The organism is Streptomyces sp. NEAU-174, from assembly GCF_052665095.1.
Genome location: NZ_JBQTCE010000002.1, coordinates 579,012 through 625,797, shown reverse-complemented (window position 1 = coordinate 625,797; position 46,786 = coordinate 579,012). Strand labels below are relative to the sequence as shown.

At 72.8% G+C, this 46,786-nt stretch carries 50 protein-coding genes (1 of these 50 running past the window's edge); 21 read left to right on the top strand and 29 right to left on the bottom strand.

The window, feature by feature from the left end; genetic code table 11:
* Nucleotides 1-86 precede the first annotated feature (86 nt).
* Nucleotides 87-1,769: a DUF885 domain-containing protein gene (locus tag ACT2CW_RS07545; RefSeq protein WP_445515983.1), complete on the bottom strand. Its 1,683-nt coding sequence runs from the start codon at nucleotides 1,767-1,769 to the stop codon at nucleotides 87-89.
* 73 nt (nucleotides 1,770-1,842) lie between these two features.
* The gene (locus ACT2CW_RS07540) at nucleotides 1,843-2,337 is read right to left on the bottom strand and encodes an Lrp/AsnC family transcriptional regulator (RefSeq protein ID WP_138916300.1); all 495 of its coding nucleotides are present in this window, start codon (nucleotides 2,335-2,337) and stop codon (nucleotides 1,843-1,845) included.
* Nucleotides 2,338-2,396: 59 nt separating this feature from the next.
* On the opposite strand from ACT2CW_RS07540, the gene ACT2CW_RS07535 reads away from it, so the two are divergent.
* A complete protein-coding gene (locus tag ACT2CW_RS07535; RefSeq protein ID WP_445515982.1) occupies nucleotides 2,397-3,776 on the top strand; it encodes a trans-sulfuration enzyme family protein in 1,380 nt (459 codons plus the stop codon).
* Here the strand turns inward: ACT2CW_RS07535 and ACT2CW_RS07530 are convergent.
* The 5 genes from ACT2CW_RS07530 to ACT2CW_RS07510 form a co-directional block, all read right to left on the bottom strand.
* Nucleotides 3,703-4,980 carry a GNAT family N-acetyltransferase gene (locus ACT2CW_RS07530; protein ID WP_445515981.1) on the bottom strand — a complete coding sequence of 426 codons (1,278 nt, stop codon included), beginning with the start codon at nucleotides 4,978-4,980 and terminating at the stop codon, nucleotides 3,703-3,705. The two genes, ACT2CW_RS07535 and ACT2CW_RS07530, sit on opposite strands and share 74 nt — an antisense overlap.
* A 123-nt stretch (nucleotides 4,981-5,103) precedes the next feature.
* Nucleotides 5,104-5,637 (bottom strand): DUF1990 family protein, encoded by a 534-nt coding sequence (locus ACT2CW_RS07525; protein WP_445515980.1) that lies wholly within the window; start codon nucleotides 5,635-5,637, stop codon nucleotides 5,104-5,106.
* A 132-nt stretch (nucleotides 5,638-5,769) separates the two neighbouring features.
* Nucleotides 5,770-7,362, bottom strand: coding sequence for an alkaline phosphatase D family protein (locus ACT2CW_RS07520; protein WP_445515979.1), 1,593 nt, complete (start codon nucleotides 7,360-7,362; stop codon nucleotides 5,770-5,772).
* A 97-nt stretch (nucleotides 7,363-7,459) separates the two neighbouring features.
* Nucleotides 7,460-8,290 carry an alpha/beta fold hydrolase gene (locus ACT2CW_RS07515; protein ID WP_445515978.1) on the bottom strand — a complete coding sequence of 277 codons (831 nt, stop codon included), beginning with the start codon at nucleotides 8,288-8,290 and terminating at the stop codon, nucleotides 7,460-7,462.
* Between the two features lie 195 nt (nucleotides 8,291-8,485).
* Complete coding sequence (locus ACT2CW_RS07510; RefSeq protein WP_182469780.1) at nucleotides 8,486-9,232, bottom strand: SDR family oxidoreductase; 747 nt, start codon at nucleotides 9,230-9,232, stop codon at nucleotides 8,486-8,488.
* A 202-nt stretch (nucleotides 9,233-9,434) separates the two neighbouring features.
* Between ACT2CW_RS07510 and ACT2CW_RS07505 the strand changes: the two genes are divergently transcribed.
* Complete coding sequence (locus ACT2CW_RS07505; protein WP_182469422.1) at nucleotides 9,435-10,178, top strand: GntR family transcriptional regulator; 744 nt, start codon at nucleotides 9,435-9,437, stop codon at nucleotides 10,176-10,178.
* Nucleotides 10,179-10,293: 115 nt separating this feature from the next.
* On the opposite strand, the gene ACT2CW_RS07500 is transcribed toward ACT2CW_RS07505, so the two are convergent.
* Nucleotides 10,294-11,514, bottom strand: coding sequence for an ROK family protein (locus tag ACT2CW_RS07500; protein WP_445515977.1), 1,221 nt, complete (start codon nucleotides 11,512-11,514; stop codon nucleotides 10,294-10,296).
* Nucleotides 11,515-11,663: 149 nt separating this feature from the next.
* On the opposite strand from ACT2CW_RS07500, the gene ACT2CW_RS07495 reads away from it, so the two are divergent.
* Together ACT2CW_RS07495 and ACT2CW_RS07490 are read left to right on the top strand one after the other, a co-directional pair.
* Nucleotides 11,664-12,104 (top strand): hypothetical protein, encoded by a 441-nt coding sequence (locus tag ACT2CW_RS07495; protein ID WP_445515976.1) that lies wholly within the window; start codon nucleotides 11,664-11,666, stop codon nucleotides 12,102-12,104.
* A gap of 68 nt (nucleotides 12,105-12,172) precedes the next feature.
* A complete protein-coding gene (locus ACT2CW_RS07490; protein WP_164435047.1) occupies nucleotides 12,173-12,793 on the top strand; it encodes an L-threonylcarbamoyladenylate synthase in 621 nt (206 codons plus the stop codon).
* Nucleotides 12,794-12,832: 39 nt separating this feature from the next.
* On the opposite strand, the gene mug is transcribed toward ACT2CW_RS07490, so the two are convergent.
* From mug to ACT2CW_RS07475, 3 genes are all read right to left on the bottom strand, one after another.
* The gene (mug, locus tag ACT2CW_RS07485) at nucleotides 12,833-13,387 is read right to left on the bottom strand and encodes a G/U mismatch-specific DNA glycosylase (RefSeq protein WP_445515975.1); all 555 of its coding nucleotides are present in this window, start codon (nucleotides 13,385-13,387) and stop codon (nucleotides 12,833-12,835) included.
* Between the two features lie 8 nt (nucleotides 13,388-13,395).
* Complete coding sequence (gene purB, locus ACT2CW_RS07480) at nucleotides 13,396-14,829, bottom strand: adenylosuccinate lyase (RefSeq protein WP_445515974.1); 1,434 nt, start codon at nucleotides 14,827-14,829, stop codon at nucleotides 13,396-13,398.
* Nucleotides 14,830-14,914: 85 nt separating this feature from the next.
* A complete protein-coding gene (locus tag ACT2CW_RS07475) occupies nucleotides 14,915-15,685 on the bottom strand; it encodes an SGNH/GDSL hydrolase family protein (protein ID WP_182469415.1) in 771 nt (256 codons plus the stop codon).
* A 66-nt stretch (nucleotides 15,686-15,751) separates the two neighbouring features.
* On the opposite strand from ACT2CW_RS07475, the gene ACT2CW_RS07470 reads away from it, so the two are divergent.
* Nucleotides 15,752-16,018, top strand: coding sequence for a hypothetical protein (locus tag ACT2CW_RS07470; protein ID WP_445515973.1), 267 nt, complete (start codon nucleotides 15,752-15,754; stop codon nucleotides 16,016-16,018).
* Between the two features lie 91 nt (nucleotides 16,019-16,109).
* Nucleotides 16,110-16,364: a hypothetical protein gene (locus ACT2CW_RS07465; RefSeq protein ID WP_375792343.1), complete on the top strand. Its 255-nt coding sequence runs from the start codon at nucleotides 16,110-16,112 to the stop codon at nucleotides 16,362-16,364.
* A 24-nt stretch (nucleotides 16,365-16,388) separates the two neighbouring features.
* Here ACT2CW_RS07465 and ACT2CW_RS07460 read toward each other — a convergent pair whose 3' ends face one another.
* The 9 genes from ACT2CW_RS07460 to bioB form a co-directional block, all read right to left on the bottom strand.
* Entirely contained in the window at nucleotides 16,389-17,393 is a 1,005-nt protein-coding gene (locus ACT2CW_RS07460) for a hemolysin family protein (protein ID WP_445515972.1), read from the bottom strand.
* Nucleotides 17,390-18,769 (bottom strand): hemolysin family protein, encoded by a 1,380-nt coding sequence (locus tag ACT2CW_RS07455; RefSeq protein WP_445515971.1) that lies wholly within the window; start codon nucleotides 18,767-18,769, stop codon nucleotides 17,390-17,392. The genes ACT2CW_RS07460 and ACT2CW_RS07455 overlap by 4 nt, the downstream gene beginning before the upstream one ends.
* A 36-nt stretch (nucleotides 18,770-18,805) precedes the next feature.
* Nucleotides 18,806-19,231 (bottom strand): GNAT family N-acetyltransferase, encoded by a 426-nt coding sequence (locus tag ACT2CW_RS07450; RefSeq protein ID WP_164435068.1) that lies wholly within the window; start codon nucleotides 19,229-19,231, stop codon nucleotides 18,806-18,808.
* Between the two features lie 51 nt (nucleotides 19,232-19,282).
* The gene (locus tag ACT2CW_RS07445) at nucleotides 19,283-20,200 is read right to left on the bottom strand and encodes an LLM class F420-dependent oxidoreductase (protein WP_445515970.1); all 918 of its coding nucleotides are present in this window, start codon (nucleotides 20,198-20,200) and stop codon (nucleotides 19,283-19,285) included.
* Between the two features lie 106 nt (nucleotides 20,201-20,306).
* On the bottom strand, nucleotides 20,307-21,110 hold the full coding sequence (locus ACT2CW_RS07440; protein ID WP_445515969.1) for an ABC transporter ATP-binding protein: 804 nt from the start codon (nucleotides 21,108-21,110) through the stop codon (nucleotides 20,307-20,309).
* Between the two features lie 111 nt (nucleotides 21,111-21,221).
* Nucleotides 21,222-21,905: a class I SAM-dependent methyltransferase gene (locus tag ACT2CW_RS07435; protein WP_445515968.1), complete on the bottom strand. Its 684-nt coding sequence runs from the start codon at nucleotides 21,903-21,905 to the stop codon at nucleotides 21,222-21,224.
* A gap of 100 nt (nucleotides 21,906-22,005) precedes the next feature.
* Nucleotides 22,006-22,710, bottom strand: a complete 705-nt coding sequence (bioD, locus tag ACT2CW_RS07430; protein WP_445515967.1) for a dethiobiotin synthase — start codon at nucleotides 22,708-22,710, stop codon at nucleotides 22,006-22,008.
* A 107-nt stretch (nucleotides 22,711-22,817) separates the two neighbouring features.
* A complete protein-coding gene (locus tag ACT2CW_RS07425) occupies nucleotides 22,818-24,140 on the bottom strand; it encodes an adenosylmethionine--8-amino-7-oxononanoate transaminase (RefSeq protein ID WP_037959910.1) in 1,323 nt (440 codons plus the stop codon).
* A complete protein-coding gene (gene bioB / locus ACT2CW_RS07420) occupies nucleotides 24,133-25,383 on the bottom strand; it encodes a biotin synthase BioB (protein WP_445515966.1) in 1,251 nt (416 codons plus the stop codon). Before bioB ends, ACT2CW_RS07425 begins: the two co-directional genes overlap by 8 nt.
* Nucleotides 25,384-25,552: 169 nt before the next feature.
* Between bioB and ACT2CW_RS07415 the strand changes: the two genes are divergently transcribed.
* A complete protein-coding gene (locus ACT2CW_RS07415; RefSeq protein ID WP_445515965.1) occupies nucleotides 25,553-26,734 on the top strand; it encodes an 8-amino-7-oxononanoate synthase in 1,182 nt (393 codons plus the stop codon).
* 63 nt (nucleotides 26,735-26,797) lie between these two features.
* Here the strand turns inward: ACT2CW_RS07415 and ACT2CW_RS07410 are convergent, their stop codons facing one another.
* Nucleotides 26,798-27,025, bottom strand: a complete 228-nt coding sequence (locus ACT2CW_RS07410) for a DUF397 domain-containing protein (RefSeq protein ID WP_371106040.1) — start codon at nucleotides 27,023-27,025, stop codon at nucleotides 26,798-26,800.
* An 18-nt stretch (nucleotides 27,026-27,043) separates the two neighbouring features.
* Entirely contained in the window at nucleotides 27,044-27,913 is an 870-nt protein-coding gene (locus tag ACT2CW_RS07405; protein ID WP_037959922.1) for a helix-turn-helix domain-containing protein, read from the bottom strand.
* A gap of 275 nt (nucleotides 27,914-28,188) precedes the next feature.
* Here ACT2CW_RS07405 and ACT2CW_RS07400 point away from each other — a divergent pair, with 275 nt between their 5' ends.
* Nucleotides 28,189-28,617: an ATP-binding protein gene (locus ACT2CW_RS07400; RefSeq protein ID WP_037959925.1), complete on the top strand. Its 429-nt coding sequence runs from the start codon at nucleotides 28,189-28,191 to the stop codon at nucleotides 28,615-28,617.
* A gap of 32 nt (nucleotides 28,618-28,649) precedes the next feature.
* Here the strand turns inward: ACT2CW_RS07400 and ACT2CW_RS07395 are convergent, their stop codons facing one another.
* The 5 genes from ACT2CW_RS07395 to ACT2CW_RS07375 all read right to left on the bottom strand — a co-directional run bounded on the left by ACT2CW_RS07395 (nucleotide 28,650) and on the right by ACT2CW_RS07375 (nucleotide 32,095).
* Entirely contained in the window at nucleotides 28,650-29,855 is a 1,206-nt protein-coding gene (locus ACT2CW_RS07395) for a hypothetical protein (RefSeq protein ID WP_445515964.1), read from the bottom strand.
* Nucleotides 29,852-30,247 carry a VOC family protein gene (locus ACT2CW_RS07390; protein WP_164435084.1) on the bottom strand — a complete coding sequence of 132 codons (396 nt, stop codon included), beginning with the start codon at nucleotides 30,245-30,247 and terminating at the stop codon, nucleotides 29,852-29,854. The genes ACT2CW_RS07395 and ACT2CW_RS07390 overlap by 4 nt, the downstream gene beginning before the upstream one ends.
* An 87-nt stretch (nucleotides 30,248-30,334) precedes the next feature.
* Nucleotides 30,335-30,808, bottom strand: coding sequence for a C40 family peptidase (locus ACT2CW_RS07385; RefSeq protein WP_138916274.1), 474 nt, complete (start codon nucleotides 30,806-30,808; stop codon nucleotides 30,335-30,337).
* Nucleotides 30,809-31,145: 337 nt separating this feature from the next.
* Nucleotides 31,146-31,454: a hypothetical protein gene (locus ACT2CW_RS07380; RefSeq protein WP_164435085.1), complete on the bottom strand. Its 309-nt coding sequence runs from the start codon at nucleotides 31,452-31,454 to the stop codon at nucleotides 31,146-31,148.
* Nucleotides 31,455-31,459: 5 nt separating this feature from the next.
* Nucleotides 31,460-32,095, bottom strand: a complete 636-nt coding sequence (locus ACT2CW_RS07375) for an ATP-dependent Clp protease proteolytic subunit (protein ID WP_164435087.1) — start codon at nucleotides 32,093-32,095, stop codon at nucleotides 31,460-31,462.
* An 84-nt stretch (nucleotides 32,096-32,179) separates the two neighbouring features.
* Here ACT2CW_RS07375 and ACT2CW_RS07370 point away from each other — a divergent pair, with 84 nt between their 5' ends.
* The gene (locus tag ACT2CW_RS07370) at nucleotides 32,180-32,482 is read left to right on the top strand and encodes a type II toxin-antitoxin system Phd/YefM family antitoxin (protein ID WP_138916272.1); all 303 of its coding nucleotides are present in this window, start codon (nucleotides 32,180-32,182) and stop codon (nucleotides 32,480-32,482) included.
* Between the two features lie 48 nt (nucleotides 32,483-32,530).
* Here ACT2CW_RS07370 and ACT2CW_RS07365 read toward each other — a convergent pair whose 3' ends face one another.
* Nucleotides 32,531-33,484, bottom strand: a complete 954-nt coding sequence (locus tag ACT2CW_RS07365) for a M28 family metallopeptidase (protein WP_164435089.1) — start codon at nucleotides 33,482-33,484, stop codon at nucleotides 32,531-32,533.
* Between the two features lie 367 nt (nucleotides 33,485-33,851).
* Here ACT2CW_RS07365 and ACT2CW_RS07360 point away from each other — a divergent pair, with 367 nt between their 5' ends.
* From ACT2CW_RS07360 to ACT2CW_RS07330, 7 genes are all read left to right on the top strand, one after another.
* Nucleotides 33,852-34,154, top strand: a complete 303-nt coding sequence (locus ACT2CW_RS07360) for an urease subunit gamma (protein ID WP_037959949.1) — start codon at nucleotides 33,852-33,854, stop codon at nucleotides 34,152-34,154.
* Nucleotides 34,155-34,167: 13 nt separating this feature from the next.
* Nucleotides 34,168-34,482: an urease subunit beta gene (locus ACT2CW_RS07355; RefSeq protein ID WP_164435101.1), complete on the top strand. Its 315-nt coding sequence runs from the start codon at nucleotides 34,168-34,170 to the stop codon at nucleotides 34,480-34,482.
* Nucleotides 34,472-36,196 carry an urease subunit alpha gene (locus tag ACT2CW_RS07350; RefSeq protein ID WP_432046508.1) on the top strand — a complete coding sequence of 575 codons (1,725 nt, stop codon included), beginning with the start codon at nucleotides 34,472-34,474 and terminating at the stop codon, nucleotides 36,194-36,196. Before ACT2CW_RS07355 ends, ACT2CW_RS07350 begins: the two co-directional genes overlap by 11 nt.
* 542 nt (nucleotides 36,197-36,738) lie before the next feature.
* Entirely contained in the window at nucleotides 36,739-37,434 is a 696-nt protein-coding gene (locus tag ACT2CW_RS07345) for an urease accessory protein UreF (RefSeq protein WP_445515963.1), read from the top strand.
* Between the two features lie 40 nt (nucleotides 37,435-37,474).
* On the top strand, nucleotides 37,475-38,170 hold the full coding sequence (ureG, locus tag ACT2CW_RS07340; protein ID WP_182469386.1) for an urease accessory protein UreG: 696 nt from the start codon (nucleotides 37,475-37,477) through the stop codon (nucleotides 38,168-38,170).
* 308 nt (nucleotides 38,171-38,478) lie between these two features.
* A complete protein-coding gene (locus ACT2CW_RS07335; protein ID WP_445516225.1) occupies nucleotides 38,479-39,345 on the top strand; it encodes an urease accessory protein UreD in 867 nt (288 codons plus the stop codon).
* A gap of 128 nt (nucleotides 39,346-39,473) precedes the next feature.
* Nucleotides 39,474-41,117, top strand: coding sequence for an alpha/beta hydrolase (locus ACT2CW_RS07330; protein ID WP_445515962.1), 1,644 nt, complete (start codon nucleotides 39,474-39,476; stop codon nucleotides 41,115-41,117).
* 163 nt (nucleotides 41,118-41,280) lie between these two features.
* On the opposite strand, the gene ACT2CW_RS07325 is transcribed toward ACT2CW_RS07330, so the two are convergent.
* Nucleotides 41,281-42,393 (bottom strand): NAD-dependent epimerase/dehydratase family protein, encoded by a 1,113-nt coding sequence (locus ACT2CW_RS07325; protein ID WP_445515961.1) that lies wholly within the window; start codon nucleotides 42,391-42,393, stop codon nucleotides 41,281-41,283.
* Between the two features lie 266 nt (nucleotides 42,394-42,659).
* Between ACT2CW_RS07325 and ACT2CW_RS07320 the strand changes: the two genes are divergently transcribed.
* The 5 genes in view from ACT2CW_RS07320 to ACT2CW_RS07300 are tightly spaced (each overlapping or abutting the next) and all read left to right on the top strand, a layout consistent with a single transcriptional unit that may run on beyond the window.
* On the top strand, nucleotides 42,660-44,222 hold the full coding sequence (locus tag ACT2CW_RS07320; RefSeq protein WP_445515960.1) for a sensor histidine kinase: 1,563 nt from the start codon (nucleotides 42,660-42,662) through the stop codon (nucleotides 44,220-44,222).
* Entirely contained in the window at nucleotides 44,215-44,634 is a 420-nt protein-coding gene (locus ACT2CW_RS07315; RefSeq protein WP_037959972.1) for a roadblock/LC7 domain-containing protein, read from the top strand. The genes ACT2CW_RS07320 and ACT2CW_RS07315 overlap by 8 nt, the downstream gene beginning before the upstream one ends.
* Nucleotides 44,631-44,993, top strand: a complete 363-nt coding sequence (locus ACT2CW_RS07310) for a DUF742 domain-containing protein (protein ID WP_037959976.1) — start codon at nucleotides 44,631-44,633, stop codon at nucleotides 44,991-44,993. The genes ACT2CW_RS07315 and ACT2CW_RS07310 overlap by 4 nt, the downstream gene beginning before the upstream one ends.
* Nucleotides 44,974-45,597, top strand: coding sequence for a GTP-binding protein (locus ACT2CW_RS07305; RefSeq protein WP_445515959.1), 624 nt, complete (start codon nucleotides 44,974-44,976; stop codon nucleotides 45,595-45,597). Before ACT2CW_RS07310 ends, ACT2CW_RS07305 begins: the two co-directional genes overlap by 20 nt.
* A protein-coding gene (locus tag ACT2CW_RS07300; protein WP_445515958.1) for a cytochrome P450 crosses the window boundary here: on the top strand, nucleotides 45,594-46,786 show its 5' portion. 304 nt of this gene lie beyond the right edge of the window; 1,193 of the gene's 1,497 nt are visible here — the first part of the coding sequence; it begins with the start codon at nucleotides 45,594-45,596; its stop codon lies beyond the right edge, outside the window. The genes ACT2CW_RS07305 and ACT2CW_RS07300 overlap by 4 nt, the downstream gene beginning before the upstream one ends.

Here is a 46,786-nt window from a genome sequence, read left to right as displayed (position 1 = left end):
AGGGCGCAGGACACCTGGGGGGGGGGTGGGCAAAACCCCGAAGGAGGAGACCCGCCCACACCACAAGCGCGGAAGCGACCCCGAAGTCAGAGCGCCGACAGCTCCTCCACCAGGTCGTCAAGCCCCAGCGATCCCTGCGACAGCGCCGCCATATGCCACTTCTTCGCGTCGAAGGCGTCGCCGTGCGCCTTACGGGCCGCCTCCCGCCCCGTCAGCCAGGCCCGCTCGCCCAGCTTGTAGCCGATGGCCTGGCCTGGCATGCCCAGATAGCGCACCAGCTCACTGTCGAGGAACTCCGCCGGACGGCCGCAGTGCAGCCCGAAGAACTCGCGCGCCAGCTCCGGAGTCCACCGCTCACCGGGGTGGAAGGGCGAATCGGCGGGGATCTCCAGCTCCAGGTGCATCCCGATGTCGACGATCACCCGCAGCGCCCGCATCATCTGCGCGTCCAGGTAGCCCAGACGGCGCTCCGGGTCCGAGAGGTAGCCCAGCTCGTCCATGAGCCGCTCCGCGTACAGCGCCCAGCCCTCCGCGTTGGCGCTGACCATGCCGACCGTGGCCTGGTAGCGGGAGAGCTGGTCGGAGACGTGTGCCCACTGCGCGAGCTGTAGATGGTGGCCGGGGACGCCCTCGTGGTACCAGGTGGAGACCAGGTCGTAGACGGGGAAGCGGGTCTCGCCCATCGTGGGCAGCCAGGTCCGGCCGGGGCGGGAGAAGTCCACCGACGGCTGGGTGTAGTACGGCGCCGCCGCGCTGCCCGGCGGGGCGATCATCGACTCGACCCGCTTGACCCGTTCGGCCAGGTCGAAGTGGGTGCCGTCGAGCTGCTCGATGGCCTCGTCCATCAGCTCCTGAAGCCACACCCGCGTCTCCTCGACGCCCTCGATATGGGCGCCGTGCACGTCGAGGTGGCGCAGCGCCTCCCACGGGTCGGCGCCGGGCAGGATCTTCTCGGCCTCGGTGCGCATCTCGGCGTGGATCCGGTGGAACTCCGACCAGCCGTACGCGTACGCCTCGTCCAGGTCGAGATCGGTGCCGTTCCACATCCGGGCCCAGCGGCGGTAGCGCTCACGCCCCACCACATCGGGGGCGCCCTCGATGGCCGGGGCATAGGTGTCGCGCAGCCAGTCGCGGAGCGCGACCAGCGCGCCCGTGGCGGCCGCGGCCGCCTCGTCCAGCTCACCGCGCAGCGCGTCGGGGCCCTCGGAGGTGAAGTCCGCGAACCAGCCGCCGTCCGTGCCGATCCACTCCGCCAGCTGCCCGAGGACCGTGGCCACCTGCCGGGGGCCGGCAGGCAGACTGCGCCGCAGCCCCTCGGCGAGCGAGGCGCGGTACCCCTCCAGCGCGGCCGGTACGGCGCGCAGCCGGGCCGCCACCGCCGACCAGTCCTCCTCGGTGTCGGTGGGCATCACGGTGAAGATGCCGCGCACCGAGTGCAGCGGGGAGCTCAGATTGCTGACCGCGCGCAGGTGCTCATCGGACTCGTGCACATCGAGCTCGGCGGTCAGCCGCTCCCGCAGCAGCCGGGCGCAGCGGCGCTCGGCGTCGCTGTCCGCGCCGGGCCGCGCCTCCGCCTCGGCCAGCCGGTCCAAGGTGGTGCGGTCGAGGTCGGCGATGGCCTTCGCCCCCTGGGGGGAGAAGTCCGGAAGACGCCGGGAGCTCTCGGGAACGCCCAGGTAGGTGCCGGTGATCGGGTCGAGTTCGACGAGGGCGTCGACATAGCTGTCGGCGACCTGACGGGGCAGCGGAGCGTTCTTGGTATCGGACATGCGGCCCATCCTCGTACGTTCCGGGGTGCGGCGTCAGCACCACGGGGGTGTGACGCATGGGAACAGGGGTGTGCTACGAGGTGGCCGAGCCGTCCCGGGCGGGCGGCAGCAGCGGGCCGCAGCTCCACTGCTGGAAGATCAGCCGGGTCTCGACCCGGGCCACCTCACGGCGCGAGGTGAATTCGTCCAGCACCAGCCGCTGGAGATCGGCGGTGTCGGCCACCGCCACATGCACCAGATAGTCGTCCGGCCCGGCCAGGTGGAACAGCGCCCGGGACTCGGGCAGCGCCCGGATCCGCTCCACGAACGGGCCGACCAGCTCCCGGCGGTGGGGCCGCAGCTGCACCGAGAGCAGGGCCTCGAGACCGCGCCCCAGCTTGGTGGGGTCCAGCCGGAGTTCATGGCCGAGAATCACCCCGGAGCGGCGCAGCCGGGTCACCCGGTCCAGACAGGTCGAGGGCGCCACGCCGACCTGGGCGGCCAGATCGCGGTAGGTGGTCCGGGCGTCGTTCTGCAACAGCCGCAGAATCTGAAGATCCACCGGATCGAGAGCGATGGTTTCGGCCATCGGCCGAACGTAGCACGGACGTCGGCCGCGAGCGCCCGGTGGTTGTTCACCCTTCACGCATGGACATCAGGCAGAGCACGGAGAGCACAGGCAGCGCGGAGACCGTACGGAGCACGGAGACCATACGCAGCACGGAGACCGCGCCGGGCACACCGGGGCCGCATGGCGATGTCGCCGCACCGCACGCGTTCGCCACCGAGGCCGTCCACGCCGGGCGCGAGGACCTCCCGGGCATGGGCCTGCACGCCGTACCCCTGGATCTGTCGACGACGTACCCCTCGTACGACAGCCGCCAGGAGGCCGCCAGGATCGACGCGTTCGCCGCCACCGGCGCCCGGCCGGACGGCCCGCCGGTCTACGCCCGGCTGGACAATCCCACCGTGGCCCGCTTCGAGACCGCCCTGGCCCGGCTGGAGGGCACCGAGAGCGCGGTCGCGTTCGCCAGCGGCATGGCGGCGCTCAGCGCGTGTCTGCTGGCGCGCGGGGCCCAGGGGCTGCGGCATGTGGTGGCGGTCCGCCCGCTGTACGGGTGCAGCGACCATCTGCTGGACACCGGGCTGCTGGGCACCGAGGTCACCTGGGTGGACCCGGCCGGGATCGCGGACGCGATCCGCCCCGACACCGGCCTGGTCATGGTGGAGACCCCGGCCAATCCCACGCTCGCCGAACTCGATCTGCGAGCCGTCGCCCACTCCTGCGGCACGGTCCCGCTGCTCGCCGACAACACCTTCGCCACACCGGTGCTCCAGCGCCCGGCCGAGCGGGGCGCGAGCCTCGTCCTGCACAGCGCCACCAAGTACCTCGGCGGCCACGGCGATGTGATGGGCGGCGTGGTGGCCTGCGACGAGGAGTTCGCCCGGGTGCTGCGCCAGGTGCGGTTCGCCACCGGCGGGGTGCTGCATCCGCTCGCCGGATATCTGCTGCTGCGCGGGCTGTCCACGCTGACGGTACGGATGCGGGCCGCGTCGGCGACCGCGGCCGAGCTGGCCCGGCGGCTGGCCGGCGATCCACGGGTGGCCCGGGTCCACTATCCGCGGCTCGGCGGGGCGATGGTGGCCTTCGAGCCGCACGGCGATCCGCACGCGGTGATCGGCGGGGTGCGGCTGATCACTCCGGCGGTGAGCCTGGGCAGTGTGGACACCCTCATCCAGCACCCGGCCTCGATCAGCCACCGGATCGTGGCCGAGGGGGACCGCCGCTCCTCGGGGATCGGCGACCGGCTGCTGCGGATGTCGGTCGGGCTCGAGGACGTGGCGGACCTGTGGCGCGATCTGGACCGGGCGCTCGACGGGGGCCCGGCGGGGCGCGACGAAGGCCCGGCGGGGCGCGACGCCCGCCGGGCGGGGCACGGGGACCCGGTCGGGCTCAGCGCGCGTGCGGCGGGACCGGCAGCGGAAGGACCGGCTCGGGTTTCGGTGCCGGGTCGAGGCGGGCGCTGATCACCAGCGTGCCCTGCTCGATCTGGTAGTCCAGCGGCAGTTCGAGGGCGCGCATCGCGGCGACCATGCCGGTGTTGGCCGACTGGGTGACGGCGTAGACGCATCCGCAGCCGGTCTCGGCGGCCATCGCCACCAGTCGCCGCAGCAGCTCCCCGCCGACGCCGCGGCGCTGCCACTCGTCCTCGACGATCAGCGCGAGCTCGGTCTCGTCCCCGTCCCACAGCAGATGGCCGAGGGCCACCAGCCGCCCGGAGGCGGTGTACGCGGCCAGGGTGCGGCCGAAGCGGGGGCTCAGCAGATGGGCGAGGTAGCGGTCGGCGTCACCGACCGGCCCGTGGTAGCGCAGCCCCAGCGTGGCGGGGGAGCAGCGGGCGTGCATCTCGCGGGCGGCGTCCAGGTCGCCGGTGTCGGCGCGGCGCACGGTGATGGCGTTGCCCTCGGGCAGCGTCAGCACATCGCCGTCGTGCGGGATCCGCGGACCGAGCCGGGCGTCCAGCTCGACCAGCGCGCGGGCCCGGGCGAACTCGGTGGGGGTGAACGGCAGATACGGCCGCTCGATGATGATCGCGCCGCCGGACGGGTCGCGCAGCCGCATCACGGTCTCCTCCAGGACACCTTCGGCGGGCGGTGTGCTGTCCAGGGACCGTCCGCTGAGGGACTTGGCGGGTACGGAGTGAATGGTGCAGCGGCCGAACAACTGGCGTAGCGCGAGCGGGAGTTCGGCGGCGTCCAGGGCGGTGCGGGTGGCCAGGGTCAGCGCCCGGGTCGGCGCGTCCACCAGGTCGTGGGTGTCGGCCCGCTCGACCCAGGTGTCACGGCCGCCCGCGGCGGCGACGGCGTCGGTCAGCCCGTCGGACGGCAGGGCCTCGGGCGCGCGCAGCAGGAACTCGTCCACCGTGCCGTCCGCCAGCGGATGGGTCTGGAGGGCCAGGATGTCGACCCGGTGCCCGGCCAGTGCCGCGCACAGCGCGGCGAGGGTGCCCGGCTCGTCCCGTACGGTCGTGCGCATCCGCCACAGCGTGGTGGCCTCGGGGGCCGTGGTCTCCGGGGCGCCCGCGGCGTGGGCGGGGTGGGCGTCGGCCGCGGGCGAGGCTGAGGTGCCCGGCGGCGCGTGGCCCTGACGCCGTGACCACCATGCGACCAGATCGTGCCGCCAGCGGGGGCGGTGCCGGTGAGGGGGCTCGGGGGTCGCTCGATATGTCATGCAAACACCCTTGCGCAAAGGTGTTGCGTGATCACGAACGGACTGTGACCTACGGGTTAAGGGCGTATCTGATAACAGAAGCTTATTTTGTCCGAAATCAAAAGGTTGAAACCTGAGGTTCCGTCACCCTACCGCCCACCTGCGCAGTACTCTGCCGCACCGCCGTGCGTACGCCCGCTGGAAGAGCGGCACCAGCGGCCCTCCGGCCCGGCCGAACCAGGACTCCGAACGGCTGAACGCGGTCACCGTCAGTACCACCGAGCCATCCGGCCCCAGCTCCACCACGAACGACTCCTCACCCCGCTCCGGATGGCCGGGCAGCGTGCCGTACGCGAAGCCGGTCCGGGTCTCCTCGGCGACCGTCCACACCACCTCGCACGGCGCGCGCAGCCGCAGCCGCCCGACCCCCAGGCCCACCACGACCGGCCGCCCCGGGGTCGCGACCGGGTCCGCGGCGCGGATCGACACCCCCACCGCGCGGTGCATCCGCCAGTCCATGATCGCCCGTCCGGCCGCCTCGAACGTGCCCCGCCCGTGGCCGACACGGGTCCGCACCCGCAGATGGCGATAGCCGGACGGCAGCGGCCACCGACGGGTGGCGCCCACCTCCGGATAGGTGAGCCGGGAGGCCGGACCGGGGGCGTCGCTGGATCCCATGCCCGTACGGTACGCGGTGGCCTTACGATGCGCGTCACGGAACGCGGCGGCCTTACGGTGCGCGCCACGGGTACGCGGCGGCCTTACGGTGCGCGGCACCGTCGGCGAACCGTACGGGGCCGCGCACCGCGGCTACTGGCCGACCAGACCCGGGCGCAGAGTCTTGGTGAACAAAACCTTGCCGCCGTCCTCGCGCAGCCGGACCGTCATCTCGGCGCTGTCGCCGTCGATGTCCACCTCGCCGTAGAACTGGAAGCCCTCGGCGGGCGAGACGTTCGCCACCGTCGGCGCCTTGACGAAGGACTGCTCGGGGCCGAACGTGCCGTCCAGCTTCACGGCCGGGAAGGCACCCGCGTTCAGCGGACCGGAGACGAACTCCCAGAACGGCGCGAAGTCCTTGAACGCCGCCCGCGACGGGTCGTAGTGCTGCGCCGAGGTGTAGTGGACGTCCGCCGTCAGCCACACCGTGCCGGTGATCTTCTGGTGCTTGATGTGCCGCAGCAACTCGGCCATCTGGAGCTCACGGCCGAGCGGGGCGCCCGGGTCGCCCTGCGCGACGGCCTCGAAGTCGGTGGTCCCGTCCGGGACCACCAGGCCCAGCGGCATATCGCAGGCGATGACCTTCCACACCGCGCGCGACCGCGACAGCTCGCGCTTGAGCCACGCCAGCTGCTCGGCGCCGAGGATGCCCTGGGCGTCCTCCGGCTGGCGGTTCGGCGAGTTGGGGTCGCGGTACGTGCGGCAGTCCAGCACGAAGACGTCCAGCAGCGGGCCCTGGTGCTGGACCCGGTAGACCCGGCCGCTCGCGTCCGGCCGCAGCGTGCTGATCGGGAAGTACTCGGCGAACGCCTGGCGCGCGCGGGCCGCCAGCACGTTGACGTTCTTCTCGGTGTAGCGGTCGTCGACCAGGATCTCGCCCGGGTACCAGTTGTTGAGCACCTCGTGGTCGTCCCACTGGGTGATGGTCGGCACCTCGGCGTGGAACCGGCGCAGGGCGGGGTCGAGCAGGTTGTACCGGAAGTTTCCCCGGTACTCGTCCAGCGTCTCGGCGACCTTGGTCTTCTCCGGGGTGATGAGATTGCGCCAGGTGGAGCCGTCGGGCAGCTTGACGGTCTCCGTCATCGGGCCGTCCGCGTAGATGTTGTCGCCGCTGCACAGGAAGAAGTCCGGCTCCCGGCGGCGCATCTCCTCGAAGATCCGGTAGCCGCCGTGGTCGGGGTTGATGCCCCAGCCCTGGCCCGCCAGATCGCCCGACCAGACGAAACGCACGCCCTTACGGCGCTCGGGAACCGTACGAAACGTGCCGTGCACCGGCTCACTGGTGCGGCGCGGGTCCTCCGGGTCGGCCAGCACCACCCGGTAGTGCACCTGGCTCCCGGCGGGCAGGCCGTGCAGCGCGGTGCGCCCGGTGAAGTCGGTGCCCGGGCCGACCAGCGGGCCGTGCCAGCGCTTGGCCCGCGCGAAGGACTCGGTCGCCGAGGTCTCCACGATCATCCGGGCCGGACGGTCGGAGCGGACCCACACCAGCCCCGACGACGTCGTCACATCGCCCACCTGCACGCCCCACTGGGCGCTCGGCCGCCCCGACAGCGCCTGGGCGGGCGCGCCGGACGCGGCCGCCGCGGTGGCCGATGCCACGGTGGGCACCGCGAGCGCCGCCGAGGCGGCCGCCGATCCCTGCAATACCGTGCGCCGCCCGATCCCTCTGCCCGATTCCCGCCCCATGGTGCCCTCCGTCGCTCGTAGAACCGCTGTGCTGTTGTGTTTGTTATCGGTGCAAGATGCCGCTCTTACGAACGCCCAGTGAACAACGGCGGGGCCGTCAGCGGCTGCCGTCCAGGATGACGCGGGCGACCAGCGCGGGATCGTCGTTCATGGGCACATGGCCACAGCCGGGGAGGCGGACCAGCCGGGCGCTGGGGATCACCCGCTTGGCGCGGACGCCCTGGCGGCGCGGCAGCATCCGGTCGCGCGAGCCCCAGGCGATGGTGACCGGGACATCGGGGATGTCATGGGTGAACAGCCCGGAGCTTCCGGCGGCCAGCGTGGCGCCGAAGCCGACCGCCTCGCGCATCGCCCGCGTCTCGGCGACGACGGCGTCCGGTGAACGCCGCGCGGGCCGGGCGTAGATGGCACCGGTCAGCGCGGCCCGTCCGGCCGCGCCACGGGCCAGCCACGCCACCACCGGCGGCGGCAGCGCCCGCGCCCCGGCCCGCATCGCGGACAGCACACCGAAGGCGTAGCGGCGCTCGGCCTCGGTCCAGAACCGGGCCGGGGACAGCGCGGTGACGGACCGTACGAGCCCGAGCCGGCCCAGCTCCAGGGCGATCAGCCCGCCGAGCGAGTTCCCGGCCACGTCGGGGCGCTCGACGCCGAGGGCCTCGAAGAGGGCGCCGAGCACGGGTACGACGCCGTCGAGGTCGTACGGGATGCCGTCCGGCAGCGCGTCCGACGCCCCGAAGCCGGGCAGATCCACGGCGATCACATCGCGGTCGACGGCGAGGATGTCCAGCACCGGCTCCCATGCCTGCCAGTGGTGGCCGATGCCGTGCAGCAGCACCAACGGCCGTCCCGCGCCGCGCCGTTCGTGGACGACCCGGGCGGTGCGGGGGCCGCCGGGGGTGGCGACGGAGAAGGAGAGGGACGAGGGCATCGGGTGGCTCCTCACGATCGGCGTTCCGGCAGGCGCACGCGGCGTATGAGACAGCATGTCAGCAAGAGTTACCGGACGGTAGACCCGATGACCCGCATCGGGACCCCGTATACGGCCGGCCGCGCACGCCGTCGGCCGCGCACGCCGTCGGCCGCGCACGCCGTCGGCCGCGCACGCCGCCGGCCGCGCACGCCGCTACAGCCCGCCCGCGACCCGCAGCACCGCCCCCGTCGTGTACGACGCCTCCGGCGACAGCAGCCACGCCACCGCGCCCGCGATCTCCTCCGGCTCGCCCGGGCGCCCCATCGGCACCCGCCCCTGGACGCGCCACGGCCGCTCGGGGTCGCCCATCCGCGCGTGGATGTCGGTCAGCGTCATCCCGGGCTGCACCGAGTTGACCCGGATCCCCTCCGCCGCCAGCTCCTTCGACAGCCCGACGGTCATCGCGTCGACCGCCGCCTTGCTCGCCGCGTAGTGCACATACTCCCCGGGGCTGCCGGTCGTCGCCGCGCCCGAGGAGATGTTGACGATGGCGCCGCCCTGCCCGCCGTGGCGCGTGGACATCTCGCGCGCCGCGCGCCGGGCACACAGCAGCGCCCCGGTCACATTGACGTCCACGACGCGGCGCATCACCTCCGGCGAGGTCTCGGTGAAGCGGCCCAACGGACCCGTGATCCCGGCGTTGTTGACCAGACCGGTGATCGGGCCCAGCTCCTCGCGCACCCGGTCGAACATCGCCTCGACCTGCTCCGCGTCGCTGGTGTCGGCCTGGACCACCATCGACCGCACCCCCTCCGCGCGCACCGCCTCCGCCCACCGCTCCGCCGCGTCCCGGGCGTGCTCGTAGCCGATCGCGACGCCGTGCCCGGCGCGCGCGAGCCGCACCGCCACCGCCGCGCCGATGCCGCGACTGCCCCCCGTGACCACCGTGACCTGGTCCATCCCCATCAGCTCAGCTCAGCTCCCGCCCCGTGACGCATCCCGCTCCGACGGTCACCGACGATAACCGGTCAGGGATTGGTCTTGACCAAGTACGCGCGCCGCCTTATGGTCGCATTGATACTGCAACAACCTTTAATAAAGAAGCCGCGCATAACTGTGAAGGCGTGCGCGACCATCGGCCGTCGGAATCAAGGGGGACAGGGTGGGGACCACGCAGCTGGAATCGGTGCCAGAGCCCAAGTACTGGCATCTGAAGACCGTGCTCAGCGACGCACTCGACTCGGAGTTCGCGGTCGGCGAGATCCTGCCCAACGAGCGCGAGCTGGCCGCCCGCTTCGGCGTCGCCCGCGCCACCCTCCGGCAGGCCCTCGAGCAGCTCGAGCTGGAGGGCAGGCTCCAGCGCCGCCGCGGCGTCGGCACCACCGTCGCCCCGCCCCGCGTCGGCGTGGCCGTCGGGGACTACGCCCACGGCTGGACCGACACCTCCGGCGAGAACACCTGGCAGACCGTCGACGGCACCGAGGTGGCCCCGCCCGCCGAGGTCGCCCGGCTGCTGGAGATCGACCCCGACACCCCGGTCCACCGGGTGCGCCGCACCCGGATGAGCCACGGCCAGCCGCTCGCCGCCGAGCTGCTGTACGTACCGGCCGAGTCCGTCCCCGGCCTCGCCGCCATCGACACCCCCAGCGGGCTGGCCCGCGCCCGCGCCGTGCTGCGCGAGCTGCGCCGGCTGGAGCTGGAGGGCCGTGAGCAGACCGTGGAGCTCGGCTCGGCCCGCGCGGACGACGCCAAGGAGCTCGACCGGCTGCCCGGCGCCCCCGTCCTCCTCGTGACCACCCGCTATGTGGCCGAGGGCCGCACCGCGGCCGTCGCCGTGGCCACCTACCGGGCCGACACCTGCCGGCTCACCTTCGGCGACGCGGGCGAGGAACTGCTGGCGGGCTGACCCGCGCCCGCCCCGCGTCGTGGGCCTGGCGCATGTCGCGGGCCCGGCCCGCGTCGCCTCGCCGCCGCGTACGCACGCCGAAACCCGAAACGCCCGCCCCGCCCCGCCTCCCGCGTCAGCGGCTCGCGCGGCGGGTCGTCACCGTGCTGTCGACCGCGAACAGCTCCTGCTCCACATGGTCCAGGGCCAGCCGCAGCGCCCCCGTGGTCACCGCCGCCTCGCCGAGCAGCGAGAGCGCGACCTGCGGGGGCCGCAGACAGTAGCGCGACAGCTCATCGCGCAGCGGGGCCAGCACCCCGTCGAGACCGGCGGCCCAGCCGCCCACCACCACGACCTCGGGGTCCAGCGCCAGCACCAGGGCCGCCGTATCGTGCACCAGCCTGCGCACGAAGCGGTCCACGGCCGCCCGCGCCCGTTCGTCGCCGTCCCTGGCCAGCGCGAAGACATGCGCCACCTGCGCCTCGTCCAGCGGGTTCAGCGGCTCTCCGGTCGTGGAGAGCACCTCCTCCGGGGCGGCCTCCCGGCCCAGCAGATGCAGCGCCCCGATCTCCCCGGCCGCGCCGCCGAAGCCGCGGTGCAGCCGCCCGCCGATCAGCGACCCGGCCCCCGGGCTCAACCCGGCCAGCACGAAGACCACATCGTCGGAACCGGCCGCCGCGCCCTTCCAGTGCTCGGCCACCGCGGCCGTGTTCGCGTCGTTCTCCACCAGCACCGGGCAGCGGAAGGACCGCCGCAGCCGCTCGCCCAGGGGCAGCCCGGTCCAGCCGGGGAGCGCGGTGCACAGATGGACGGTGCCGTCGGCCTCGACGACGCCGGGACTGCCCACCCCGACCGCGCGCAGCGAGAACCGGGCCACCCCGGAGCGCCGCAGCAGATCCGCCACGGTGGTGCGCACCCGCTCCAGCCGCTCGTCCGCGGACGCCTTCTCCGACACCTCGCGCACGATCGAGCCGAGCGGGCGACCATCGAGGTCCGACAGGAGCGCGGCCACCCGGTGCGGCCCTATCTCTATGCCCAGCAGATGCCCGGCCTCGGCCCGGAAGCGGAAGCGCCGCGCGGGGCGTCCCTGACGGCGTACGCCGCCCTCCTCGGCGGGCACCTCGACCACCAGACCGCTGTCGGCCAGCCCGTCGATCACCCCCTCGACGGTGGGCCGGGACAGCCCGGTCACCCGGGTCAGATCGGTGAGGCTCGCGCTCCCGGCGCAGCCGGACGCCTCGTCCTGGCCACCCCCGGCGGCCGTGCCGGACGCGGTCGCCGCGCGCAGCGCGTGCAGGACCACGGCGGAGTTGATGCGTCGCAGCAGAGACGGATCCCCGCCGGTGAGCCGCCCCAACGTCGGCCTCCCTCCCAGTGCGTATCTGCCGGATCGTATCCGCTGGGCGCGGAGGCGGCGAGTGCCGACCGCCGACCCGGGCCGCCCGGCCACCGAGATGGTCATCTGACGGGCGGCCAGATGTCCGACCTACGCGGTTTACTGACATCATGACCAGTACGGCGGACCATGTGAGCACGATCGATCAGCTGCGCGTGCGGGACTTCCCCGCGCAGCGGACCGCCGACGGATGGGTGGAGAGCGGCCCCGGCTTCCATGTGGCCGACCTCCGCGTCAGCGAGGACTTCTGGGACGCGGATCTGAGCCGGGTCGAGGAGGTGCTGGAGGAGTTCGAGGCCGAGCTGGGCGCGCTGGAGCAGGTGCTGACCTTACGGTGGGGCGCCCCCGATGTCCTCGACCTCACCGACTCCCTGGAGCGCTCGGCGATGGGCGAGCCGGTGCCGCCCCCGCTGGACACCCTGTGCGGTTACGTACCCGAGCTGCGCGTCTGGCGCGTCGACGGCCGCTGGGTCGGGCTGGGCGTCGGTCAGGGCGACCGCGAGCTGCCGTTCCAGCTGCTGGTGGCGATAGGGGAGGAGGGCACGATATGACATCGTCGGGCTCGGCCGCGTCCGGGGCACCAAACGACCGGGGCGTCCCGATCGCATAGGCTCGGCGGATGGCGAAGTACTACGATGTGCACCCCGAGAACCCACAGCAGCGCACCATCAGCAATGTGGCCGACATGATCCGCTCCGGCGCGCTCATCGCCTACCCGACGGACTCCTGCTTCGCACTGGGATGCCGACTGGGCAATCGTGACGGCATCGGCCGGATCCGGTCGATCCGGAACCTCGACGAGCGACACCACTTCACGCTGGTGTGCCAGAACTTCGCGCAGCTGGGCCAGTTCGTACACGTCGACAAGGACGTGTTCCGCGTGATCAAAGCAGCGACGCCCGGCAGTTACACCTTCATCCTCCCGGCGACGAAAGAGGTGCCGCGGCAGCTGCTGCACCCGAAGAAAAAGACGGTCGGAGTCCGGATTCCCGACCATGCCGCCACTCAGGCCTTGCTCGCCGACCTCGGTGAGCCGCTGCTCTCCAGCACCCTGCTCCTGCCCGATGAGGACGAGCCGATGACACAGGGCTGGGAGATCAAAGAACGGCTCGACCACGTGGTGGACGCCGTGGTGGACTCGGGCGACTGCGGCACCGAGCCGACCACGGTCATCGACTTGTCCGGCGGCGAACCCGAGATCGTACGTCGAGGGGCGGGCGACACGGCACGGTTCGAGTGACCGCGCCGATGGCATCGGCGACCCTGTCGTGGTAGTCGATCAGCCCTCGGCCTCGGCGGCCGCGCGCAGGCGGCCGTACTCCTCCGCCATCGCCGGCAGCGTCCAGTGCGCGTTGAGGCCGCTCGGATTCGGCAGGGCCCAGATCCGGGTCTCGCCTATGGTCCTCGGCTGCGGGCCGATCTTCGCCTTCTTGTCGCCGAACGCCACCCGGTAGGCGGTGACCCCCGCCACCGCCAGCCAGCGCGGCCGTAGCCGGAGCACCTTCTCCTCCAGGATCCGGCCGCCCTCCCGGTACTCCTCGTCGCTCAGCTCGTCGGCCCGGGCGCTGGCGCGGGCCACCACGTTGGTGATGCCGAGCCCATAGCGCACCAGCTCCGACTGCTCGGACGGATCGAGCCGCCGGGGGGTGAACCCGGAGGCGTGGAGGGCGGGCCAGAAGCGGTTGCCGGGGCGGGCGAAGTGGTGGCCGGTGGCGGCCGTCATCAGCCCGGGGTTGATACCGCAGAAGAGGACGCGCAGACCGTCCGCGACCACGTCGGGGACGAGGCGGTCGCGGGCGGCCTCCAGCTCGGCGGGGGTCGGCGCAGGGGTCATCGCCGGCGTCAGAGGATCGAGCCGGGCGCGTACGCGGCGGCCTCCGGGCGCTCCTTGACGATCTCCTCGATCCGGGCGACCACTGCGCCCACCTGGTCCGCGGCCGCGCCGGTGAAGGAGAGCTTGTCGTCCATCAGCGCGCCCAACGCGGCCCGGTCCAGCGGGATCCGCTCATCGGCGGCGAGCGAGTCGAGCAGCTCGTTGCGCTCGGCGCCCCGCTCGCGCATCGCCAGCGCCGCGGCCACCGCGTGCTCCTTGATCGCCTCATGGGCGACCTCGCGGCCCACCCCGGCCCGTACGGCGCCCATCAGCACCTTCGTGGTGGCGAGGAAGGGGAGGTAGCGGTCCAGCTCACGGGCGACGACGGCGGGGAAGGCGCCGAACTCGTCGAGCACGGTCAGGAAGGTCTCCAGCAGCCCGTCGAAGGCGAAGAACGCGTCCGGCAGCGCGACCCGGCGCACCACCGAGCAGGAGACATCGCCCTCGTTCCACTGGTCGCCCGCCAGCTCGCCGGTCATCGAGGCGTAGCCGCGCAGGATCACCGCGAGGCCGTTCACGCGCTCGCAGGAGCGGGTGTTCATCTTGTGCGGCATCGCGGACGAGCCGACCTGGCCGGGCTTGAAGCCCTCGGTCACCAGCTCGTGCCCGGCCATCAGCCGGATGGTCTTGGCCAGCGAGGACGGGGCCGCGGCCAGCTGCACCAGCGCGGTGACGACGTCGTAGTCCAGCGAGCGCGGATAGACCTGGCCGACGGAGGTGAACGCCTGCCCGAAGCCGAGGTGGGCGGCGATCCGCCGCTCCAGCTCGGCCAGCTTCGCCGTGTCGCCGCCGAGCAGGTCCAGCATGTCCTGCGCGGTGCCGACCGGGCCCTTGATGCCGCGCAGCGGATAGCGGCCCAGCAGGTTCTCCAGCCGCTCGTACGCCACCAGCAGCTCGTCCGCGGCGGTGGCGAACCGCTTGCCGAGGGTGGTGGCCTGCGCCGCGACGTTGTGCGACCGCCCGGCCATCACCAGCTCGGCGTGGTCGGCGGCCAGCTTGCCGAGCCGGGCCAGCACCGCGACCGTACGGTCCCGCACCAGCTCCAGGGAGAGTCGGATCTGGAGCTGCTCCACGTTCTCGGTGAGGTCACGGGAGGTCATGCCCTTGTGGACGTGCTCATGGCCGGCGAGGGCGTTGAACTCCTCGATACGGGCCTTCACATCGTGCCGGGTGACCTTCTCGCGCTCGGCGATCGAGGCCAGGTCGACGGTCTCCAGGACCCGCTCGTAGTCGGCGAGGGCGGCGTCCGGCACCTCGATTCCGAGGTCCTTCTGGGCGCGGAGCACGGCGAGCCACAGCCGCCGCTCCAGCGTCACCTTGTACTCGGGGGACCACAGGACGGCCAGCTCCGTGGAGGCGTAGCGGTTGGCCAGGACGTTCGGAATGCGCGGCTTACCAGTCACGTGCACAGAGTCTACTGGCCGTCCTCGCAGGCCAGACCGGTGGCCGAGGGAGGCCGCCGGAGGGCGGGGAAGCCGGCCTTGCGGATCAGCCCTCGTACGGCAGCAGTTCGGCGCGCTTGGGGGCCCGCCCGTCGCCCGAGGAGCGGCCGGTCAGCCGCCTGCCGATCCACGGTCCGAGGTGCTGGCGGGCGAACCGCACATCCGAGGTGCGGCGGGCCAGCCACCCGACGGGCACCGCGGGCGGCAGGGGCGCGTTCCAGTCCTCCTCCGGCTCGAGGCCGAGCGCCTGCCATACGGCCTCGGCGACCCGCCGGTGGCCCTCGGCGTTGAGATGCAGCCGGTCCTCGTGCCACATCCGGGGGTCCCCGACGGCCTCGGACGCGTACAGGTCCACGACGGTCGCGTCATGCCGCGCGCCCAGCTCGTCGATGAACGCGAACAGCCGCTCCATCCGGGGCAGGAACCGCTCCAGCACCGGTCCGCGCCGCCCCGGGCTGCGCATCAGCACCAGCCGCTTGCAGCTGGGCGCCAGCCGCTCGACGGCCTCCTCCAGCAGTCCGCACACCCGGTCCACGTCGCACTTCGGCCGCAGCACATCGTTCAGCCCGCCGACCAGGGTCACCAGGTCGGCGCCCATGGCCGCCGCCGGGCCCGTCTGCTCCTCGACGATCTGCCCGATGAGCTTGCCGCGTACGGCGAGGTTGGCGTAGCGGAACCCGGGGGCGCGGGCCGCGAGCCGCCCGGCGAGCAGATCCGCCCAGCCCCGGTAGGTGCCGTCGGGGAGCGCGTCCGACATTCCCTCGGTGAAGGAGTCGCCGAGCGCGACAAAGCTGCTGTAGGTGATGTTCGTCTGCATGGCTCGGGCGATTCTATCGGGGTGCGTGGGCTGCGTGGACCGCCGAGCGCGAGCATGATGAGCCGCATGGCGATGACCCACATCTACTTCGAGGGCGGGGCGCGGAACGGGACGACCGCCAGCTGGAATGTGGAGCCCGGCGCGGACATCTACGACGACAACATCTTCCGGCCACCCGAGCTGTACCGGCGGACGAACCGCACCAAGGTCATCGGCCGGGTCGAGTACGTGATCTTCCGCTACGACCCGATGGGCACCCGGCCCGGTCCGGGTCCCGGGTCGGGCCCCGGCCCCGGTTCCGGCCCCGGGCCCGCCCCCGGCCCCCGCCGCTGAGCCTCGCGCGGCCGTCCGGCCGGGGGCCGCCGTTGGACCGGTTGGACCGCCCGGGGTTCCCCGCGCCGCGCGGCGGGGCAGTCTGGTCGGCGTGGATGCCTTCGAATGCGACCGTACGACCATGGCCATCGTCGCCGCCGCGCTCGCCGACGACGGGGAGGGCGCCGCCGCCCTCCTGGAGCCGCTCGACACCCGCGATGTGTGCCGGGTCGCGGTGCGGCTGGCCGCGATGGCCGCCCATGCGCTGGTGGCGGTGGCCGAGGAGGGCGGCGGCGGCCGGGAGGAGGCGCTGGCCCACTGGCAGGCGTGCATCATCGCCCATGAGTCCAGACAGACCGAGGAATGACCGGCCACGGGCGGGCGCGGGCGCTCAGGCGACCAGCTCGCGCAGGACGTCCTCCATGGTCACCAGCCCCTCCAGCCGTCCGTCCGCGGCGATGACCGCCGCGAGATGCGTACGGCTGTCGCGCATCGCGGTGAGCACGTCGTCCAGCGGCGTGAGCGACCGCACCCGGGGGATCGGGCGCAGCTGATCGGGGCGGAACGGCACCTCCCGGGGCCGTGCGTCCAGCGCGTCCTTCACATGCAGATAGCCCAGGATCCGCCCGGAGTCGTCCACCACCGGGAACCGGGAGAAGCCGGTCCGCGCCGACAGCCGCTCCAGCTCGTCGGGGGTCACCCCGAGCCGCGCCCTGACCACCCGGTCCATGGGCAGCACCACGTCCCGCACCCGCCGCCGGCCCAGCTCCAGCGCGTCCCGCAGCCGCTCGGTGGCGCGGTCGTCCAGCAGCCCGGCCTCGCTGGAGTCCGAGACCATCCGGGCCAGCTCATCGTCGGAGAAGGTGGCCGCGACCTCGCCCTTGGGCTCCACGCGCAACAGCTTCAGCACCCCGTTCGCCAGGGCGTTCACCCCGAAGATCACCGGGCGCAGGGCGCGGGCGAGGGCGACCAGGGGCGGGCCGAGCAGCAGTACGGTGCGCACCGGCTCGGCCAGCGCCACGTTCTTCGGCACCATCTCGCCGAAGAGCATGTGCAGATACGTGGCCAGGGTCAGCGCGATCACGAACGAGATGGGGTGGACAAGACCCAGCGGCAGACCCACCACATGGAACAAGGGCTCCAGCAGATGCGCGATGGCCGGTTCCGCCACGGCGCCCAGCACCAGCGTGCACAGGGTGATCCCGAGCTGGGCCGCGGCCAGCAGCGCGGAGAGGTGCTCCAGGCCCCACAGCACGGCCCGGGCCCGCCGGTCGCCCTGCTGGGCATGTGGTTCGATCTGGCTGCGGCGCACCGAGATCAGGGCGAACTCCGCGCCCACGAAGAAGGCGTTGAAGACCAGCGTCAGCAGGCCGATCAGCAGTTGGAGAGCGGTCATCGGCCCGTCGCCCCCTCGGCCCCGTGCATCCCGCCGGCCCCGTCGCCCCCGGCCCCGTCGCCCCCGGCGCCGCGCAGCGGCGCCCGCAGCCGGACCCGGGCCGCCCGGTGGCTGGTCACCTTCCGCACCTCCACCGACCAGCCCGCCGGCTCGACGGTGTCGCCGACGGCCGGGATCCGGCCCAGCTCGGTGGCGATCAGCCCGGCCAGCGTCTCGTACGGGCCCGGGGGCACCCGCATCCCGATGCGCTCCAGCTGGTCGACGCGGGCCGCGCCGTCCGCGTCGTACAGCATATGGCCCTCCGCGTCCCGGCCCATCGGGATCAGCTGGGCGGTCTCATGCGGATCGTGCTCGTCGCGGACCTCGCCGACCACCTCCTCGACGATGTCCTCCAGGGTGACGACCCCGGCCGTACCGCCGTACTCGTCGATCACCACGGCCATGCTGCGCTGGGCCGAGAGCCGGTCCAGCAGCCGGTCCACGGTGAGCGACTCGGGGACGAGTACCGGTTCGCGCATCAGCTCGGACACCGGGCGGCGGGGCCGCTCCTCGGCGGGGACCGCCAGGACGTCCTTGATGTGCACGATGCCGACGACGGTGTCCAGACTGCCCCGGTAGACGGGGAAGCGGGACAGCCCGGTGGCGCGGGTCGCGTTGGCCACGTCCTCGGCGGTGGCCCGTACGTCCAGCGCCACCACCCGCACCCTCGGGGTCATCACGTTCTCCGCGGTGAGCCCGGCGAGGTTGAGGGTGCGGACGAACAGCTCGGCGGTGCCCTTCTCCAGCGCGCCCTCCTTGGCCGAGTGCCGGGCGAGGGCGATCAGCTCCTGCGGACCGCGCGCGGAGGCCAGCTCCTCGGCGGGCTCCAGGCCCATCCGGCGCACGGTGCGGTTGGCGGTGTTGTTGAGATGGCTGATCAGCGGGCGGAAGACGGAGCTGAAGACGCGCTGCGGGGTGGCCACGGCCTTGGCGACCGGCAGCGGCCGGGAGATCGCCCAGTTCTTGGGCACCAGCTCGCCGACGACCATCAGCACGACGGTCGACAGGAAGGTGCCGAGCACCAGCGCGGTCGAGTGGACGGCCGACGGGGGCACGCCGATCGCGGTGAGCGGCCCGGCCAGCAGGGCCGCGACGGACGGTTCGGCCAGCATGCCGACGACCAGATTGGTCACGGTGATGCCGAGCTGCGCGCCGGAGAGCTGGTAGGTGAGGCTCCGCACGGCCCTCAGCGCCCCGGCCGCGCCGCGCTCCCGGCGACCGGCCGCGCGTTCCAGCTCGCCGCGCTCGACCGTGGTCAGCGAGAACTCCGCCGCGACGAAGGCGCCACAGGCCACCGCCAGGAGGAGCGCCACGGCCAGGAGGAGGACTTCGGTCATCGGTTCACCTCTGTCCCATGCTAGGGGCCGCCGGGGTCAGGGGCGCAGCGGCTTGACCCAGCGGCTCCACTGCGGCTGCGGCGCATAGCCCGCCGCGCTCCACGCGTGATGGGCGAGCTCGTTCTCGTTGAGCACCATCGCGTCCCCGCGCCGTCCGCCCAGGGCCGCGAACCGCTCCTCGGCCGCCGCCAGGAGGGCCGTCGCCACGCCGCGGCGGCGGTGCCCGGGGTGGACGGCCAGCCGGTACAGATGGCAGCGCCAGCCGTCGAAACCGGCGATCACGGTCCCGGCGAGCGCACCGTCCCGCTCGGCCAGCAGCAGCGACTCCGGGTCGCGGTCGAGCAGCCGGGCCACCCCGGCCCGGTCGTCGCTGATGCTGGTGCCCTCGGCCGCCTCCTTCCAGAAGGTGAGCACGGTGTCGAGGTCGGCGGGGGCCGCGGCCCGTATCCGGAGATCGTCCATGGCCGTATCCCACCATCGGGCGGGCCGCGGCGTCGACGGGATTCCGCCGGGTCAGCCGCCGTGCAGCTCCTCGATCACCGGGGCGAACGCCTCCATGTTGTGCTCCAGCACGGTGAAGTACGAGAAGCCGAACCGCTCGCGGTGGGCGCGCAGCTGCTCGGCCATCTCCTTGGCGTCGCCCAGCAGCAGCGCCGGGTGCGCCAGCAGCTGGTCCTCGGTGAGGTCCGGTGCGTACGGGGCCAGCTCACGCGCCTTGGCGCTCCGGTCGTCGGTGGGGCCGACCATCTGGATGAGGTAGTTCAGCTCGATGGTGTCATCGCTCCCCTCGGACCCCTTCGTCCTCCCCGCTTCGGCGGCGAAGCGGCGGAAGGCGGCGATCCGGCCCTCCAGCGCCTCGGGGCTGATCAGCTGGAGGGTGCCCTGGGGCTTTCCGGCGGGCTGCACCGCGCCGGTGAAGGCCGCGATGTCCGCGTGGCGCGCGGCCAGCCGCAGCAGCCGGTCGCCGTTGCCGCCGAGCAGCAGCGGCGGGCGCGGGGACTGGGTGGACCGCGGCCGGTGCTCGGAATCGGTCAGCAGCCGCTCCAACTCGGCCACGGTGTGCACCAGATGGTCCACCCGCTCCCGTGGCGAACCGAACGGCAGCCCGGCGCTGTCGTGCTCGGCCTTGACATAGCCGGCGCCCAGGCCGAGCTCCAGCCGGCCGTCGGTGAGCGCGTCGCAGGTGGCCACCTCCCGGGCGAGCAGCGCGGGGTTCCAGAAGCCGGCGTTGAGCACGAAGGTGCCCAGCCGGGGGCGCTCGGTCGCCTCGGCGGCGGTGGCCAGTGCCGGGAACGGGGCGGGGTTGCCGAGGTGGTCGGGGACCAGCAGCACGTCGTAGCCGAGTCGCTCGGCATGGCGGCACTTCTCCCGCCATGCCTCGGCCGATTCAAGGGTGAGCAGATTGACTCCGAAACGGAACGGCCTTGCCATGAGCCCTCCTTGATCGCGGATACCGCGAACGTATCCGAGATCGGCCCCGTTCGGGACCACTCACCCTCGTTCGGCGGCCCGGCCGATCCGGCCCGAGGCCGGGGGATCAGTTGAGCGGATCGGGGTCGGGGGCGGTGGTGGCCGCGAAGATGTGCATCCGCTCCAGCACCGACTCGGCCGTGGGCCGGTCCATCCGGTCCACGATCCGGCCGTCGGCGAGGAAGAGCACCAGATCGGAGTGGGCGGCCGCGGTCGGGTCGTGGGTGACCATGACGACCGTCTGGCCCAGTTCGTCCACGGCCTCCCGCAGGAAGCGCAGCACCTCGAGCCCCGCCTGTGAGTCCAGGTTGCCGGTGGGCTCGTCCGCGAAGATCAGCTCCGGGCGGGAGGCGAGCGCCCGCGCGCACGCCACCCGCTGCTGCTGTCCGCCGGACAGCTGGGCGGGCCGGTGCCGCAGCCGGTCCCGCAGCCCGAGGGTGTCGATGACCCGGTCCACCCACTCCCGGTCGGGCTTGTGGCCCGCGATGTCCATGGGCAGGGTGATGTTCTCGGCCGCGTTGAGCGTGGGCAGCAGATTGAACGACTGGAACATAAAGCCGATCCGGTCGCGGCGGAGCTGGGTCAGCTCCTTGTCGCCCAGGCCGGTGATCTCGGTGTCGCCCAGCCAGGCCCGGCCCGACGAGACCGTGTCGAGACCCGCCAGACAGTGCATCAGGGTGGACTTCCCGGAGCCGGACGGGCCCATCACCGCGGTGAACCTGCCCCGTTCGATCTCCACGTCCACCGCGTCCAGCGCGAGCACGGCCGTCTCGCCGCTGCCGTACGCCTTGGTCAGGGACCGGGCCCGGGCCGCCACATGGGCGCCGCCGTCCGCGAACCCGTCCGTTTTCGTTGCCGCCGGTGTGGACACGATGCCTCCCCGTATCGGAACGTCGTGCCCTCGATGGTAGGGACCCGGCCGCCGGTACGCCCGCCCGCGGACACGGGCGTACGGGATTGCGAACGCCGAAGGGGAGGCGAATCAGGGGCCGGAGGGCGCGGACGGGCGGCGGGCGGCGCCGAGCACGCACGGGGACGTCGGCAGCGTCGGGCCCCGGTCGGGGATGCGCAGCCGGCGGTGGCCGAGCGGCTCGAAGCCCGCGGCCGCGATCTCCGACCGCACCTCGCGCGCCGTATGGCAGCCGCCGAACATCAGCGGCCACACCGTGCGGTCCAGCGCCCGCTGGGTCGTCGCCAGGACCCGGCCCTCGGCCCGGCCGTGCTCGAGGAAGCGCAGCTCACCGCCGGGCCGCAGCACCCGCAGCAGCTCGGCGAGCGCGCGCCGCACATCGCGCACCGAACACAGCACCAGACAGGCCACCGCCGCGTCGAACCCCTCGCTCTTGACCGGCAGCGCCTCGGCGACGCCCGGCACCACGTCCACCGGCACCCCGGCGCGCAGCCCCGCCCGGGCGGCCAGCCGCCGCAGATGGCGCTCGGGCTCGATGGCGACGACCTCGGAGACGGTCTCGGGGTAGTGCGGGAAGTTCAGCCCGTTGCCCGCGCCGATCTCGATGACCCGGCCGGAGAGCCCGGCCAGCAGCTCGCCGCGCAGCTCGCCAAGACCGGCCCGCTCGTCGGCCAGCGGGCTCAGTCTGGCGTAGGCGCGGGCGAAGAGCGGGTGGTGGACGGCGTCACGCGGGGGTGTGCGACGGCATACGGGCATGAGAGCTCCCCCTTGTCCCAGGTGCGGACGGTTTGTCCCGGCCGTGTTCCAGGGATGGACGATGACCGGTACCGGGATTCTGCCCAGCCGGGGGGTGCCGCTACGCGGCCGGCCGCGCCGGGTCCCAGGTGCCGTCCAGCCGGGGCGCCAGCCAACCGGGGGCCTGGGCGCGGAATTCGGCGGGCGGCAGGGCGGGGGCGCCCTGGGGGATGGCGCCCAGCAGCGGGACGCCGGAGGACTCCGGCAGATCGGCCACATTGCAGCGGGAGGCGAGATCCGCGGCGGCGGGCCAGCTGCCGATGACCACACCGGGACACTCCAGCCCGCGGGCGCGCAGCGCCTCGGTGGTCAGGGCGGTCGCGTTGAGCGTGCCGAGACCGGCGTGGGCGACGACCAGGACGGGCGCGCCGAGCAGCCGGGCCGCGTCGGCGAGCGTCGCCCCCGTCTCGTCGAACCGTACGAGCAGCCCGCCCGCGCCCTCGACCAGCACCAGATCGTGCTCGGTGGCCAGCTTCTCGGCCGCGTCGGCCACCTCGTGCGGCCGCACCGGCGGCAGTCCGGCGCGGCGGGCGGCGGTGGCGGGGGCCAGCGGCTCGGGGTAGCGGGCGAGTTCGAGCAGGGTCACCGCCCCGGCGAGGCGGCCCACCTCCGCGGCATCGCCCGGTTCGCCCTCCGCGACACCGGTCTGGGCGGGTTTGAGCACCGCCACCGAGCGGCCGCGCGCGAGCGCCGCGGCGGCGACGGCCGCCGTGCTGACGGTCTTTCCGATCTCCGTGCCCGTACCCGTGACGACCAGGACTGACATCTGCGTTTCCGTTGCCTTTCGCTTTCGTTCGTGCCCCGGGGCATGTCTCAGGGCGTGTCCCGGGGCGCGCCTCGGTCTGCCCCGGTCTGTCCCGGTCCGTTCCCGCGTCAGACGGCCGTGGCCGCTGTCGCGGCCGCCCGGACCGCCGCGCAGATCCGGGCCAGATCGTGGTCCCCGGTGATGTACGGCGGCATGGTGTACAGCAGATCGCGGAACGGGCGCAGCCACACGCCCTCGCGCACCGCGGCCCGCGTCGCCGCCGCCATCGCCGCGTCGTCCATCGGACGGTCCAGCTGGACGACGCCGATCGCGCCGAGCACCCGTACGTCCCGGACGCCCGGCCCGGCGGCCGCCTCCGCGAGACCGTCCCGCAGCCCGGTCTCTATCCGCTTGACCTCCTGCCGCCAGTCGTAGGAGAGCAGCAGGTCGATCGAGGCGCAGGCCACGGCCGTGGCCAGTGGATTGCCCATGAAGGTCGGGCCGTGGGCGAGCACCGGCACCTCGCCGCGCGAGATGCCCTCCGCCACCCGCGGGGTGCACAGCGTGGCGGCGAGGGTCAGATAACCCCCGGTCAGCGCCTTGCCCAGACACATCACATCCGGACACACCCCCGCGTGCTCGGCCGCGAAGAGCGCGCCCGAACGGCCGAAGCCGGTGGCGATCTCGTCGAACACCAGCAGCACGTCGTGCTCGTCGCACGCCTCGCGCAGCACCCGCAGCAGCGCGGGGGAGTGGAAGCGCATTCCGCCCGCGCCCTGTACCACCGGTTCCACGATCACCGCGGCCAGCTCATCGGCGTGACGGGCCACCAGCTCACGGATGTGGCGCTCGTACGCCGGGTCGGGGTCCGCGTCGAAGCCGGGCGGCGGCGCGTCCGCGAAGATCTGCTCGGGCAGCACACCGGACCACAGCCGGTGCATGCCGCCCTCCGGATCGCACACCGCCATCGGCTGCCAGGTGTCGCCGTGGTAGCCGCCGCGCCAGGTCAGCAGCCGCCGCTTGGCGGGGCGGCCCAGGGAGCGCCAGTACTGGAGGCACATCTTCACCGCGACCTCGACCGACACCGAACCGGAGTCGGCGAGGAAGACGTGTTGGAGCGGTTCGGGCGTGATCTCCACCAGCCGGGTGGCCAGCCGGACGGCGGGCTCATGGGTGAGCCCGCCGAACATCACATGGCTCATCCGGTCCAGCTGACCGCGCGCGGCGTCGTTGAGCGCCGGGTGGTTGTAGCCGTGGATGGCGGACCACCACGACGACATCCCGTCCACCAGCTCGCGGACGCCCTCCACCGGCTCGGCCAGCCGCAGCCGGACCCCGGCCGCGGACTCCACGACCAGCGGGTCCTGGCGGCCGGGCATCGGGCCGTACGGATGCCAGACGTGCTGCCGGTCCAGCTCCCGCAGCTCGGCCGGGGTCAGCGGCTCAGGCATTGGGCGGCAGGTCCGTGCCCGCGCCGCGGCGGCGCACCGCGACCAGGTCGGCGTGGGACTCCCGCGTGGCCGCGGCGGCGGAGACCGCGGCACCGGCCGCCGCCTGGGCGGGTACGGCATCGGCAGTGACCGCACCGGCAGGGACCGCGTCGGCGGGCGCCGCGTCACCGCACGGGCCGCAGCCGCCGCCCTCCGCGCCGTGGCCGCCGCAGCCGGAACCGGCCGCGGCGAGTGCGTCCGCGCGGTGCGCGGGCAGCGTCGTCGTATCGGTGCCCTCCACCTCGAAGCCCGCGTCGGCGATCATCGCGAGATCGTCCTTGCCCGACTGGCCCTCGGTGGTCAGATAGTCGCCGAGGAAGATCGAGTTCGCCAGGTTCAGGGCCAGCGGCTGGAGCGTCCGCAGATGGATCTCGCGGCCGCCCGCCAGCCGCACCTCGACGTCCGGGCAGACGAACCGCACCATGGCCAGGATCCGCAGACAGCGCTGCGGGGTGAGGTTCCAGTCCCCGGCCAGCGGGGTGCCCTCGATCGGGATGAGGAAGTTGACCGGCACCGAGTCCGGGTCCAGCTCGCGCAGCGAGAAGACCACGTCCACCAGGTCCTCGTCCGACTCGCCCATGCCCGCGATCAGCCCGGAGCAGGCGGACATCCCCGCCGCCTGGGCCTGCTGCACCGTCGAGACCCGGTCGGCGTAGGTGTGGGTGGTGGTGATGTCGCCGTACGTCGCCTCCGAGGTGTTGAGGTTGTGGTTGTACGCGTTCGCCCCCGCGTCCTTCAGCCGCTCCGCCTGGCCGTCGGACAGCAGCCCCAGACAGGCGCAGATCTCGACGTCCTGGTGCTCCTCCTTGATGGCGGCGATGGTCTGGGAGACCCGGTCCACATCGCGGTCGGTCGGGCCGCGTCCGCTGGCGACCAGGCACACCCGCTTGGCGCCGCCCGCCACCCCGGCGCCCGCCGCGGCGGCCGCCTGCTCCGGCTTGAGCCAGGTGTACTTGAGGATCCCGGACTTCGAGCCCAGCCGCTGCGAGCAGTACGAGCAGTCCTCTGGGCACAGCCCCGACTTGAGGTTCACCAGATAGTTGAGCTTCACCCGCCGCCCGAACCAGGCGCGGCGCACCTTGCCCGCCGCGGCCACCACATCGAGCAGCTCGTCATCGGAGGTCGCCAGAACGGCGAGCGCCTCTTCGCGGGTGGGCGTCTCGCGCCGCAGCCCCTTCTCCACCAGCGTGTTCAGCAGGTCCATGGCGACGATCCTTTCCTACCCCACCGCCCGCGGCCAAGGAGAGACCGTACAAGACGCGCTGATCGGGGTGTGTGTATTGCCACACCATGACCGGGCATGGACGAGGCTACGTTCTATCCGGACCCGACAGTCGGTGCCCGAGACGAGGCCACGGAAGGCGAGGCAGCCGATGCCCCAGGACCGCGAGGACGCGTTCGCATGGATCGACGCGCAGCGGGAGCGGCGCGACCGGGCGGGGCTGGTGCGCCGGCTCAGCCCCCGCCCGGCCGACTCCCCGCTGCTCGACCTGGCGAGCAACGACTATCTCGGGCTGGCCCGGCACCCGGAGGTGACGGCCGCCGCGGCCGCGGCGGCGCACCGCTGGGGCGCGGGGTCGACCGGCTCGCGCCTGGTCACCGGCTCCACCGAGCTGCACACCACGCTGGAGCGGGAGCTCGCCGGGTTCTGCGGCTTCGAGGCGGCCCTGGTGTTCTCCTCCGGTTACGCGGCCAATCTGGCCGCCGTCTCCGCGCTGAGCGGCCGGGACGCCCTGGTCGTCTCCGACGCGGACAACCACGCCTCGCTCATCGACGGCTGCCGGCTCTCCCGCGCCGAGATCGCCGTCGTCCCGCACGCCGACCCGGACGCCGTACGCAAGGCGCTGGACGCGGACGAGGGGGACCAAGCGGACGCGGGGGAGGCGCGGCGGCGCGCCCTCGTCGTCAGCGACGCGGTCTTCTCCGTCGACGGCGACGCCGCCCCGCTGGCCGCCCTCGCCGCTGTCGCCCGGCGTTACGGCGCGGCGCTGGTGGTGGACGAGGCGCACGGCCTGGGGGTACTCGGCGAGGGCGGGCGCGGCGCGGTGCACGGGGCCGGGCTCGCGGGCGCGCCGGACGTGGTGGTCACGGCCACCCTCTCCAAGTCGCTGGGCAGCCAGGGCGGGGCGGTGCTGGGGCCCGCCCGGGTCATCGAGCACCTGGTGAACTCCGCACGGACGTTCATCTTCGACACCGGGCTCAACCCGGCGGCCGTGGGCGCCGCCCTGGCGAGCCTGCGGCTGCTGCGCCGGGAGCCGGAGCGCGCCGCCCGCGTCCGTACGGTCGCCATGGGTCTTTACGGGCGGCTGACCGCCGCCGGGCTGGCCGCGGTGCGGCCGGACGCGTCGGTGGTGTCGGTGCGGGCTCCGTCGCCGGAGCAGGCGGTGCGCTGGGCCGCGGACTGCCGCGCGGCCGGGCTGATGGTGGGGTGCTTCCGCCCGCCGTCCGTCCCGGACGGCGTCTCCCGGCTGCGGCTCACCGCGCGCGGGGATCTGACGGAGGAGCAGATCGAGGAGGCGGCCGACGTGATCGTGAGGACCGCGCCGACCGCCTGATGGCTCACTGACGGGAGGGTGAGCGGATCAGCTCACCGGCGGAAGGGATACTTCACTCACGGATCAGCTTCCGGTTCCGGTCGAGCGGGAGATGCCGGAGCCGGGGCCGTCGCCCTTGAGTCCCTCGAGGAAGGAGACCCAGGTCGACGGGGTGAACAGCAGGACGGGGCCCGCCGTGTTCTTCGAATCGCGCACGCCGAGCCGGTCGGGCCCCAGCAGGGCCGTCTCGACGCAGTTGTTCATTCCGACGCTGTAGCTGCTGCGCAGCCAGTCGACGGAGTTGGCGGACATTTTGGACATGGTGCCCCCTCAGGCGCCGCCCCCGATTTTGTTGATGAAGGACAACGATTCCTCAGGTGTCAGGGCGTGTGCGCGCAGCACTTCGAACGCGGCGCTGTACGCCCGGAGGTCTTCTTTCCGCTCCAGATAGAGGCTACTCGTCAAGTGGTCGAGAACTACTACGTCCAGGTCACTAATGTGCGGAAAAGAGAAAATAATGAAAGGACCTGTCATACCAATGGGCATTCCGATAGAGAATGGCAGCACCTGTAGCTGCACCTGAGGCAATGCGCAGAGTTCGGCCAGATGGCGCAATTGCGCCGTCATCACTCCGGGCCCGCCCACCTCGCGCCGCAGCGCCGCCTCGTCGAGCACCGCGTGCAGCCGCAGCGGCCGCTCGCCGTGCAGCACCGACTGGCGCGCGATCCGCACCTCGACCAGCGAGTCCACCTGGGGCCCCGGCAGATCCGGGAGCGCCGCGAGGGTCACCGCCCGGGCGTAGTCCGGGGTCTGCAACAGACCCGGCACCACCGTGGTCTCCAGCGTGTACGCGTCCGACGCCTCCGCCTCCAGGCTGATGAAGTCCCGATAGGCGGGCGGCAGCAGATCGCGGTACGCGTACCACCAGCCGCGCCGCGACCCCTCCGGATCCGAGGCGCCCCCGCGGCACAGCGCCTCCAGCAGGGCGCGCAGCTCCGGGTCGGCGACCTGGTAGACCTCCAGCAGCCGCGCCACATCCGAGGGCTTGGCGCCGCTCCGCCCGGTCTCGATCCGGCTCACCTTCGACTGGTGCCAGCCCAGCCGGTTGGCGACCTCACCGCTGGTGAGCCCGGCCAGATCGCGCTGGCGGCGCAGTTCCGCACCGAGCTTGCGGCGACGCACCGCCGGGCCGTATCGCATCAGTTCTCCCTCCCGTCTTCCTATTGGCGCGTCACCCACAGCGCGTGTCGCACCAGTGGCCCAGTGTGCCTTCCAAATCCGGTCTTCCGTAGCAGAGTTCACCGCTTTGGGCGACAGATATATGCATAACTCGGTGGATCGCCCCCGTTGGAGAGGCCATTGGTGGCAGTCTGACGCGTAGAGCCGTCGGGGCAGCCCACGACTTCACCGGCTTCGCAAGTCCACCCTCGAAACGCGTCCGCAGCCGCGCCCCGGCCGGAAAGGGACAGGCCGTCATGGCAGACCATCAGGAAGCATCCGTCACTCTGCCGAGCGCACCGGCGTCGGTTCCCGCGGCACGCGCCTATGTCACGGACGTGCTCGCCGAATGGGGGCTCGGGGCGGGAGCGGAGGCCGCCGACACCGTGCGGCTGATCGTCTCCGAGCTCGCCACCAACGCCGTGGAGCACACCGTGGGCCAGTCGCCCACCTTCACCGTGGACCTACGGCTCGACCGCGAGCAGCGGCTGGAGATCGGGGTCACCGACAGCCATCCGAAATGGCCCAGGTGGCTGCCGCTGGCCACCCAGCAGGACAGCGGGCGCGGAATGGTCATCGTCCGCTGTCTGGCCGCGGAGTCGGGCGGCGAGGTGTTCGTCACCCCGACCGCGGACGGCGGCAAGACCGTCTGGATCGCCCTGCCGTGGACCGTCCCCGTCCGCTGAACGGCTGGACCGCCCCGGTCCGCCCGAACCGTTCACAGCACGCGCTGGGCCCGCCCCTCCGAGACCCGCGCCTCGGCCAGCTGGCGGATCCGGGTGTAGACCCGCCCGGCGGCCGGGCCGATCAGATAGTGCGGCATATCGCCGCGCTCGATCACCCCGTACCGGCTCGTGCCCATCAGATATGAGGAATACAGGATCAGCCCGCTCGGCCCGCGCATATCGATGGTGAGCGCCGAGAAGCCGGGAAACTCCTCCGTCTGATAGACCCGCAGACCGTCGGCCTCCGCCCCGTAGCGCTCCTTGAAACGGCCGAACCGCTCCAGCGAATCCTTGATCTTCCGCGTCATGTCCTCCTGGTACTGGCGGGAGAGCGTGGCCGCCGCGTCCGAGGACGGGTCCAGCAGATAGCAGTGGTAGGCGCCGCCCCGGCGCAGCAGCCCGAGGACCGCGTCGCGGAAGCGGGCCGGACGCTCGGTGGTGACCAGCCGGCCGGAGGTGGTGCGCAGCGCCGTCCCCATGTCCAGGACCTCCTCGGCCGCCGCGTCCAGCAGCCGCGCCTTCTCCTGCGGGCTCGGCCGCTCCGGATACGCCTGCACCTGGGCGCCGTCCGCGAGCCCCCGGCCCGCCAGCCACGCCTTGGCCGCTCCGTCCGGGCCGCCGTCGCCCGCCATCAGATAGACGTCCTTGCCCTCATGGCTTCCCACATGGGCGAACAGCTCCGCGTACGGCCCCGCGGTGCGGTACACATCCTCCGAGACCGCCAGGCAGTCCGGCGGAGTCGCCTTCTCCAGATGCGCGGCCAGATTGATGTCGGGGGAGTGGATGGTGCCGGTCCGGCCCTCGCCGGTGTGCCGTATCGCCCCCTTGTGCAGCGCCATCCGCACATGCAGCTCGCCGTCCACCCCCGCCTGGGCGAACTCGTCCCGCAGATGGCGCAGATCGAGGGTGAGAAAGGTGCGGGCCGCCTCCAGCGCGACATCGCGGGCCACGCTCTCGCGGTCGTCGTGGACCGCGAAGAAGCCCCCGTCGCCGCGCCAGCTCCATAAGTCGCCGCGGGCGCAGCGGTGCTGGGCCGAGAACTGCTCGATCCGCGCGCGCATCCGCTCGCGCAGCAGATCGAAGGCGTGGGCGGCGCGGTCCCTGGGGTTCGAGCGGACGATCGTCGAATACCCGGCGGTGTCGACGAAGAGCAGATACACCTGGTCGTAGGTGTGGTCCGGCTGGAAGGGCTCGCTCATGACGGCACCACACCGCGCTCGACGGCGCTGCGCTCCACGCAGAACTCATTGCCCTCGAGGTCGGACATCACCACCCACCCCAGCCCGTCCTCCGTGCGCCGGTCGTCCACCACCCGCGCGCCGAGCCCGGTCAGCCGCTCCACCTCGGCGTCCCGGGTGCCCGACGGGGGCTGGATGTCCAGGTGCACGCGGTTCTTGACGGTCTTGGCGTCCGGGACCCGCAGGAACAGCAGCCCCGGCACCCCGGGCTGCCCCGGACTGATCAGTGCCCATTCGCCGTCCGGATCGGAGTCCTCCAGGGGGTAGCCGGTCAGCCGGGACCAGAACCGCGCGAGGGTGTGCGGATCACGGGCGTCGAAGGTGATGTGCCGGACCGGGTTGAGATACGCCATGCGAAGCCTCCGGTGGTCGACGGGGCCGGTCCACAGCGGTGTCCCGGCCCCGTCAACCTACCCACGGCCACTGACGCCTACGGCGGGTCAGCGCACATGTCCGTACCAGACCTTCTTGGTCCAGATCCGCTCCAGCCGCACCACCTGGCCGGTCTTGGGGGCATGCCACAGGCGCCCGCCGCCCGCGTACACCCCGACGTGGTACACCCCGCCGCCGGAGTGGAAGAAGACCAGGTCACCGCCCTTGCGGGCGGCGGCCTTGATATGGCGGGTCCGGTTGTACTGGGCGGCCGCGGTGCGTGGCAGCCGCTTCCCGGCCCGCTTGTAGGCGTACTGCGTCAGCCCGGAGCAGTCGAAGCGCTTCGGCCCCGCCGCGCCGTACTTGTACGGTGCGCCCTTCTTGGCGGCCGCGATCCGCAGCGCCTTGGCGGCGACGGTCGCGGCCTCGGCCTCCGGTGGACAGCCCGGCGTCGCCACGGTGCCGCCCACGGCGGCGACGGTGAGGGCGGAGACGGCGCTCGCTCGGGAGAACATCCTGGGGATACGTATGTGTGCAGACATCACACGAAACCCTTCGTGAGCCGACCCCGCCCCGGTGCGGTGGCGGGGTCCTGTCGTCTCCAGGGATGGTCACGCAGACGCGCGCCGGTTCCGACTCGAGAGGGCGCGGTGTGACGGTGGTCACGGCAGGGCCGTTCGGGTGGTGCCGACCGTCCCGCCATCCGTCCATGACCTGCCCGAACGGCCGTGCTGCGGCGTGGTGGGGCGGGCGGTGGGACGGAACCGGGGTGCCGCGCGGCGCAAGCCGATCCCGCCCGGAGCACCGGAATCCGGCTCCGCCGTTCGGGCGACGGCCTTGCGCGACGGCGACAGCCCCCGCGGCCCTGACCAGCCCGCGTCAGGCCCGCAGCGACGGTGGCAGCGTGACGCGCTCCGCGCGCCGCTCCCCGTCCAGCACCCGCAGCGCCCGGGCCAGGGTCGCGGTGTGCAGCTCGCTCTCCCCGCGCTCATGCATCAGCGTCAGCGCGTCCCGCAGCGCGGTGGCCTTCCCCACCAGCGCCTGGGCGGCCCGCAGACTGCCGTAGGTGTCACGGCCGCGGGCCGGATTGATCCGGCCCAGCAGATCGACCACCTCCAGATAGCCGTCGATCACGTTCCCCTCCGCGCGGGTGAGCGCGGGCAGCGGGGGCAGCTCCGGTGGCAGCACCGCGCTCACCTCGTCCGCGGCGGCGGGCCCGGCCGCTTACGGCTCTGGGTGACCTCGTCCACCAGCCCGTAGTCCTTCGCGCCCTCGGCGTCGAAGATCTTGTCGCGGTCGATATCGGCCCGGATCCGCTCGGCGCTCCGGCCGGTGTGCCGCACCAGCATCTCCTCGAGCATCTCCTGGGTGCGCCGCAGCTCATTGGCCTGGATCTCCAGATCCGAGGTGGTGCCCTCGACCGGCTCGCTGAACGCGGCCTGGTGGATGAGGATCCGCGCGCCCGGCAGGGCCAGGCGCTTGCCCGGGGTGCCGGCGGCCAGCAGCACGGCGGCCGCCGAGGCGGCCTGGCCCAGGCAGACCGTCTCGATGTCGCAGGAGACGAAGTGCATGGTGTCGTAGACCGCCGTCATGGCCCCGAACGAGCCGCCGGGCGAGTTGATGTAGAGCGAGATGTCCTGGTCGGGCGCGGCGTGCTCGAGATGGATCAGCTGCGCGATCACATCGTTGGCGGCGGTGTCGTCGATCGGGGTGCCGAGGAAGACGATGCGCTCGGAGAGCAGCTTGGAGTACGGGTCCATGGTGTGCGTCCCCGAGCTGGTGCGCTCGGTGAGCTCGGGCAGGACATAGCGCGCGGTCGGTCGTTCCATCGCGTCACCTCTCGGCGTCGTCGTCGGCGGTGTCATTGGCTCCGTAAAAAATGTACAGGATGTACATCCCGATATGATGGGAGCATGGCTTACGAGATTCCGGTGACGCAAGCCCGTGCAGAGCTCGCGGAGCTGATCAACCGCGTGGTGTACGGCGGCGAGAGGGTGGTCGTCACGCGCCACGGGAAGCCGCTTGTCGCCCTGGTGTCCGCCGCGGACCTGCGGCGACTCGAGGAGATCGAGACGGGCGGGGAGGAGCAGGTGATCAGCACCGTGTCCTCGATGCGCCCCACCTCGTCCGCTCCGGGCGAACGGCGGCGCTTCGGCATCGCGGCGGAACACCGCGGCCCGGACGCCGGGGATCGGCGTCCGGGCCGCGAGGAGTGACGGACGGAACCGGACCGGCTCGGCGCCGGTCCGGTGTGGGGGCGCTCGTCAGGAGCTGAGCGTCCAGATGGCGTTGGCGATGGCGTCGGTGTTCAGGTCCAGCGCCTTGTCGTCGATGTTCGACGTCTTGTCGCATGCGGAGTGGTAGCACGGGTCGAACGCCTCGCCCGCCTTGCCGCCCCACTGGTCGGCCTGCTCCTGGCTCATGGTGGCCTCGGCGCCGGTGAACAGACCGCCGACCCGCACGCCCGCGTCCTTGAACGGCGCGTGGTCCGAGCGGCCGTCGCCCTCGGTCTCCTTCTCGGTCGTGATGTTCTTCGCCGCGTACCAGTCCTTGAAGACCTTCTCCAGCTCCGGGTCGTCGTCATAGACGAAGTAGCCCGGGTTGGGGGAGCCGAGCATGTCGAAGTTGAGGTAGGAGTCGATCTTCGACTGCTCGTCGGCGGCCAGGCTGTCGACGTAGTGGGTCGACCCGACCATGCCGTCCTCCTCGTCGCCCCACCAGGCGAACCGCAGGTGCTTGGAGGGCTGGAGGTCGGCCTTGGCCACGGCGAGCGCGACCTCGAGGATCGCGGCCGAGCCGGAACCGTTGTCGTTGATGCCGGGGCCGGCCTCGACCGAGTCGAGATGCGAACCGGCCATCACGACCTTGTCGTCGGCGCCGCCCTTCCAGTCGGCGATGAGGTTGTAGCCCTTCTTGCCGCCGGAGGTGAACTCCTGGACGGAGGTGGTGAATCCGGCCTCGTCCAGCTTGCCCTTGATGAAGTCCAGGGACTTCTGGTAGCCGGGCTCGCCATGGGCGCGGTTGCCGCCGTTGGCGTCCGCGATGGACTGGAGCTCGCCCAGGTCGGCCTTGACGGCCGCGACGTCCACGTCGGGGGCGGCGGCCTTGGCGTTGACGGTGGCCTCGGCGCCGGAGGCGCCGCTCAGCAGGGCCGCGGCGAGCGCGGCACCGGTTGCCGCCGCGAGGCTTCCGCGGCGAATTGACGCTATTCGCTTCACAGTTGGGCTCCGTTGTGATGTGGGGGGTTGGAGCGGAGCAGGTGAATCATGGTGTTGCGGTGATGAGAATCGGGGCTATGCGGTGGGACCGTCAAGTGCGATAGCCGGACGTACGGGTCCGCCGAGCGGAATGCCGGGCGGTGGCCGAGGGGGGGCACCGGAGCGTGGCCGTGGCTCCCAAGGCCGTCTTGACCAGCATCGATCGGATTGATCAGGGTTGCCCGGTCAATGGCTCAGTTAACGCCGCCGAAATGCCGCGGAACTAACCTGCGAAGGCTGGACCCAAGTGGCCCGGGATCGTGCGGAACGGGTTGTTTCCGCCGGATCGGGGCTTCCGCGGGATGAGGGCGAGAATGAGGTGGAAAGCGTGCGTTTGACCCCGCATGAGCAGGAACGTCTGCTCATTCATGTGGCCGCCGACGTGGCCGAGAAGCGACGGGCCCGGGGCGTGCTCCTCAACCATCCCGAGGCGACGGCGCTGATCACCGCCCACATCCTGGAGGGCGCCCGCGACGGCCGCGGTGTCGCCGAGCTGATGGCCTCCGGCCGCCGGGTGCTCACCCGCGACGAGGTGATGGAGGGCGTTCCCGAGATGCTCCAGGACGTGCAGGTCGAGGCCACCTTCCCCGACGGCACCAAGCTGGTCACCGTCCATCAGCCGATCGCCTGACGGGGGGCTTTCGATGATCCCCGGAGAGATCCTGTACGCCGATGAGCCGGTGCGCCTCAACGAGGGGCGGCCGGTCACCCGGCTCACCGTGCTCAACGCCGCCGACCGGCCCGTCCAGGTCGGCTCCCACTACCACTTCGCCGAGGCCAACCCCGGCCTCGACTTCGACCGCGCCGCCGCCCGCGGCAAGCGGCTGAACATCGCCGCGGGCACCGCCGTGCGCTTCGAACCGGGCATCCCCGTGGAGGTCGCCCTGATCCCGATCGCGGGGGAGCGGATCGTGCCGGGGCTGCGCGGGGAGACGGGAGGAGCGCTCGATGACCGCTGAACTGGACCGCGCCGCGTACGCCGATCTCTTCGGCCCCACCACCGGGGACCGCGTCCGGCTCGCCGACACCGACCTCTTCATCGAGATCGAGGAGGACCGCTGCGGCGGGCCCGGCCGGGCCGGGGACGAGGCGGTCTTCGGCGGCGGCAAGGTGATCCGCGAATCCATGGGCCAGTCCCGGGCCACCCGTGCCGAGGGCGCCCCCGACACCGTGATCACCGGGGCCGTCGTGCTCGACCACTGGGGCGTCGTCAAGGCGGATATCGGCCTGCGTGACGGCCGTATCACCGGGATCGGCAAGGCCGGGAACCCCGACACCATGGACGGCGTCCACCCCGACCTCGTCATCGGGCCCGAGACCGAGGTCATCGCGGGCAACGGCAGGATCCTCACCGCGGGCGCCGTCGACGCCCACGTTCACTTCATCTCGCCGACCCTCGTCGACCAGGCGCTCTGCTCCGGGATCACCACCCTCGTCGGCGGCGGCACCGGGCCTGCCGAGGGCACCAAGGCGACCACCATCACCCCCGGACCCTGGCATCTTGCCCGGATGTTCGAGGCGCTGGAGGGGTATCCGGTCAACATCGGGCTGCTCGGCAAGGGCAACACCGTCTCGAATGAGGCGATGTGGTCCCAACTGCGCGGTGGGGCACTCGGATTCAAGATCCACGAGGACTGGGGGGCGACTCCCGCCGCCATCGACGCCTGCCTCGGGGTCTGCGAGGAGAGCGGCGCCCAGCTCGCCATTCACACCGACACCCTCAACGAGGCGGGCTTCGTCGGCGACACCCTCGCCGCCATCGGCGGGCGCACCCTGCACGCGTATCACACCGAGGGCGCGGGCGGCGGGCACGCGCCCGACATCATCACCGTGGTCTCCCAGCCGAACGTACTCCCCAGCTCCACCAATCCGACGCGTCCGCACACCGTGAACACCGTCGAGGAGCACCTCGACATGCTGATGGTCTGCCACCACCTCAACCCGGCCGTCCCCGAGGACCTCGCCTTCGCCGAGTCCCGCATCCGGCCCAGCACCATCGCCGCCGAGGATGTGCTGCACGACCTCGGCGCGATCTCGATCATCTCCTCCGACTCCCAGGCCATGGGACGGATCGGCGAGGTGGTGCTGCGCACCTGGCAGACCGCGCATGTGATGAAGCGACGGCGCGGGGCGTTGGCCGGGGACGGCCGCGCCGATAATCACCGGGCGCGTCGCTATGTCGCCAAATACACCATCAACCCGGCGGTGGCGCAGGGGCTCGACGGGGAGATCGGCTCGGTGGAGCCCGGGAAGCTGGCCGACCTGGTGCTCTGGGACCCCGCGTTCTTCGGCGTCAAACCGCACCTGGTCATCAAGGGCGGCCAGATCGCGTATGCGCAGATGGGCGACGCCAACGCCTCCATCCCGACCCCGCAGCCGGTGCTGCCGCGCCCCATGTTCGGCGCGCTGGGCCGCGCGGCGGCCCGGGGCTCGGTCAACTTCGTGACCCAGGCCGCCTTGGACGACGGTCTGGCGGACCGGCTGGACCTCCACAAGCGGTTCGCCCCGATCCGCGGCACGCGGGGGGTCACCAAGGCGGACATGCGGGAGAACGACGCCCTGCCGCGGGTCGAGGTCGACCCCGACACGTTCACCGTGACGATCGACGGCGAGCCCGTGGAACCGGCTCCGGCGACGGAACTTCCCATGGCCCAGCGGTACTTCCTCTTCTGACCGGACCGGCCATCATGCCCACGAACGAGACCCCGCCCACTCCTGAGGACGCCCACGGCCCGGCCGCGGGTGCCCGGCCTGCGGCTCTTCCCCCACCCCGCCCCTCCCCGAAACCAAGGGACTCCGCCCCCTGGACCCCTGGTGCCTCGTCAGCAGACGCACCGGACCGACCCCACAAACGGTCGCCCGGGGCCGAAGCCTCCGGTGGAGTCCGGGGCGAACCCCCTGGCGGGGCTGCCGCTCCCGGTCCCTGGAGCCCTGGTGCCTCGTCTCCGGATGGGCCGGGTGGGGTCGGTCAGCGGTCGCGCGGGGGTGGTGCCTTCGGTGGGGTCCGGGGTGAAGCTCCTGGCGGGGACGCCGCTCCCGGTCCCTGGAGCCCCGGTGCCTCGTCGCCGGACGGGCCGGGTGGGGTCGGTCAGCGGTCGCGCGGGGGTGGTGCCTTCGGTGGGGTCCGGGGTGCAGCCCCTGGCGGGGCCGCCGCTCCCGGCTCCTGGGCGCCCGGTGCCTCGTCGCCGGACGGGCTGGATCGGGTCGGTCACCGGTTGCCCGGGGGCGGAGTCACCGGTGGGGTCGGGGCGTTGCTTGTTCTTGCGGATGGGCGGTTTCCCGCCGGAGGCCATGCGCATTCCGGTGGGGCCGAGGCCGCCGTCGCGGCGGGGCGGATCCGGGACGCGGCCTCCCTGGCGGCGTTCTGCCGAGGGCGGCTGCACACCGTCGGGCTCACCGCGGCCGGGCTCGCCGCCGCGGCCGCCGCCGGGCTCGATCCGCTCGCGTTGGACGACGCCGCGGACGCCCGTACCCCCAGTCCCGCGCTGCGGGCCACCGCCCGGCGGCTCGGGCGCCAGCTGATGCGCGCCGCCCGCGCCACCTGGCCGTCGCCCGAGCTGGACGCCCTGGCCGTCGCCCGGCCGCGCGGGGCGCATCAGCCCGTGGTGCTCGGACTCACCGCGCGCGCCGCCGCGCTGGGGCCGCAGGACGCCGCGTACGCCGCCGGGTACGAGGCGGTGAGCGGGCCCGCGACCGCCGCCGTACGGCTGCTGAGTCTCGACCCCTTCGACGCCACCGCCGTCCTCGCCCGCCTCGCCCCCGAGTTGGACCAGGTCGCGGCGCGGGCCGCCGACGCGGCACGGCGGGCCCTCGACGAGGGTCCGGGCGCGCTGCCCGCCGCCTCCGCGCCGCTGCTCGACATCGCCGCCGAACAGCACGCCACCTGGTCCGTACGCCTCTTCGCCTCGTAACCGGGCCCGCGCCGCCCCCGTTGGAATTTCGGAGCCGTTCATGCATCTCGACCACGCGGACACCTACCCCCCGCGCCACACCTACGGCGCCACCGACCCCCACCGCCCCGACGGCACCCGCCGCGCGCTGCGCATCGGCCTCGGCGGACCGGTGGGCTCGGGCAAGACCGCGACCGTCGCCGCGCTGTGCCGGGCGCTGCGCGACCAGCTCTCCCTCGCCGTGGTCACCAATGACATCTACACCCGCGAGGACGCCGAGTTCCTGCTGCGCAACGCCGTACTGCCGCCGGAGCGCATCACCGCCGTGGAGACCGGCGCCTGCCCGCACACCGCGATCCGCGACGACATCTCCGCCAACCTGGAGGCGGTCGAGGAGCTCGAGGAGACCGTGGGTCCGCTCGATCTGATCCTGGTCGAGTCCGGCGGCGACAACCTCACCGCGACGTTCTCCAAGGGCCTGGTCGACGCGCAGGTGTTCGTCATCGACGTCGCGGGCGGCGACGACATCCCCCGCAAGGGCGGCCCCGGCGTGACCACCGCCGATCTGCTCGTGGTCAACAAGACCGACCTGGCCCCCTACGTCGGCTCGGACCTGGCGCGCATGGCCCGCGACGCCGAGGCCCAGCGCGGTGAACTCCCCGTCGCCTTCACCTCGCTGGTCGCCGAAGACGGCATCCGCCCCATCGCCGACTGGGTCCGCGGCCGCCTGGCCGCCTGGACGGCGGCCCCGGCATGACCCCCGCCCCGGGAGCCTCGGCCGGGGCGGAGCGACCGCCGGTGGCCGCTCCGGACGCACCGGGTGGCGTACCGCCATACCCCGCGCCGCGGATGCCGGGGCGCGCTCCGGAGCGGGAAGCCCCGGACACGCGGCGCGCCCCGGCCGCCTCGGCTACGACGGCCGCCTCGGCTACGACGGCCGCCTCGGCTACGACGGCCGCCTCGGCTACGACGGCCGCCTCGGCTACGGCGGCCGCCTGTGGCGCGGCGGGCACCGCAGATGCGGCGGACATCTCTCGTGCGGCGGGCACCGCAGGTGCGGCGGACATCTCGGGCGCGGCGGGCACCTCGGCTGCGACTCGCGCCTCGGGCGCGACATGCGCCTCGGGTGCGTCGGCAGTCGTCCCGCGTGCGGCGGGCACCTCATCCGCAACGGGCACCTCAAGCCCGGTCGTACGGGCCACCGCCCGTCTCGTCGCCGAGGCGGACGGGCGCGGCGGCACCGCGTTGCCCGTGCTCGCCGGGGACGGGCCGCTCGCGTTGCGGCGGACCCGGGGCGCGGGCGGGGAAGCGTGTGTCACCGTGGTCGGGGCCATGAGCGGGCCCCTCGGCGGCGATCGGATCGCCCTGGAGGCGACCGTCGGACCGGGCGCCCGGCTGCGCATCGGGTCCGCCGCGGCCACCATCGCCCTGCCCGGGCGCGCGGCCGGGCCCGCGCACTACGAGATCCGGCTGACCGTCGCCGACGGCGCGGCCTTGCACTGGCTGCCCGAGCCCCTGATCTCCGCACACGGCAGCGAACTGCTGATGACCACCCGGGTCGAACTCGCCCCCACCGCCCGCCTCGTGCTCCGCGAGGAGCAGATCCTGGGCCGCACCGGCGAATCCCCGGGCCAGCTGATCAGCCGTCTCACCGTCCACCGCGCCGGGCGCCCGCTTCTCGACCAGGAGCTCGCCCACGGCCCCGGCGCCCCCGGCTGGGACGGCGGCGCGGTCCTCGGCGGCCATCGGGCGGTGGGCCAGCTGCTCGTGGTCGATCCGGCCTTCGACACCCGTCCCATCGCGCCCCGCCGCCTCGCCGAGACCGCCGTCCTCACGCCGCTGACCGGCCCCGCCGCCCTCGCCACCGCCGTTGCCCCGGACGCCCTCCACCTCCGCCGGGCCCTCGACGCGGCGGCCGCCGCCGTGGGTTGATGTTCACGTCTTGATAAAGAAACGGCGGTTTGCCCTGTACTCGGCGGTAAGCAAGACAGAAGAATCCCCCTGACACTCTGTGATCATCGCCGCTCCTGGCGGCGCAATTAAAGCAGGGGGATGACTAAGTGAGACGCACAGCACTCTTCGGCGCGACCGGCGGTGTGATCGCCGGTGCGCTGATAACCGGTGCGCTGGCCGCCCCCACGGCGGGGGCCTCGGAGCGGACGCCCGGCGGGGCCGCCGAGGCCCGTGGGGTGGCGGTGGCCGCGGCCAAGGCCGCGAAGAAGGGCATCGACTGGACGGACTGCCCGGCCGACTGGGGGCTCGCCAAGCCCATCCAGTGCGGCTACGTCACCGTGCCGCTCGACTACGCCAAGCCGAACGGCCGCACCATCAAGCTCGCGGTGGACCGGATCGCGGCCACCGGCTCCGCCTCCGAGCGGCAGGGCTCGCTGATCTACAACCCGGGCGGGCCCGGCGGCTCCGGGCTGCGCTTCCCGACCCGGGTCACCACCAAGAACCCGCTGTGGACGAAGGTGTCGAAGGCGTACGACTTCGTCGGCTTCGACCCGCGCGGGGTGGGCCACTCCACGGCCATCTCCTGCGTGGATCCCCAGGAGTACGTCAAGGCCCCGAAGCTGGACCCGGTGCCGGACAGCGAGGCGGACAAGCGCGTCCAGCGCAAGCTGGCCCGCGAGTACGCCGAAGGGTGCAAGGAGCGCAGCGGCTGGATGCTGCCGCAGATGACGACGCCCAACACCGCCCGGGACATCGACGTCATCCGGGCCGCGCTCGGCGACAAGAAGCTCAACTACCTGGGCGTGTCCTACGGAACGTACATCGGCGGGGTCTACGCGACGCTCTTCCCGACCCATGTGCGCCGGCTGATCGTGGACAGCGTGGTGAACCCCTCGCGGGAGAAGATCTGGTACCAGGCCAACCTGGACCAGGACGTCGCCTTCGAGACGCGCTGGAACGACTGGAAGGCGTGGGTGGCGCAGAACGACGCCGCCTACCACATCGGCGACACCCCGGCCAAGGTCCAGCAGCAGTGGGAGAAGCTGCGCGCGGCCGCCAAGAAGAGCCCCATCGGCGGGGTCGTGGGCCCGGCCGAACTGCTCGGGTTCTTCCAGAGCGCTCCGTACTACGACTCGTCGTGGGCCACCGTCGCCCAGGTGTGGAGCGACTACCTCGGCGGCGATGAGAAGGCGCTGGTCGAGGCCGCGGGCCCGGACATGTCCGACACCGCGGGCAACATCGCCTCGGAGAACGGCAACGCCGTCTACACCGCCGTCGAGTGCGCCGACGCCAAGTGGCCGGCCAGTTGGGCGAAGTGGGACCGGGACAACACCCGGCTCCACCGCGACTACCCCTTCCTGACCTGGTCCAACGCCTGGATGAACCTGCCGTGCGCCACCTGGGGGGCCAAGCAGGGGGCCCCGCTGGAGGTGGGGGCCGCCAAGGGGCTGCCCAAGACGCTGATAGTGCAGAGCACCCGGGACGCCGCGACCCCGTACGAGGGCGCGGTGGAGCTGCACAAGCGGTTGAAGGGCTCGCGTCTGGTGACCGAGAAGGACGCCGGTTCGCACGGGGTCACCGGTCTGGTGAACCCGTGTGTCAACGACCGGGTGGACGCCTACCTGCTCAAGGGCACGGTGGACGCCAAGGACGTGACCTGCGCCCCGCACGCCACGCCGGTGCCCGCGAAGTCGGGCGCGTCCGCGAAGGCGGCCAAGGCCGCGAAGGAGGCGGCCGCCGTCGTCAAGTAGTCGGCTAAGCGCTTCGCTGGAGTGCCCGACCTGCCGTCGATCGTCTGCGGCGCCGTCGTGGCCGGTCGCGCGCCCGCGCGGCGGAGCCGCACATCGACACAGCCCCGCGCCCCTTCGGGGCGCCACCGAACCGCGGCCGACTTCCACCGATCCGCTTAGCCGGCTAGCCGGCGCTATGCGGTGCTGGGCCGGGCCCGTGCGATTCCCGCACGGGCCCGGTTCCGTTTCTCCGCCGCGCGCCCCGCAGCCACGCGTCCTCGGCCGCGTAGTCGAACAGATCGGTCATCGGGTCGTAGGCGGCGGCCATGTCGGGGAAGGCCGTACGCCAGTCCGGGGCGGCCGCCAGCCGCTCCGTCAGCCAGGCGACGGTCGCCGGCAGCGATTCCGCATAGCCGGTCACCGGGCGGTAGCCCAACTCCCGTTCAGCCGCGGACATGTCGTAGACGAGGGGGTGGGCCAGGCTCCAGGGGGTGCTGCCGACATGCGGATGCGGCGGCTCCCCGTCGACCAGCACCAGCTCGCCGCGCACCTCCAGCACCGCGTCCACGGCGGCGGCGATGTCGGCGACCGTCGGGGCCTGCGGATCGCCCGCGTTGAGCACCCGGGAACCGGGCCGGTGGGCGGCCAGCCGCACCAGCTCCGCGATGTTGTCGACATGCACCGGATGGAACCGGCTGCGGCCGCCGTACGCCAGGATCCGCACCGGCCGCCCGTCCAGCGCCCGTTTGACGAAGTACAGCTCACGGGGGGTGTGGCAGTGCGGGCCGTGGATCGCCCCGGCGCGCAGCACGGTCGTCGGCAGCCGGTCCCCGGCGGCCAGCAACTCCCGCTCCAGCGCCACCTTACGACTGCCGTAGCCGTCGCCCGGCGGGACGGTGCGCTGGGACTCGGGGAGCGGCAGCGGATAGCGCGGGGCGCCGTCCGGCCGGTCCTGGGTGCCGAAACCCCGGCCCTGGTCGTCCTCGTACACCGCTCCGGTGGAGATCACCACCGCCGATCCGATCCGGTCGGCGAGGTCCAGCAACTGCCGTGCGTGCGCCCGGCCGTAGGCGACGCAGTCCAGCACCACATCGCAGCCGTCGCCGACCAGCGCGGCCACCGCGTCGTCGTCGTCCCGGTCCACGGCCACGCTCTCCACCGAGCCGGGCCAGCTCCCGTCGCGGCCCCCGCCGCGCGAGGCGGCCCGCACCCGCCAGCCCTCCTCGGCGAGCGCGCGCACCGCCGCCCGGCCGATCTGTCCCGTCGCCCCGATCACACACGCGCTCCCAGTGCTCATGCCGGGACGCTAAGGGCCCGGGCGGCACGCTGCCCAGCCTCCTTCGCCATGAGCAGATTCGTCCTCGGCCGATCATTCGCGGTCAAAGACTGAGTGCAGATGATCGCTTTTTCACGCCCTTTGAATTCACCGTGATGCATTCCGAAGAAAAAAGCATCTTCGATTCATGCGACGGTGAAACCGCTATGCTCCAGGGCCCATGACGGGCTGGTTCATCGCCCGCGTTTTTCGCACTCATTTTCTCTTCGCTGTTTTTAAGGATGCCCATGGTTTTCGCCGGCACCTCATCCGGAGGCGGCACCCCACCCGGAGGCCGACGGCCCGCCTCCACGCTCGTATGGGTCATCCCTCCCGCCGCGATGGCGTTCTGCGCGGCGCTGGCCGTCGTCGTGGTCCCGTCCGGGGCGCGGGCCACGGTCGCCTGGTGCGGAGTGGCGGCGACGTTCGCGGTGGCCCTCGCGGCGGCCGAGGCGATGCGCCGCGGCCGGCTGATCACCACGCTGCGCACCCGGCTCACCGCCCAGGATGCCGAGTTCCGGCAGCGCCTGGCGGACCAGGATGCGGCGATCCGGCGGCTGACCCGGGAGGTGCTCCCCGAGACGGTGGCCCGGCTGCGGCGCGGCGCCATGGTGCACGAGGCGATGAAGGACGTCGACCACGCGCCTCATGTCGACCCGGACTTCGACGCCGCCCACGAGCAACTGCTGCGGTGGGTGCTGGACACCGTGCGGACCGAGGAGGACCTGAGGGACGCGGCCCAGCGGGCGTTCGTCAACATCGCCCGCCGGGTGCAGGCCATCGTCCACCAACAGGCCATGGACATGCGGGAGATGGAGGACAAGCACGGCGCCGACCCGGACGTCTTCGAGGATCTGCTCCACCTGGACCACGGCAACGCCCTCATCGGCCGGCTGGCGGACTCCATCGCGGTCCTGGGCGGCTCCCGCCCGGGCCGCCAGTGGCAGAAGGAGGTGCCGCTGTTCAACGTCTGCCGCGGCGCCATGTCCCGCATCCTCGAGTACGAGCGGGTGGATCTGCACTCGGTGGCGGACGTCGCCATCGTCGGCCCCTCGGTGGAGCCGCTGATCCACGCCCTCGCCGAACTGCTGGACAACGCCACCCGCTACTCGCCGCCCAAGACCCGGGTGCACCTGACCGCGATCGAGGTCCAGTCCGGGGTCGCGATCGAGATCGAGGACGCCGGGGTGGGCCTGTCGGAGGAGGCGCGCAGACGCACCGACGCGGTGCTGCTCCAGGCGGCCACCGGATTCGACCTCAACGACCTCGGCGAGACACCGCGGCTCGGCCTGGCCGTGGTCGGCAGGCTCGCCGTGCGGTACCGGTTCCAGGTCTCGCTGCGGCCCTCGGCGTACGGCGGGGTGCGCGCGGTGCTGGTCGTACCGCAGGACATCATCTGCCCCACCCCCGCGCCCGGCGGCGCCATCGCCCGCGCGGCCAAACTGCCCCCGCCCAAGCCCATCAAGCGGGCCACCCCGCTGCCGTCGCCCACCCGCACCGGTCCGGTGGCGCAGGGCCGCCCCGGCCCCGGCTTCCGGCAGAACGGCGCCGGACTCCCGCAGCGCCGCCGCCGGATGCCCATGGTCGCCCCGGCCCCCTCGTCGTTCCGCGTCGACTCCGCGCCCCCCGCGGCGCCCGCCCCGCCCCGCCAGCCGGTACAGCCGGGGATCTGGCTGGACGCCTTCACCAAGGGGCTCAACGGTGAGCCGCTCCCGGCGGCGGACGCCGCCACGGATCCGCCGGACCCCCGGAAGTCCCCCCACACCCCGGACAGCTCGAGCAACCCGAACACGTCGGACAAGGATGAGTAGGCAAGTGACGCAACCGCGGTTCAACATGGACTGGATGCTCCGGGACCTGGCGTCCAGCGTTCCGGAGACCCGGCACGTGGTCCTGCTGTCCTCGGACGGCCTGTGCATGGCCCAGGTCGGCACGGACAAGGACACCGCCGACCGCCTGGCCGCCGCCTGCGCCGGGCTCCAGAGCCTCTCCGGTGCGATCGCCGCCGAATTCCCCGAGGGGGACGGCCGGATGCGGCTGGTCGTCATCGAGGTCGACGGCGGGTTCTTCTATCTGATGGCGGCCGGTACCAGCTCGTATCTGGCGGTGCTCGCCGAGGACAGCGTGGACGCCGGGCTGATGGGCCAGTGCATGAGAGACCTCGTCGCCCGGCTCGGGGAGCACCTCAGCAGCCCGCCGCGGGTCGACGGACGCGTGACATGAGCGAGCCCGGCAAGCCGTGGGACGAGGGCGGCCCGGAGCGGCTCTACACCGTGAGCCGCGGCCGCGCGCCGCAGGAACCCCGGCACCGGCCCGTCGAGCTCGTCAGCCTGATCGTGGCGCGCGCGGAACCGGAGCCGGGGACGGCCCCCGAGGCCGCGGCCGTGCTGAGGATGTGCCAGTTCCCGCTCTCGGTGGCCGAGATCTCCGCGTATCTGGTCCTGCCCGTCTCCACCGTCACCGTGCTCCTCGCGGGGCTGCTGCGGGAGGACCGGGTGGAGGTCAGGGCGCCGGTCCCGGCCGCCGTGCTGCCCGACCCCGAACTGCTCCAGGCGGTGATGCATGGACTACAGAACCTCTGAGGGGATCGCCGGACCGCGCAGCGAGGACACCCTCCCGGCCTCCGCGGCCGCCGCGGTCAAGGTGGTGATCGTCGGCGGCTTCGGCGTCGGCAAGACCACCATGGTCGGCTCGGTGAGCGAGATCCGCCCGCTGACCACCGAGGAGACCATGACCCAGGCCGGGGTCGGCGTCGACGACATCGCGGGGATCGAACGCAAGACCGAGACCACCGTCGCGATGGACTTCGGCCGGATCAGCCTCAACGAACGGCTGGTGCTCTATCTGTTCGGCACCCCCGGCCAGGAGCGGTTCTGGTTCCTGTGGAACGGCCTCTTCGAGGGTGCCCTGGGCGCCGTCGTCCTGATCGACACCCGCCGTCTGGAGGTCAGCTTCGACGCGGTCGGGCGGCTCGAGGAGCGCGGGGTGCCCTTCGTGGTCGCGGTCAACGCCTTCCCCGAGGCCCCCGTCCACCCCATGACGGAGCTGCGCGCGGCCATGGACCTGCCCGACTCCGTACCGATGATCGACTGCGATGCCCGCGACCGGGCCTCCAGCCGCGACACCCTCCTCGCCCTCGTACGACATCTGCAATCCCTCCACACCGTGACCCCGGAGACACCGTGACTCCTCATCCCGACGGCCCCGGCCCTGGGCCCGCCGATCCGCCGCCCACCCGGTGCCCCGTCCACACCGCGCTCTCCGACGGAGCCGGCGCCCTGGTGGACCTCCTCGGGCCCGAGAACGAGAAGGACCCGATGGGGCTGTACGAGCGGCTGCGCGCCGAGCACGGCCCGGTGGCTCCGATCGTGCTCGACGGTGGCATACCGGCCTGGCTGCTGCTGGGCTACCGCGAGAACCTGGAGGTCTCCCGCACCCCCTCCCGCTTCTCCCGCGACTCCCGCCACTGGCACGCCTGGAAGGACGGCAGGATCGGCGCCGACTCGCCCCTGCTGCCGGTGGTCGGCTGGCAGCCCATGTGCACCTTCGCCGACGGCGACGAGCACGAGCGGCTGCGGGCCGCGCTCACCGAGTCCATGGGGCGCTTCGACCGCCGCGGGATCCGCCGCCATGTCACCCGCTTCACCCACCAGCTGGTGAACGACTTCTGCGCCGACGGGGGCGCGGAAATGGTCACCGCCTTCGCCCAGCAGCTGCCCATGCTCGTCCTCACCCAACTGCTGGGCATGCCCGACGAGTACGGCCCACGGCTGGTCGAGGCCACCCGGGACCTGATGAAGGGCACCGAGACGGCCCTGCGCAGCGACGCGTACGTCACCGAAGCCCTCAAGGGCCTGGTGGACCGCAGGCGCGCCGAACCCGGCGAGGACCTGGCGTCCTGGCTGCTGGCCCACCCCTCCGGCCTCACCGAGGAGGAGGTGGTCCAGCATCTGCGGCTGGTGCTGCTCACCGGCAACGAGACCACCACCAACCTGATGGCCAACACGCTGCGCATGGTCCTCACCGACCCGCGCTTCCGCGCGTCCCTGGCCGGCGGCCATATGACGCTGCCGGACGCCATCGAGCACGTGCTGTGGAACGAGCCCCCGCTCACGGTCGTCCCCGGCCGCTGGGCCACCGGGGACACCGAGCTGGGCGGTCAGCGGATCAAGGCCGGGGACATGCTGCTGCTGGGGCTGGCCGCCGGGAACGTGGACCCGGCCATCCGCCCCGACATCGCCGCGCCCATGTACGGCAACCGGTCCCATCTCGCCTTCAGCGGCGGCCCCCACGAATGCCCGGGGCAGGACATCGGCCGCGCCATCACGGACACCGCCATCGACACCCTGCTGCTGCGCCTGCCCGATCTGCGGCT

What these genes read in the sequence shown, in the direction of transcription:
- ACT2CW_RS07400 (WP_037959925.1), top strand. Translation starts at nt 28,189, where the DNA reads ATGGCAGACCATCAGGAAGCATCCGTCACTCTGCCGAGCGCACCGGCG.
- ureG (WP_182469386.1), top strand. Translation starts at nt 37,475, where the DNA reads ATGCATCTCGACCACGCGGACACCTACCCCCCGCGCCACACCTACGGC.
- ACT2CW_RS07510 (WP_182469780.1), bottom strand. Translation starts at nt 9,232, where the DNA reads ATGGACCAGGTCACGGTGGTCACGGGGGGCAGTCGCGGCATCGGCGCG.
- ACT2CW_RS07490 (WP_164435047.1), top strand. Translation starts at nt 12,173, where the DNA reads ATGGCGAAGTACTACGATGTGCACCCCGAGAACCCACAGCAGCGCACC.
- ACT2CW_RS07410 (WP_371106040.1), bottom strand. Translation starts at nt 27,025, where the DNA reads ATGTCCGCCAACTCCGTCGACTGGCTGCGCAGCAGCTACAGCGTCGGA.
- ACT2CW_RS07540 (WP_138916300.1), bottom strand. Translation starts at nt 2,337, where the DNA reads ATGGCCGAAACCATCGCTCTCGATCCGGTGGATCTTCAGATTCTGCGG.
- mug (WP_445515975.1), bottom strand. Translation starts at nt 13,387, where the DNA reads ATGACCCCTGCGCCGACCCCCGCCGAGCTGGAGGCCGCCCGCGACCGC.
- ACT2CW_RS07390 (WP_164435084.1), bottom strand. Translation starts at nt 30,247, where the DNA reads ATGGCGTATCTCAACCCGGTCCGGCACATCACCTTCGACGCCCGTGAT.
- ACT2CW_RS07315 (WP_037959972.1), top strand. Translation starts at nt 44,215, where the DNA reads ATGAGTAGGCAAGTGACGCAACCGCGGTTCAACATGGACTGGATGCTC.
- ACT2CW_RS07395 (WP_445515964.1), bottom strand. Translation starts at nt 29,855, where the DNA reads ATGAGCGAGCCCTTCCAGCCGGACCACACCTACGACCAGGTGTATCTG.
- ACT2CW_RS07445 (WP_445515970.1), bottom strand. Translation starts at nt 20,200, where the DNA reads ATGGCAAGGCCGTTCCGTTTCGGAGTCAATCTGCTCACCCTTGAATCG.
- ACT2CW_RS07525 (WP_445515980.1), bottom strand. Translation starts at nt 5,637, where the DNA reads ATGGGATCCAGCGACGCCCCCGGTCCGGCCTCCCGGCTCACCTATCCG.
- ACT2CW_RS07355 (WP_164435101.1), top strand. Translation starts at nt 34,168, where the DNA reads ATGATCCCCGGAGAGATCCTGTACGCCGATGAGCCGGTGCGCCTCAAC.
- ACT2CW_RS07530 (WP_445515981.1), bottom strand. Translation starts at nt 4,980, where the DNA reads ATGACATATCGAGCGACCCCCGAGCCCCCTCACCGGCACCGCCCCCGC.
- ACT2CW_RS07385 (WP_138916274.1), bottom strand. Translation starts at nt 30,808, where the DNA reads ATGTCTGCACACATACGTATCCCCAGGATGTTCTCCCGAGCGAGCGCC.
- ACT2CW_RS07305 (WP_445515959.1), top strand. Translation starts at nt 44,974, where the DNA reads ATGGACTACAGAACCTCTGAGGGGATCGCCGGACCGCGCAGCGAGGAC.
- ACT2CW_RS07320 (WP_445515960.1), top strand. Translation starts at nt 42,660, where the DNA reads ATGGTTTTCGCCGGCACCTCATCCGGAGGCGGCACCCCACCCGGAGGC.
- ACT2CW_RS07375 (WP_164435087.1), bottom strand. Translation starts at nt 32,095, where the DNA reads ATGGAACGACCGACCGCGCGCTATGTCCTGCCCGAGCTCACCGAGCGC.
- ACT2CW_RS07535 (WP_445515982.1), top strand. Translation starts at nt 2,397, where the DNA reads ATGGACATCAGGCAGAGCACGGAGAGCACAGGCAGCGCGGAGACCGTA.
- ACT2CW_RS07350 (WP_432046508.1), top strand. Translation starts at nt 34,472, where the DNA reads ATGACCGCTGAACTGGACCGCGCCGCGTACGCCGATCTCTTCGGCCCC.
- bioD (WP_445515967.1), bottom strand. Translation starts at nt 22,710, where the DNA reads ATGTCAGTCCTGGTCGTCACGGGTACGGGCACGGAGATCGGAAAGACC.
- ACT2CW_RS07425 (WP_037959910.1), bottom strand. Translation starts at nt 24,140, where the DNA reads ATGCCTGAGCCGCTGACCCCGGCCGAGCTGCGGGAGCTGGACCGGCAG.
- ACT2CW_RS07545 (WP_445515983.1), bottom strand. Translation starts at nt 1,769, where the DNA reads ATGTCCGATACCAAGAACGCTCCGCTGCCCCGTCAGGTCGCCGACAGC.
- ACT2CW_RS07520 (WP_445515979.1), bottom strand. Translation starts at nt 7,362, where the DNA reads ATGGGGCGGGAATCGGGCAGAGGGATCGGGCGGCGCACGGTATTGCAG.
- ACT2CW_RS07435 (WP_445515968.1), bottom strand. Translation starts at nt 21,905, where the DNA reads ATGCCCGTATGCCGTCGCACACCCCCGCGTGACGCCGTCCACCACCCG.
- ACT2CW_RS07515 (WP_445515978.1), bottom strand. Translation starts at nt 8,290, where the DNA reads ATGCCCTCGTCCCTCTCCTTCTCCGTCGCCACCCCCGGCGGCCCCCGC.
- ACT2CW_RS07455 (WP_445515971.1), bottom strand. Translation starts at nt 18,769, where the DNA reads ATGACCGAAGTCCTCCTCCTGGCCGTGGCGCTCCTCCTGGCGGTGGCC.
- ACT2CW_RS07495 (WP_445515976.1), top strand. Translation starts at nt 11,664, where the DNA reads ATGACCAGTACGGCGGACCATGTGAGCACGATCGATCAGCTGCGCGTG.
- ACT2CW_RS07405 (WP_037959922.1), bottom strand. Translation starts at nt 27,913, where the DNA reads ATGCGATACGGCCCGGCGGTGCGTCGCCGCAAGCTCGGTGCGGAACTG.
- ACT2CW_RS07470 (WP_445515973.1), top strand. Translation starts at nt 15,752, where the DNA reads ATGGCGATGACCCACATCTACTTCGAGGGCGGGGCGCGGAACGGGACG.
- bioB (WP_445515966.1), bottom strand. Translation starts at nt 25,383, where the DNA reads ATGGACCTGCTGAACACGCTGGTGGAGAAGGGGCTGCGGCGCGAGACG.
- ACT2CW_RS07475 (WP_182469415.1), bottom strand. Translation starts at nt 15,685, where the DNA reads ATGCAGACGAACATCACCTACAGCAGCTTTGTCGCGCTCGGCGACTCC.
- ACT2CW_RS07460 (WP_445515972.1), bottom strand. Translation starts at nt 17,393, where the DNA reads ATGACCGCTCTCCAACTGCTGATCGGCCTGCTGACGCTGGTCTTCAAC.
- ACT2CW_RS07450 (WP_164435068.1), bottom strand. Translation starts at nt 19,231, where the DNA reads ATGGACGATCTCCGGATACGGGCCGCGGCCCCCGCCGACCTCGACACC.
- ACT2CW_RS07310 (WP_037959976.1), top strand. Translation starts at nt 44,631, where the DNA reads ATGAGCGAGCCCGGCAAGCCGTGGGACGAGGGCGGCCCGGAGCGGCTC.
- ACT2CW_RS07415 (WP_445515965.1), top strand. Translation starts at nt 25,553, where the DNA reads ATGCCCCAGGACCGCGAGGACGCGTTCGCATGGATCGACGCGCAGCGG.
- ACT2CW_RS07325 (WP_445515961.1), bottom strand. Translation starts at nt 42,393, where the DNA reads ATGAGCACTGGGAGCGCGTGTGTGATCGGGGCGACGGGACAGATCGGC.
- ACT2CW_RS07370 (WP_138916272.1), top strand. Translation starts at nt 32,180, where the DNA reads ATGGCTTACGAGATTCCGGTGACGCAAGCCCGTGCAGAGCTCGCGGAG.